A 57671-nucleotide genomic window follows, 5' to 3' on the forward strand; every position below is an offset into this window, starting at 1 on the left:
GGTTATGACGCGGTTGAATGGATTGCCCAGAGACCCTGGTGCAACGGGAAAGTCGGGACATACGGCGGTTCGGCACTCGGATTGATTCAGTTTATGACGGCAAAACATCGTCCGCCACACCTTGTATGCTGCGCGCCTTTTATAAAAGATTATAAAACAAAATACTCGGATTTTTACTATGGTGGAGAATATCGTAAAGAACAAGTAGAAAGCATGGCAGGGCTAGGATTCCTTACGACAAGCGTGATTTTAGCCTACCCGGTGGAAACTATGTACTGGAAACTTCTTGTTGAACAGCCGAATGACTATCCCGAATCTCTTGCTGTGCCGATGCTTATGGTTAGCGGTTGGTATGACCATTACCCCTCGGATGTAATTCGTGCGTTCAAGGATTTGAGAACCAGAAGCGATATTTCCGTAAGACAAAAACATAAATTAATTATGGGCCCGTGGCTGCATTCCAGTGTCGGGCAATCACAGCAGGGAGTCCTTAGTTACCCAAATAGCGTTGGAGTTCCGGACTCGGTAACAACTATGTTCTTTGATTACTATATTAGAAATATCCAAAATGGTTATGAACAACTGCCGGTTGTCAGATATTACCAGATGGGAGTAAATGAATGGAAAACTACGGATGATTGGTATTCTGTCGGAAACTATACGGATACTTTATATTTACAAACCGGAGGCGTATTGAATTCTGCCTTGCTTGTGGATAGCGTTTCGTATGATTCTATATCCTATGACCCGCGTAATCCCTCCCCAACTGTCGGGGGTTCAAGGTTTAATCCGTTTGTTCCTTCAACTCCCGTTGGTCCACAAGACCAGAGAGATTCTGTGGAAAGCCGAAGCGATGTGCTTGTTTACTCGACTCCCATTTTAACCGGCAATCTGATTGTAGATGGTTCGGTCAAAATTTTGCTATACGTTTCTTCGGATAGAAAAGACACTGATTTTAGTGTACGTTTATGTGACGTTTACCCGGATAGCAGTTCTATAATTATAACACAGGGAATCCGGAGAATGCGATTCCGTAACTCCTATAGTACGGAACAATTTATGACACCGGGACAGGTATATGTGGATACCATTACATTATCGGATTTTGCTTTAACTTTTCTGGCAGGACATCGTTTGAGAATAGATGTCAGTTCTTCAAATTACCCAATGTTTGCCGTAAATCCGAACAATGACGACTCGCTGTATAAAACCGGAGATACGCTTTTAGCAAGAAATTATGTTTATCATAACTCTGTTTATGCATCAAAAATTTTGATACCAACTGTGGGAACGGGGATATCCGAATACTACCAGATATCAACAAAATTCAATTCTAAATTATCTGTTATTACTCCTTTAAAAGATAAACTGAGTATAAGGTTCTCTGTTGCGTATAGTGGCAACATAAAATTGGAACTTTTTGATGTATGCGGAAGAAAAGTAAAAGAACTGCTTAGTGAAAAACTGAAATCCGGAGAATATTCGCTTAATGTTAATACATCGGAACTAGCTTCGGGAACATATTTCTGTTGTTTGCAAACTTCTAAGGGGAAACAGACGAAGAGTATACAAATCATAAAGTAATAATGAGAAAGTTTTTATTCGTAATAGTATTACTTTCTACTGTTAGTTTAAAACGTATTTATGCGCAGCAAAACTTAAGCACCTGGCATATACAAGGACAAACTTTTCTGCTCTGGGAACACTCAAAACCTATCCCCGAGGATACTACTTATGAAATATACCAAAGTTCCATGCCGATTATTTCAATTAAAAATGCTATACTGGTTGGTAGAGTTTTTGCCAATGATGGAGCCAATTCTCGTCTAAACGATTATGTGCCAAATGCCCGCTGGAAATTGCCCGACAGCTTAACAGGGACAATAACCGTAGATACAAACGAAGCTTATTTTGTTGTAACGCCTCATTCAACAGGAACTAAATATTATGCAGTAGTTCTGAGCAAAGACACTGTTGTCGGCGCTGGCAATACAAGTGGCGCTATTCAGGAAACTACCGATTCTATAAAAGTCGTAATCCAATATCAGGATAGTATTGTAACTATTTACTCGCACTGGATAGACGGGCACTCAGATTACAATTCGGGCCGTTCCGAATATCCGGTAATGGGAGATGAACACAGTAATGGGTTGGGATTCAACTTTGCTTTTTGGAAACAACCGGGGAACCCGAATAATGGTCCATTAAGTATTTGTCTTCACGGAGGCACACAGAATCTTTTCTCTAACAATCTTCCCTTTATTGGTCGTTACCTGCTTCCAAACGGATTCTTTGTGAGTCTGGATGACCCTCTTCCCTTGGGAGACTCGTGTTCAAATACTATGTGGTTTGGTTATAACAAAAAATATAACCGATTTTCGCCTTCCTTACCAATGGATACTGATACGATAATAGATTATACTATCCGGCGCGTACACTGGGAAACACAATGGCTTTTAAAAAATTTTCTAATTGACTCCACACGTATTTCCTTGTGGGGAGGAAGTATGGGGGGAAATGCTACGACTTTTCTTACTGAATTTTTCCCCGAACTTTACAGTGCTGGATTGGTTTTTGTCCCACGCCGTCAGGGGCTTGATAATGCACCAAAGAGTATGTTCGGAACTGAAAGTCAGAATATCCCTACTAATCTAACCGGTAATTATGGCGTTTATGACATACGTAATTGGGAATGGCGTCTTCATAACCAAAACACCGGAAACTGGCCATTTACAATGGCAGTATGCGGGAAGACTGATATAATATCTCCATGGCAAGAAAAACCCGATTTATATAAACAACTGGATTCGGCAAAAATAGGTTTTGCGTTATACTGGGATGAGCGGGAACATATGAATTGGTCTGATACAGTTTATTGGAGACGTTCGGAACATTTGTCCCTTACTTATCTTGCCCGTTTTCGTAATAATCAATCTTTTCCTGCCTTTTCAGGAACGGACTTAGATTACATAACCCCGGGAATACAACCTGACATTGGAGATGGAAATCCTATAAATGGTAACCCGTGGGGGACATGGGGTGGGTACTTTGAATGGGATACCGCAAATATTTTAGATTCCACGGATAAATGGGAAATTATAGTGTGGGTTGTTAGCCAGTCAATTTATCCTAACGATATTCCCGATGAGGATACTATTTTAACAAATATTACTCCCCGTAGGTTACAGAAATTTGCTCCTCAACCCGGGCAGAACTATTCTTGGGAGCTCGTGAAAAAGTCAACCGGAGACACGCTACAACAAGGAATCGTTAAAGCTGATGTTTCCGGTATAATAACAATACCGGACTTATTAATAATAAAAGAACCGGTAGAATTAACTATCCGTAAACATTCAGGCATTGAAGAAAATCAAAACACAAATACTGTTTCCCTTTGTCGAACTTATCCCAATCCTTTTGTTTCATCAACAACTATAAAGTTTAATGTGGGGAACGGTTGCGACCGTTCCCTACGGGTTTACGATATAGCCGGTAAGCTAGTCAAAACTTTCCCAATGTCCCAATTCCCCATTAACGATCACTGCCAAGGCGGGATGTCCCATTTACGTTTAACGAATAACGAAATTATCTGGGACGGGAAAGACAATAATGGCAGGATAGCAAAAGCCGGAATTTATTTTGTAAAAGTAAAAAGCTGTAAAGTAGAAAAAATAATTAAGATGGAAGGGAATAAAATAATAAACAGAAAATAAATAGTTAGTTTTGGTAACCTATTTAACCTATTTTTTTAGACTCGCCTGAATACCCCATTCGCAATCACTCCATCCCTGAACTATATAAAAATCAATATTGAAATTCTTAAACACTTTATATCCGAATCCTGCTGTAATAATTCCTTCTATATCAGGATAGGGACAAAAAGCAATTCCACCTCTTAATGCAAATTGTGGAATTAGTTTGTATTCTACTCCAACTACGCCAAGAATATACCAGTCAGTATCATCATAGTTATAAACGGAGATAGAACTATCAACGAAATCCGTAGAATCAAAAGTTTCGTATCTACGCGTATGCGAAATCCTTTCGGACGAATAAGTTTCATATATCCACTTTGCTCCTACCCCGATTTTTGCTTTTGAGGAAGGTTTAATTTCTTCTCCGATTCCAATGAAAACATTAATATTCTTAGAGTCGTTATATGTAGTATCTATAGTCGTAACATTGGAATCAAATAATTCTTCGTTGTAAATTTCCTGAAAAGCAATGTTTGTTTCTTCAACATCTTGATATTTATACGTTTCCTTTTCAACACAGCCAATTACGGAAAACGTTGTTGCGGGAGATATAACTTTTTTGAGTACGAGCATAGTATTGAGTGTATTGTTATTACTGCTATCTATAGCTTTATTTATTAGTCGTTCGCTTTTCCAGTCTCCCGTATAGTAGCTATCCTCATATTTGTGTTTCCATCTACTATCCCAATTGCCATTGGATGATAAGGAATTTAATACCAGCTCTATAGAATTTTTAGAATTAATTTTGAATATCGAACCAATTATAAATCCCTGATTTTTGCCTGCTCCCTGTTCATTCCTATCCCATTGATATATGCTTGTATCGGAGTTAATATCAAGATCCTCATTGTTTATGTTGTGAGAACTATAGGATGTCCCATATGTATAGCTCCCGCCAAAGTCCATGTTTTTTGAAACCGAAAGACAACTGATAAACGTTCCGGAATAAGAATCCCCATAATTATAGTCTTCATAGTTATAATATCCGTCACCTTTATATTTATAGTGACAGGTATCAAAATCATCCCATTTGTATCCTTCAGCAATAATTCCAACTCCTATAATTGATTTTATTTTTTTAGGAAGCAAAATTGAAAAAACAGGGCGGGTTAAATCATTTTCAAAAGACGAACCGATTTGAACCTTATTAAGCTTATTTAAATTCGCAGGATTTCGTAATATGTCCGATTCTTTATCTTCTACTATGCCGTTAAGTTCTTCCCATCCAATTGCTTTCATCCTGATAGATGTATTTTTAGCAGGGATAGTACTTGCAATGCAAACGGTAATTATACAAATATAGAACCATTTATTCATCAGAAAGTTTTTATTACTCCTATTTCCCAATCGTTCGGTTCAACCAATTCCCCTTTGTTAGATATATTTATGCTTAATCCATTTGCAGGGTAAAAACCTACTCCTAGATAGTAAGTATTTGAAAGGCAGATATTATTATTTATTTTATTGCCATATATTGTAATTCCGGCTCTGGTGCATAAAAAAGAGAATACTCTGTATTCAAAGCCCATTGGAAATGCTATAGTTTCTTTATTTTGACCATTTCTATAATTCAATTTTAGTCCCGTAAATAGAGAAAATTTATCATTCATTTTATTCTCCTGCCCTACCCCAAAATTTATTTCCGAAACATAAAAATCCGTGTTTTTTTTGTGTATATAATTCGTATTCGTATCTGCGTGGATTATAGTAGTATCGCAATCTATTGTGGTGGAATCCTGCCAGATTTTTGTTTCCTTGTAAATTCTACCGTAATAATAGTAATTACCACTATAGTATTCTCGTCCCATATCCTTTGCAGTTTTTATTGAAGCAAAGACATTAATTTTTATGTTTTCCGATAACAATATATTTCCAACCGTAGTTATGCTGAAAAAACCATTTTTGTTTTTTTCTGCAGTGGAGTCTCCTTTGCTGACTTCTTCCCATAACTCCTCTATTATGGTAAGGGAGTCGCCATAATGATAATTGGAGTAGCAAGAATCTTTATCCCATTGCGAATAGCAATATTCGGAATCCATATTATTATTTATGTATTCTCCCGTTATCCTACCCTGGAAATTTTTTGTTTCCTTAATAAGGGACAAAAATACTTTATAATCATTTCTTGTAAACTTTTGAATATTATCATAATAGCATCCATTCTTTTTTACGCCGGATATAATATCTCCTCCAAACGATATTGCATTTTCTCCCCCGTTTAACAATCGTGTAATGCTGCCGATGCTTCTCCACCAATATAAATTATTTGCTATGCTGCTTCCCCATGAGAACTCATTAACGGAACCTTCTAAGAAAAGACTACCTGAAAAACCACGAAATAGACGAGGGCAAAAATATCCGAACCGATATACCGGGTCGCTAGTATCATAAGTGCTGTATTTTTGGAATTCTGTAAGAAACAAGGGGTGAGAAAGAAAAGCCGTTAGCCCGGGTTCATATACAAGGTCAGTAACCGTATCCGATATTATACGGGAAAACTCTACCCCAAGTCCTTTTATCCTTTGGGAAGTTTCAAAAGGCTGTACATTTAAATTATTTATTCCGATATTCAGAAAAACAAGAAAAAATGAAACCATAATGCTCTCTTATACTATTGACAATATATTTTATTCCCATTCAAATGTCAATTGTTTTTTTGCAAGAAGAATAAGATTCAAAATCAACTCTCATTTATAAAATCTTTTCAAATGCATTCCACTCAAATAAGAATTTCCATTAATCAAAATAACAAACATATAATATGAAAAAAATTGACATTTAGAATATTAAATATAATCTCTGTACAAGAATGGAAGTTTTACTTAATTTTGCTGCGACGAAAGTTATAGCCGTAGTTATAGGAGTAGTAGCACTCCTTGGAACAAAAGGCAAAGATGTGGCGTTTACCACACCTAAAATCATAGTTGTTTCGGATACTATATACGTAAGTACTGTTTTAAAAAGTGCTTTCCCAAAAGGACTTAAAGAAATAATATTGAGCGGAACTCCGGTTAACTTGAGAGTAACTTTCCAGAACAAAGAAAGTGATCTCCGCCAGGGCGGGATGTCCCATTTTTCTAAAGAAATAGTTCATAACGTAAAATACAATATTGCAGAAAAAAACTTTCTGATTACTATATCCGAATCAGATACTTCATTTGTAGTGAAAGAGATGCGTCAGGTAGAACAATGTATGACTAATTTCAATAAAGTAAAATTGGTTTGCCCGGATAAATATATAGTTATGGTAGTGAAAGCTTATATGGATCCCATAAAAATGGAAGCCATTGGCGGTAAAGAATTTGAACTTATGGCTTTCTGGGATTACCAGATGCCCTCGTTGAAATTCATCATAAAAAGATGACGCTTAGAAGTAGATTGATACTTGCTTTTGCCCTCATACTTATTCTTGCGGTTGTTCCAATAATAATGTTTACATCCAAGGTCGCTCCTTTTAATCCGATTTTTGGAACGAAGGGGAACATAGAAAGTTCTTTGGAAAATGCGGTTGCAAATGCAAAAACCCCTGAAGAATTGGTCGTAGCAGAAAAAGCCATACAGGAATACAGGCAGTCTTCAGCCCTTTTAGAACCATTGAAATTGGAATTTATTAAGTTTAGCATTTTGCTTGTGTGCGGACTTTTTTTGGTGTCTGTTTTTATTGCTTCTATTTATGTAAAATACATAACCAGACCTCTACAGGAATTGACTTATATATCACAGAAAATAGCAGGCGGAGACATTTCTATGACGCTTAATAAAGTCAAAGATAAAGAATTCAACAAACTTACAACCTCTTTTAACTTTATGCTTGAATCTTTGCGTGAAGCCCGGGAAAAATTAAAATTAACGGAAAGACATACCGCATGGCAGGAAATGTCAAGAATGTTGGCCCACGAAATTAAAAACCCGCTTACGGCATTACAATTATCCAACCAAAGATTAAGAGAAAAATATCTTACAAAAAGCAACGACCTGCCGGAAGTTATTGATAAGACCACCAAAATAATGGAATCCGAGATTAATAACTTTGTTACACTTGTGGGGAAGTTTTCTGAATTTGCCCGTCTTCCTTCTCCTGATAAGAAACCTACAAACCTTAACGAAATTATAAAAGAATGTGTTGGATTGTATGAAAATATTCCGGATGTAAAGTTTAAGGAAAATTATGACGAGTCCATACCGGAAGTTATTATTGATGCAGGTCAAATTAAACAGGTGGTAAAAAATATTATTAAAAATGCAATTGAAGCAAGAGTGGAAAATCTCGCTGAGGCGGAGATAGAAGACCCCGATGCGGCGGTGGAAGAAAATTTTGAAATTAGCGTTACTACTAAATGGAACATCCCGCCACGGCGTGGATTGCTATTAGATGAAGTAGAAACAATCATATCCAACAACGGTAAAGCGATATCGGAAGAGGACCTGAAACACTTGTTCCATCCATATTTTACGACAAAAGAAGGCGGGAGCGGACTCGGATTGATTATTTCAGAAAGAATATTAGTTGCCCATAACGGAAAAATAGAAATAGAAAACAATCAAGACAAAGGGGCTAGAGTGTCAATAAAATTACCTGTAAATAAAGCATAGAAGAGGGAGTGAAAAATGGAAAATAAAATACTTATAATAGATGATGAAAAAAACATTCTTTCCATATTATCCGATATTTTAAAAGATGCGGGATATTCTGTTTTTACTGCAGGAACAGGCGAAGAAGGACTAAAAATTCTTAAAAAAGAAGATATAAATCTTTTATTCCTCGATGTAAGATTGCCCGATATAAACGGAATAGACTTGCTTAAACAAATAAAAAAAGAAGACTCTTCCGTAGAAGTGATTATGATATCCGGGCACGCAACGATTGATATTGCCATTCAGGCGACTAAATTGGGAGCTTATGATTTTATAGAAAAACCCCTTAGTCTCGATAGAGTTAAAATCGCCGTAACGCATGCAATGGAAAAAACAAACCTGGTAAAAGAGAAAGACGAACTTATAAAAATAAATGCAAGTGGTTATGAAATATTGGGTGACTCTAAAGCCATAAGATATATAAAAACTCAAATTGCAGCATGTGCCCCGAGTGACAGTAAAGTTCTTATACTTGGTGAAACAGGAACCGGAAAAGAACTTGTTGCTGCGGCTATTCATAACCAGAGTACGAGAAAAACTGCCCCGTTTATAAAAGTGAATTGCGCTTCTATCCCGGAGAGTTTAATAGAAAGCGAACTTCTGGGACACGAAAAAGGAGCCTTTACGGGAGCTGTTTCCAGGAAGATAGGGAAATTTGAATTGGCGAATAAAGGAACTATATTCCTTGACGAAATAGGAGATATGGGTATTTCCTGCCAGGCAAAAGTTTTGAGAGTATTGGAAAATGGAGAGTTTGAAAGGGTAGGTGGGCTGACATCAATAAAAGTGGATGTCAGAGTAGTTGCAGCCACAAATAAAGATTTATTAAAGGAAATAGAAAAAGGGAAGTTCAGGGAAGATTTATACTACAGATTAAATGTTATGCCAATATATATTCCTCCTTTAAGGGAACGAAAAACGGATATTCCCGTTCTTGCAAAACACTTAATGAATTTATTTTGCAGGGAAAGAGGTTTGCCAACAAAGGAATTTGAGGAATCTGCAATGGATACACTCAGTAATTATTCCTATCCCGGGAATATCAGGGAGCTTAGAAATATCATAGAAAGAATCGCCATTATGACGCAAGACGAAAAAATAAAAACGGAAGATATAAGCTTTATTGTAGGAACTAAAAAAGTAGACGATATTTTTTCTGAATCTTTAAGTCTTTCGGATGCCCAGAAAAAGCTTTTAAAGAGATATGTAGAAACCCAACTTGAGAATAATAAATATGATATGAAAAAAACTGCCGAAGCATTGGGAATAGAAAGACCAAATCTCTATAGAAAAATGCGGGAATTAGGTATAACACCGGCTAAGCAAAGTTAGCAAATTGGTATCCAGCGAAACCCGATACCAATACCCAAGGGATTGGTGTAAAAATGATACACTTTTTGTATCAAGAATGATACAAGAATATGCTTTTATGACAAAAATACGTATGTTAAAAAATCTTATATTTCCTTATATAGTAACAAAAATTAAAGATTTGAAGTAAAATGTCACGGCGTTTGCTATATATTTTAGTAGAAGGAGGAAAAAGGATGAAAGAAATTTTAAAATCAAAAAACTTAAAAGAAGAAAAGGAGGTTAAGATGAAAAAACTCTTAACATTAGGGTTGAGTTTGGTTTTTGTTTTTGGTATTATTGGTTGCGGGAAAGAAAAACCCGTTGATGAAACCGCTGCTGATAGAGTAGCGGTTGAGGATATGGTTCGCGCTTCCGAGTGGTTTCAGGGGAACAATTCTCAAGTCGATCAAACTGACACAACTACTCAGAAAAGCAAAGGGAATCATATTATAGAGAACCCTCCATTCCCATTTTGGATTAGAGCTGTTGCCGATACGGGAAATCATCTAGATATAAATGTATCAGTAACGGGTGATTCTGCTTATGTAGAATGGACATTGGAGAAAGAAGGTTTGTTTATAATTTTAGGGCAACAGGAAATAACGGGTGATTCCGGTTTGGATACTGTTGGTTTCCTTGGCGGCAAACCTTTAAGCGAGACTTCTAAAATGTATGGTATTTATAAAAGAATGGGGCTTAGAAGTAGTGCTAACAGAGGTTGGAGATTGGTAAAAATATCGGGAGTAGCCGGTTCTTCAAATGTTACACATACGGTAGCGATAGACAGCATAAGAATACAATGTGGAACTTATCCGGATACGATATTAACGAATCCTTCCGGGTATTTATTTAATCAGGAAAATGCTTTGAATTTTGCGCCTACAGAGAGCATAACCGTAACCATATACGCAAATACGAGCAATGCAGAAGCATATCTTCACTTATGGCCCGAATGGCTTGTCAGAATACCTATGAAAAACAATGGTGACGGTACATTTACCAATGCAGAGAAATGGGGTATACCATTGGTTCCAATGACAAGGTTTGCATGGTTTGACCTTATAAGTAGTAATACGATACACGATACCGAATACGGTTATGATTACGATGGTTGGTTATATCCATATTTAAATAATAATCTTAAAGGAAAATAAAAAATCCAAAAAGGGGCGAGTAATTCTCGCCCCCTTGGAAAGGAGATAAAATGAAAAGACTTTTTCCACTGTGTGTGAGCGCGATTCTCATACTCGGAATTGTTGGTTGTGGAAAAAAAGCCAACACGGATGCAGGAGATGATTTGCCGGATAATTATTGGACTACAATAGCAGTTTCGGCGGCTAAGCCACCGACGGATACGACAACTAAAAAAGGAGATAAAGCTCTATCTATGCCCGTTGATTTATGGAGACACTCTGGTACGGCAACAGTTACTGCAATTCCGGCATTCAATGGTTCAGAAGCAAGTATTGCAGGTCATATTACATGGCCGGATACTCTGGTCGTAGCTTATTGGGATAGCACCGTAGGTAGTACCGAGTATCGTGATACTATCTCGAAACCTACACCTAATTTTACGGGAGACGTAACGTACTATTATAAAGTTAAAAATAATAAGTGGGTATTTACCGGACTTACACCCGGAAAAATAGTATCCGACTCTGCAGGTACGTATGTTAATATAGACTCCATTCAGATAGAAGTCATAGGCGAAGCGGCAAAACCAACCATTACAAGCGCAACACAACTTATATCTGCGGAAAGTACTTATCCGTATATTTTCAATATCGGAGACTCCATAAAGATTACCGTTTATAAATCGGGCTCTCTTTCTGATAATTCTGTAGTGGTATTCTTACATGTCCCGGCACTAGATTATACAAGTCCATTTGAGCATATTGCCGGAACCAATAAATGGGAAGGGACATGGGTTCCGAAAGATGCTCAGTCGCGTTGGGCATGGATAGATGTTTTTGATTGGGGCGTTCTCTTTGATAAAGCCCAGGCATCAGAAAGAGATGTGTTATGGGGAATTCCGTATAAAGTTGAATAAAATGAAATTTACAAAGGGCGAGGCTTTTGCCTCGCCCATGTATTTTTAAAAGGAGCAAAGATGAAAAGAAAACTTTTTTTTATGATGGTAAGCGTTTTTTTTACAGGAATGCTTTTTGGACAGGAGAATTCATCTACTTTATCTCCTGAAATAGAAAAGACTATAAAAAAAGAGATTAGCTATATGGATAGAAATCCCCTGTTTATCCCCAAAGATCCTCTAGTTGCAGGTTTATTTTCGATTACCTGCCCGGGATTAGGACAAATTTACTGCCAGAAATATCTAAGAGGCGTAACCTATTTTGCATCTGAAATGGGATGTTTTATATTGGCATCTACACTTGCAGGAACTAAAAACGTGGAATATACGTGGACAGCTACAGATGAAAACGGAGAAGAAAAAGAATTAACTACAACGGAAACAATAAATAAATGGGATGAACTTTCCGGACTTGAACGGGCAGGAGTAGTTGGGCTTATTATGGGGGGAGTAGGAATTCATATATGGAATATTAGGGATGCTTATAATCTTGCGCAGGAACATAACCAAAGATTAAGCTGGATAGGAAACGTGGATTTACAACTCGGATTCAAAAACGATAATCCCGGACTAAAACTCGAAACCTCTAAAACGTTTTAGTAATGATTATCAAATATAAATATCTTTGTTATATTAGTTTTTTGATTATAAGTTCTACCCTTTTTGCAACCCAAAGACATATTTATGAATCGGATGGAGCTCAGGGAATACAGAATTCAATAAACCTTTCCTCTGTAAACGATACCGTTTTTGTCCATACGGGAACTTACTTTGTCAGAAATGTTTCCTATATTGGATTAACTATGAAAGATAAGGTAACGCTTATAAGTTCGCATCCCGATAGTGTAATTTTAAGCGGGCTTAATTCGGCGGGAACCGATACCGCTTACCATGTTATTTACTGTGCGTTTGGAGATCCTTTCTCCCATTCTGCCGTGATAAAAAACTTTACAATAACGTATGGGAATGCAAAAGGAGTCTCTTCCGGCAACAATTGCGGCGGCGGAATATTTTGCGCGTATTCTTCCCCCAGGATAGATTCATGTATAATAAAAGATAATAGCGCTGAAAATGGCGGAGGTGTTTTTTTGTATGCCTCATCTCCTGAAATTACGGCTAATACAGTAACTGATAATTCAGCTAAATCCGGAGGAGGGTTTTTTGTTTATGGAAGTGCGGCACCTGTAATTAACAATAATAAGATAAATAACAATTTATCCAACGTAGGAGGAGGATTCTTTGTAGATAGTTCTTCAGCAACTATTACGGAAAACGAGATACAAAATAATCTATCAACGGGCGCAAATAGCGGTGGAGGTGGACTTCTTATTTATAATTCTTTTAACGTTGAAGTTAGCAAAAATAAAATATGCTATAACAGTGCAAACAACGGAGGAGGAGTTTATATTGATAGTTGTGCTTCCGGTATAAATATCGTTGGAAATGACATAAATAATAACATTGTCGAGGATTATGGTGGTGGTTTGCACATAAGGAATACATCCCCTACAGTTTCCAACAATGATATAATCGATAATTTCTCCGGCAGTGACGGGGCGGGTATTTTTACATTTGGCTCAGCCTGCACAATTATTAATAATTTAATAAAAAATAATATCGCACAGGAATATGGAGGGGCTCTTTATTTATATCACCAATCTTATCCTATAGTTAGAAACAATATTATAGATAATAATTCCGGAGATTACGGCGCAGGTCTTTATGTTGAATTTTTCTCATATCCTACGCTTATTTGTAATGTAATAACCAATAATATATCTCATATGGGAGGAGCGTTTGCCATTTGTGAAGGGTCTCGCACTAATATTGACAGCTGTTTTATAGTTGATAACGGCTCTGAATCCGATACAAAATCAGGGTTGTCTTACATTATAGATAATGCAGATACCGTTAAAATAAATTATTCCCACCTATATTACAATACTTTTCAATCCGATACGGAAATTAATAATGCTACGGGGATTAATGTTTCTTTTGAAAATAACTTTTGGTGGGATACGACAAATACTGCTATATCGGGATTAATTAGCGGGTTAAATAAACATACGCCCTGGGAAAACAATTTCATATCCGGAGTTCCGGGCGAACCGATTACAGTAGATTCCGTTCGTAACTATGATTCTACCTACTCTTTTATCGTGGATTCTCTTTGCGGAGATTCCGTAGTTTTGTATTTACAAATATATGGGCAGGATAGGAATGCAAAACTCAGGGAGGCAGGAGTATCTATTCTAAAGTCAAGCGTGTATCAAAGCGGTATAGCAGTTGCGCTTATAGAAACGGATACAAATTCCGGCATATATCAAGGGCGGGCAACAATAAAAAGTTCTACGGGGAATAATAATATAAGATTGGACGACGGATACAATATTATAAGAGCAGATACCAGCAATGACAATATAACTATTATATCCAATATGGATACTACAAAAAAATTCGTTGTAACATATAAGAAAAAACTTGGAGTAACTGAGAATAATTCTTTGCCAAATATTAACAATGCGAAATTAAGGATTCCCGGGATAGTTTTTGCCAAACCAATAATAATTAGTTACTCTATACCCTTTAATACAAAAGTTTCATTACAAGTATACGACATAGGTGGCAGAAAAATAAAGCCCCTTATTAACAAGGAACAAAAAGCAGGTAACTACAATATTATTTTTAATACAAGGGATGTTAAGGCCGGCATTTACTTTGTTGTTCTTCAAGCAGGTAATTCTAAAGTTGCCCAAAAACTGGTTTTAATAAAATAATCATATTTAAAGCATCTCCGTATACTTAATACGTTGACAATTTTTCCATATAGAAGTAAAGACTAAAAATGGTTTTATTATTTTGTATTGCAATGCTTAATCCTGTCGTTATGTCGAAATGTACAAAGCTGACTAGGGAAAAAACAATATGCGCAAAAATTGAATTATCCTCTATAAAACTCATCTTAAAAAAAGCGGAAACGGATACATATATTGTAAATACAAAATTAAATTATGATTCAACAAATACTTCTGTTGGGATTGATTATAAGGTAGAAGAAAAAATAGGAAAATTTGAAATAAAAGAGGATAACAAACAATCGAACTTGCCTACCGGTGGGGATGCAGGGGATATTCTGGAAGCATTGAACAAATTAAAAAACACCTGTAAGGTAATGGTTACCCATAAAATACCTTTAGAATTAAATTTGAACGTAAAGTCGGCAGATGTTAATTTAACGGGATTAAAAGTATCCGGGTTTAATTTTTCTACGAATGGAGTTTCTACTTTATCAATAGATTCGCTTAATACTATGCTGTGCAAAGATTTTTATGTTAACTCCCAATTTGGCAGTTTCAAGGGAACTAATTTAAGCAATGCGAACTTTGAGAATTTTTATTTTAGCGGTGGAATTGGGATATATACGCTTGATTTCAATGGCAAATTTGAAGGGAGTAAAAGGATAGAAATTACACTCGGAACAGGGCAACTTACTTTAATTATGCCCGACAGCGTTTCTATAAAACTTAAATCAACGGGAGTTCATTTGAAAAATATAAAAAAACTTGCAAAAGATGAAAACGGTTGGTATTGTTCCACAATAAAAAATAACAAGAAAGAACTAATCATACATATAGATGGAAGTATGGGGGTAGCGATAATAAAATGATACATTCTATAATTCTTGGAATTGTGCAAGGGATTACGGAGTTTTTCCCGGTGTCTTCTTCTGCGCATCTGGCGTTTCTTGAACAGTTGTTCGGAATAACGGATAAATTACAATTTACCGTTTTCTTACATTTCGGTTCAGTGCTTGCCATTATTCTTATTCTATGGAAAGACATTTGGGAAATCTTATTACACGATAAGCGTACTATTCTATTGCTTGTCATTGCTTCTATTCCTGCCGTGATTGTTGGGATTGGCTTTGAATCTCAAATAGAAAATATATTTAATGAACCTTTTATGATAGCGATAGCGCTTATGATTACAGGGTTAGTGCTCTGGTTTACACGACTAAAAAAAGCAGAAAATAACGGTAGAACTAAAATAAGAATTATAGATGCCATACTAATTGGGATAGCACAGTCATTGGCAATTGTTCCCGGTTTATCAAGGTCAGGCTTTACGATAAGTACGGGAATTTATATGGGGGTGGACAGGACAGCGGCAACAAAGTTTTCTTTATTGCTCGGATGTATAGCAATTTTAGGGGCAAGTTTGTTGGAGTTTATCGATATATTAAAACTTGGTAGTTCCACTTTGAAAACTATGGATTTTGGAGTTATTTCCGTTGGAGTGTTTATATCTTTTCTTGTAAGTTATATGGCAATCAAATTATTATTCAAGGTTGTAAGAAAACAATCCTTTTCTCTTTTTGCAATATACTGTTGGGTAGTTGGAATTTTTGTGCTGCTAAAATCGTGATGTTCCCTAAAGCCTAAATTCTATATGAGAACCTTTTTTGTCATTCCTTTCGTTTTATTAGTCTCCCTTTTTTATATACCAAAAGCCAATGGTAAAACTTTACCTGAATTAACAAAACTAACTTCCGAACAATTTGATTCTATTCTCCCTATAGAGAACTCTTTTAATGGAATTGTGCAAGATAGATGTACTCTTTATACTTGGCCAAGAGATATTGGCTTCGAGCATAGGAGCGCAAGCAATCCTCTGGATAAAGATGAAATTGCAAGAGTTATAAAAGAGCATAGTGATTATTTCTTTGTAAGGCAATCTGGAAACGAGTGGACAGGTTGGATAGAGAAAAAGTATTTGAGAAAAAACGAACATCCCGATATGCAATTCAAACTTGAATTTACAATAGGAGATTCTACCGGAGCAGGTATAGTAACCAGCCCAATGAGAGTTTCGGAAGATAATGAAAATTTGTATATCTTAGAAGTTGACAGAAAATTGAATTATAGAATACAGAGATTTAATTCTTCAGGGGAGTTTTTAAGTTTTGTAAATATACCTATGAAGAAAAGAGTCCGAGAATCTGGGTATGGGAATTGGACATCGCAGAAAAATACATTAATGAAAGTCAAAGACAGTTGTCTTTTTGTTCCTACAGAAACTGGAATAGGTAAATTTACACCTGATGGAAAAATGTTATTAGAAATAAAAGGAAATCTGATAAGACCTGTTGCTATGGATATTGCAAGTAATGGAAATATTTATATGTTGGATGATGAAACTCCTTCAAATCGTATGGATGAAACAGATATCTTTATAAAAATCTATTCGCCGGAAGGGAAATTTCTGAAATCTTTCAAACCGGAAAACTTCAAAAATCCAACAGATATTAAAATTACAAATAATAAAATTTATTTATTAGGGGAAAAAACGAAAATAAAAGAGAATACATTTTACCCTATTAGTGATAATCTTCCTATCTATTCTGATAAAGGCTCAATAATTACTAAGGTCAAAAAAGGAAAGCAATTAACTTCGTCTAAAATAAATTCGTCAGATTCATGGAAACAGATTAATGGTCAATATTTTTTAAAAATTCTACTTACAGATAGGGATACAGGATTTGCAGAAGCAAAAATGCTTATGCCCGTAGACAATAATGTATTATACGTTTTTAATCAAGACGAAGCAAAAATAGAAGAAATAACTTTCAAAAACATTGCTAAAAGAACCTCTCGTGAGTTGGCAGTCAAAATAGCAAATGGAACTGTTTTTCTTCATCCAATAGGGTCACAGTCCATAGATTATCATTGGCAGAATGTAGCAATTGATAAAGATGAGAATATTTATATTATTTGGAGAATAAATCTGGAAGACTATTGGGGAACTTATCTGATAAAATTCAATACAAAAACTTCTATTGTAGAAGGTCCTTTCTACACAAATCAAACTGTTTTTTATGGAGAAAGCTCAAGAAATGTCGTTCCCGGCGAATGGGATAATGATATTGAGATTTGTAAAGACGGAAGTGTTGTATTTATAGATAACCATAGTCGTCAAGTTTATATCCTGCAAGACGGCAAAGTACGAAAAGCTATAAAGGATACTCCAAAAGAAGAAATATTGCATAACCCGACAGCAATTGCTTTAGATAAAGATGAGAATATTTATGTCTCAGATTTTACCATAAATAAAATAAAAAAGTTTGCACCTTCGGGTAAACTTGTATGGACTATGGGTGGATTTGTGAGTGGAAGGGAAAAAGCAGAAGAAGGAAAGTTTGATTGTGTCGGTGATATAGCTATTGATGATTCAGGGTATATTTATGTAGCGGATTTAAAAAATAGACGGGCACAAAAGTTTGACTCTGGAGGAAAGTTTATCCTTTCGTTCTCTGTTTATACACAAGAATGGCCTAATTTTGATATTAAATTCCATAAAGGAGAACTAAAAACTATTATAGGTGAAGGAGTTAATGGAGTTAATGTGTATAGCAGAAATGGAAAATTTATTAGAAAAGACTCTCTGCGTAGAAAAGAGTTTTTTGTATCATTCTCGCCTTATCTTGCAGGAATAGATAAAAATGATAATAGATGGGAATATTATGGGCCTGATAGACATACAGAAAGAGGACCATTATGGCCAGTGATTTGGGTATATAACCCTGATGGGAAAGTTATTGATGGATTTACCAGTGAAGATTTCAAAAATAATTTAAGTACAATTTCTGACATTGAATTTGATAATAAAGGGAATTTATGGATAGCAGACCCGGGTTCTTATCAGATAAAGAAGTTTTCTATCATAAGAGGAAAGTGAAGAACCCCGTCAAAAGGGGGGCTTCAAAAAATAATAAAAAGAGTGGATTCCCGCTTACGCGGGAATGACAAATGAAAAACAAGAAAGAAAAAACGGTCATCCCCTTCTAAAGATGGGGTATTCAGCCAAAAGGCACCTAATAAATATTACTCATGTATAAACTACCCATTGTAATTGGGCCTACTGCAGTTGGAAAAACAGAGATTGCAATAGAAATAGCTTCCCAGTTGAATGCCGAAATAATATCCTGTGATTCCCGACAAATCTATAGATATATGGATATCGGCACAAGCAAGCCTACCAGCGAACAACAATTTATCGTTAGACATTGGCTTGTAGATGTTGTAGAGCCGGATGTTTCTTATAATGCATGGGATTACGCGCTTGAAGCAAGGGGAAAAATAAAAGAAATAAAAAGCAGGGGTAAAATTCCTATTGTTGTTGGCGGATCGGGTTTGTATCTGCGCGCGCTTGTAGAAGGCTTTTTTGCTATGCCAAAACCATCTGCCGAAATAAAAAAAAGACTTCAGAGGGAAAGTGCTCAAGCCCTTTATGAAAAGTTAAAACATATAGATGAAGTAACGGCTAACAAATTACATTCAAATGATAAAATGCGTATAATGAGAGCGATTGAAGTATATGAAACAACGGGGACAAAAATGTCTGAATTGAAACTCCAAAAAGTGGCTTCAGATTACAAACCTTTGTATATATGTTTTACAATGGAACGCGCAAAGTTATACGAAAGAATAGAAAAGAGGGTAGATAAAATGATAGAAAATGGGTTTGTAGATGAAGTGAAAACCCTGATTGAAAAATATTCTCCGGAATTAACTGCATTTCAAACCATTGGATATAAAGAATTAATTACACATTTGAAAGATAAAAAATCTTCTACGGATGGATTGGACAGGGCAATAACATTAATAAAGCAAAATACCCGCCGATATGCGAAACGGCAAATAACTTGGTTCAAAGGGATAGAAGATGTTAACTGGATAGATTTATCGGGAAAAGATTATAAAGAGATAATCAGTTCTGTAGCTAAACAGTTTACAGACAACAATGGATAAAAACAAAAGGGATTAGGTTATTTAAAAATGAGTTACGATACCAAATTCAATAATTCTTGGAATGTCATAGTGGTCGGGGTTGTTGTAATAAGATTCCCGTTTTTCTAAATAGTTATTATATATATCTCTACCGCTTGTGTACCCATACATTTCTTTGTAAGCTTCGCAGTGCGTCTTATAATTTTCATAAAGGATCTCATAGTAAAAAGAATCGTAAGGAGATATATTAATGGTTGGGGAATTCGGTTTTCCACTACTGGAATAAACTTCTAGAATGTTTTGAATGTTAAACACATTCCATACATTCATAAACAATCCCAGATTTAATCCCACAATGTTAAACTCCTTTTCCACTCGTATGTCTACCTTAGAAACGGGAGACATCCTGACCAGGGGGCCAATTCCTCCCTTAGCATCTGTTGAAGTAAAAAGCGCACCTGAAGTATAATTATATCTGAAATCAAGATTCCAATTAGATAAAGGGCTAAACGCTGTTATTGTAGGTACCGAAAAATGAATGTTGGCTTTATAGGAATGAGTTCTATCGATCAGCAAAGCATATTCTTCATGAGATATTTGTGTCCCACCGGTATAAAACCAAAGTTGAAACAAATCTTCCGCTGAAATCCCAATCAATTTAGCTCGTACATACGAATAACCAAATGTTCCCGAAACCCAATTAGAAAAATTCCTTTCTAATTGTAAATCTATACCGTAAGTTTGTACCTTGTTATCAGGCTCCAATGTTAAATAAGTTACAACTTTTTTGTTAAAGTATCCCGTAATGCGCCTAGTGGTTAATAGATTTCTTGTTTCTTTATAATAAGGAGAAGCTTCCAGTATGAATTTCAACGGCAATTTTTGTCTTATCCCACCCGAATACATAATGTTTTTTTCCATTTCTAAATCGGCACATTGCATATATCCCGCTAAAGCCCTAAAATCCTGAGGTTTATAGAAATATTTATGATTAAGATATATTACTGAACTGCTAAACGGTGTAAACGAAATGCCTAAATCCGGACCTATCCCATATTTTTCTGTCGCTGTTTTTATATCACTGCTTCCAAGGCTATCAATGTGATCGTAGCCATCTATGCCGGAATTAGAACAATCAAGCCTTACTCCTGCATTTATCAAAAGTTTCCTATTTTTGAATTCATCTGAGATATAAGTAGTATAGAAATGAGGTTTCGTTTTATAAATGGATAAATATGGATTAACGTCTAAGAAAGAAACCTCAGTCAAATCTATTTCGTATTGTTTTAAGGAAGTCCCAATTTTTAATTTATTATTTTTGTTTATTTGAGAATTAAAGGAAACGTTTAAGAAATTAGTTACATTTTTATTATCAATCCATACGGGGTCGAAATTATAATCAAACATTCCCCACTCGTCATCGTTATGTCCCATCATACACAAATTTCCTGACGGTTCAACCGAATCCGCACTAAATGTTCCGGTAGTATCATTTATATATTTATGCATATCTTCTATGTAGTTACTTAAATTAAATTTATGATAATATATAAATGTAGTATCGTTTATCTCATAAATTACGGAATCATTCTGTGTAAGGAGGCTTTTATCTTTCCCAACCATATAGCTGTTAACCTGATAATATCTCGTGAAATAAGCATCTCTTATATCCGTTGCCTTAATATCGCCGTTCCATATCCATTCTCCTGTTCCCCCATCCGTATACCCCATTTGTGCAATTTTTTCATAATAATATCTCCAGGCTTTTTCCGCCGACCATTCTATTCCATTTACGGTTCGCCATTCTTTAGTTTTGGGGTTATACCATCCCGAATCGTATGCAAACGAAACCCACGGAAGATCTGTTCCAATTTCTTTCCAATCGTTGTAAGATTTGCCTCTCTGGGAACTTACCTTGAAAGAATAATTATATCTGCCCGCATTTATGGTATAATTGGTATTGCGAGAGATATTGTGAGTTAAAGAGAAGGTTAAACCATAATATTTGGATTTATAAACAGGCCAATCTTCTATCCACGCTCCTTGAGAGTGGAAATGATCGTAAATCTGGTATGTTTGATTTAACAATTCATTTTTTATACCGATTTTCAAAAATGGTTTTGGTGTCCATAAAAGCTTCAACATTCCGTTTGTCTGATAAAGACCATTATTAATTTTAGGTAAAATACTTGGTGAATTATTGTCGGTAGTATCTATTCTCCCGGATGCAAAAAATGTCACTTTTTTGAGTAAAGGAACTCTTCCTCCTAGATTAAGATTAAAAAAATGTTCTCCCATACGGCTATTTGTAGAGTATTTAATATTCCCATCATAGCCATTCATTCCTTCTTTTGTAGATATATTTATTAATCCTAAATTAGTATTTTCATATCCCGGACCAACTCCATCCAGTGTAATCCACATTTGGGATATCGCATCTGCATTAAATCCTATCCAGGGTATCTTGTAAACGGGGTCTGTAACATTTGCGCCATCTACAATAAATAATCCTAAGCCTTCTGTTGCGGTGCCTCTAAAACAAAGTGTATTCCCGGATTTAATTACTCCGGGTTGTTGAGCAAGAATTTCTGATAAAGGTAACCACTGGATGTCGCTCTTTGAAATATAAGTTACTGTATAAGGCAACCTGAAAATAGAATCTGCTTCGGTTGTGTCCGGTAAATTATTTCCCAGTATTAAAAAGACAAACAGATTAATCATTATTTTTTTGCTTCGCTATCAATTCTGCTTTTCACATAATGATAACAACAAAAAATACCACTATTACAACTATTTGTCAAGATTTAATCCGGGGTGATTTTTGGGTTACAAGTGCTTGTCCTGCTTTAGGCGTATCCTAAGACGGACTTGATTCCTTCTTCTGCGGACAAGAAGTCAAGTTCCTACGCTTATCTATCCGTGACAAGAAAGTGTGTTTTTACTTCACCAACACTATCTTTTTTACAGGTAAAATATCTTTTCCTGCTTTCAATTCGCAAAAGTAAACCCCGTTAGAAAGTTTTGTATTATCCAGTTTTACCGTATATTCACCTTTGTTTTTAATGCCCTTATCAAGAGTTGCTACTTTTTCGCCGGATATGTTATATAATGATAATTTCACTTCTGTTGTCTGTGGAATTACGTAATTAATATTAATCCTGTTGGATAAGTTAGGCGTAACGGAAAGAGATAATTTTTTGGTTTTTGCTGTTTCCTCTACATTTTGCCAGTTCAAATATATTGAGTTGTCAAAGTTAATGCTGTCGCTACTTCCGAACGCTGAAAAGAAATACCATAGCCGTATTACATATGTCCCCGTATTAAGTCCGTAGGTTGAAAAAACACAAATCTCGTCATTGTCCACTGGGGTTGTTATTCTGCCTGTTATAGGGAAAAACGTTGTGGTGTCTTTTGTGGGGGCATACTCAACTTTATACCCGTCAAAACTAAACGGAGAATTTGGTCCCCTAAGCATAAAAGCGCTTCCGCGGATAGGAATATTTTCATTAGTGTGCGAAGGAGACGGCGGATAACAACCCGTTACCATAACCGTTGCAGAATCATAAATTAATACAGGATTTGCAAGAATAGTATTATATAAAATCGTTGTTGCCATACCTTTAGCTATTAAATGTCCGTACATAAAATTTGTAAAAAGCATCAGGGAAACAGAATGCCCTTCAAGAAGGTCATCCGTGTAAAGACTTGTAAGCCCGGAAATTAAAAAAGAGTTGCCGCCGGCACCGATATGTCCACCGGCACCATCACAAACTGCGTTCCAAAATAGAGACTTGGCTGAATCTGCCAGAAGACACTCTCCAAAAATTGAGCTTTTTATTGAAAGTTGAGTTCCTGCATAAAAATACAAATTCCAAGCCGTGACAGATGAATTTACAAGATGATAGTTTCTGCCGGGAAACGGCGCCGTAAAATCACCATATTTCGAACCGTTTACAAGTCCGGTTATGGTATCCGTATCGGGAATATAAAAAATATGTCCTGACCCTCTGATTTCCGCATTATACAAATCTACATTTGTGCTGTCTTCTGCCATTGTTGCTAACATAAGTCCTGTAAGACTGTCTAAAACAAGAGAGTAAGTTATCTTGTCGCAGGTAGTGTCGGGATACGTAAAATGATTAATCCAGTTATTCATATGCAGAGAGTCGCCATAAATTTTACCAGATGTACCTTTCGGGAAACCAATCCAAACAAGCACGGTATCGGAATGCGAAATATGAACTTCCGACGAATCTCCCAAAACTACAAATTCACCTGCTTTATCGGTATGGTTTATGTGTATTTTAGCCTTATCTCCAAATGTGCAAAAAGTTATAAATGATTCATTCATAAGTACATTGTCAAACAATAAAGAACCTCCATTTATAACTCCACCGCCTAATGGCAAATTAGAAGAATTTATTTTGGAATTTTTTATTTCTATCTTACTGGAATCCATAATATGCATACCAACCTGCATACCAAATTGATATATGTAATCCTGCGGGATTACTAAACTGGAGCTATCTACGGAAAATAAAGAATTTTGAAACGAATAGATAATACCTCTTACAACAAGAGAACAATTACGGACAATAAGCTGGGAATTATTATATATTAGTATGTTATCATTAATAGTAGTGTCGTGATCAATAATGACGGTAGAATCTATTATTATCCAATCCCCTTTTGTGGAAGCGCTAAAAGGTATGTTTTGTGTTAAATTAAAAGCATTCTTTCTGTTTAATTCTATCTGTTTAATAGCTGCAAAAGGGCTTGCATGATACCTGGAAATGATATCCTGCGGAACGTTTATTTTTGTTGCCGGAGTGCTTTTTCCTAGCGCTTGCGGAAGAAGTTTGTTGATTTCCTGTTGTAAATTACTCTTAGGAAAGCTTGAACTTTCCTTGTTTGATATTGCGTTTGTTGGAGGAGTCGAAACGGTTACATCTTTACTCCGGGTTACCGATTTTGCGTTTATAACTCCACTAATCAAAACAAACAAACAAATCGCTTCCGCCGCCTTAGCGGAATGTACCAGATGTCCCATTCTCATTTTACCTCCATTTGTAATTCTTCTTTTTGTTTTTTTCTGCTTTTTCTTCTTTTATCTTCTATAATTTTTGTTGGCGGAGGCATTGGTTTACGATGCCTCCTGTATTTTTCATAAATTTCGTCACTTTTATTTTTTATTAATTTGAGCGTTTTTGTTTTTCTTCTCATTGTTTTATACAGCAAATGTCACGACATTTTAGGCGCTATCTCATAATTTTGGTATTATATAACAACAAATTAATAGTTTTCTTATAGTTATATTTCGAATAAATCATATTTTTGTATCATATAAGATACAAAAAGTGTATCATTTTTGCTTGCATACCGTCAGGTAGAAATGTTTGCTTTAGCTTACTAATTATTTTTCATAACTGCTTTTTGTCAAAAAATGTGTTTCCAATATCCGTCCCCAAAAATCTACTATCGTTAAAGCGTCTACGTCTCCCGTTATTGAAAATACGCTTCTTGCCGCCCATGGCCATCTCCAGAATCGTATAAGGGGAACATCCTGTTTTTCTATTTGTTTTAATATTTCTATTTCATCAAATTCTTTTACCCCATTAAAATATATTGAGTAGTTGTCTGCCGTTTTAGTGATCTCAAAGATATACCCATCTTCTTTTAAGAATTTCACAAATGTGTCGGAACAATTTGGATTTATCCCGATTATTGGTTTTTTATCCGAATGAACTGTTAACTCGTTTGAGGAATCCACCAACTTATATTCACCATACCAATTGCTGCTCGTTTTTAGGGATGCGGGATCTCCGACAAAGCGGGAAGTTCCATTTTTCCCATTACCTTTAATCCCTGCTTTGTCGAAATGTCCCGTTTCTATATTTTTTGCAAGCACGGTTGCGCGTGCGGAACACTTAAAATTAATAGCATAAACATTTGTTTGCGTTTCTTTTATAACGGCTTCAAACTTTTCTTTTTCTATCCACCATTCCGCAATGTCTTTCAATGTGGCTTTCCATACAGGGAGGTTGAAAACTTCTACTTGTTTAAGTATTCTTTCAATTGCGGGTCTATACAATGTAATCCGTTCCGGGTGTACCTGTACCCCAAAAAACTCTCCTCTCTCATAAGTTTTCTTAAAAATAGTCCATAATATTTTTTTGACTGTTTTTTGTTTTCTTATGCCAAGTCTGTCGACTACGATTTCATCATCCGGTAAAGTCATTGGTATCTCAACAATTCCATTTTTCATTATTCTCGGAATTACAACTTGTTTTGCAACTTCCCCCGGGGTATATAGTTTTATGGCCTTCTGATATGCATCCCACTGCTTTTTCTTGAAATCTTTCTTATCTATAATATCCAAAAGCGTTGTATAGCTACTGTCCCATATAAAGCCATTCCTTTTAAGCGCTTCCATTGTATCATCATTCCATCTTGTATAAGGGGCCCTAAACCCGGAAAATGTAATCTTATATTTCTGAAAAATCTCTATTGCTTTCTTAAAATGTTCTTCCTGTTGTTTTAAGGTTAATCTCGTATAATCAATATGTACATACCCGTGGATTTCAAAAACCGCTCCTCTTTTTTGTAGCCTTTGTATAGTTTCGGGATATCTGTCAACGATATTAGCAGTAATGGGAAAAGTCGGAACAGCATTATATTTGAGCAATAAATCTATATATCTCCCGAGTATTTTTTCTAACTTGCAAGGCGTAAAGTTGAACCTGTTCATTATACTTAATCCTCTGCTTATAAGATTTACGATTCCTCGTGATTGCCATAAAAAAGAAACTAATTTCCGCATATCTTGTCCTGTTCAGCTATACAAAACTACTTAATTACCATCAAATTACTACATTTAATTTTTAATGTTTGCAAGCTTTTTCTATATTATTTATCCCAAATGAAAAATTCTTTGACAATCACTTTATTAATTAGTAGCCTATTGTTAAATGAAATAAAATTTATGTTATTCGTTTAATAAGGACAATTATTCCTATTATATATTGGTTTATATTTCTTAATTTTAATAGTGAGTTTAGGGGATATAATGAATATGCACTGAATAATATATGAATTTTAATGAAATAATAAGTAAGATTAACGAAGAAATTCGTATTCCACTTTTACCCGAAATGCCAGCCTATGAAAACAGAGAAAAGCTAAACGAATATATAAAAAAAATAGAAGGTACAGATAATAATACTTCTTTATTACCCCCGGAATATGACTTTTATTGTGGCGTTAATTTTTATTATAAAGATAATTACGAAGCATCTTTGGAATGCTTTAACAAAGCTATTGAATTGAAGCCCGATTACTATAACGCATTATATGATAAAGCAATTGTTCTCCGGATACTTGAACGATTTGAAGAAGCCATTGAAACGTCTGATAGAGCAATAGAGATAAACCCCAATGATGCAAAAATTTGGTATAGTAAAGGGGTTACCCTGTCTAAACTTGTAGACTGCGAAAAAGCTATCAAATGTTTCGAAAAAGCTTTGGAATTGAATCCTAATTACTATGATGCGATATATAACAAAGCGCTTATGCTTAGTCACCTTGGAAATCTTGAAGAGGCTGTTAAAACTTGTAATAAAGCAATAGAATTAAATCCAAACGATGCAAAAATTTGGTATAATAAAGCTAATTCGCTTGCCGATATCGGTTTGCTTAACGAGGCTCTAAAGTCTTACGATAAAGCAATAGAAATAAATCCGAAATTTGTCCTTGCATTTTATAATAAGGCAATTGTTCTTGGGGCTAGTGGTCTTTATAAAAGGTCTCTTGAAACCTATGATAAAGTAATAGAGTTAAGACCCGAACTTGCGATGGCATGGTATAACAAAGCTTGTATGTATGCATGGAAAAGCGATAAAGGAAACTCTCTGAAACACTTATCAAAAGCAATAGATTTGGATACAAGAAATAAAGAAAAAGCTAAAACTGATGAAGATTTTTTGAACTTATGGAGTGACGAAGACTTTATAAAACTTACAACTTAAAACAGAAAGCAAAATGAAAACATATCTTATATATATTCTATTTGCAGGACTTTTAACAAATAACACTAAAAGTTGTGATATTAATAAGAGTAATTTTGAAGAGGGAGGACAAATGTTGAGTGAAGCAAAGTTCCATGAAAACAAAATATTGATTGTTTTTTATTCCAGAACAGGAACAACAAAAAAAGTTGCCGAAACTATAGCCAGCACACTTAAATGCGATATGGAAGAAATAGTTGATATGAAAAGCAGAAAAGGATTATGGGGTTGGATTATGTCCGGGAAAGACGCTACTCAAAATAATCTTACGACAATCAAGGAAACAACCAAATCACCGGATTCGTATGATTTGATTATAATCGGTACGCCTATCTGGGCATCTAAAATGACACCTGCTGTCAGAACGTATCTGTCGAAAAACAAAGAAAAAATCAAAAACATTGCTTTCTTTTGCACAATGGGAGGTTCCAACGCAGGAAATGCGTTTAAGGATATGGAAGTTTTCATTGGCAAACAACCTATTAAGACACTTGAGCTTTCGGCAAAAGAAGTTGCACAGGGAACGTATGTTCAGAAAGTCAAAGACTTTACTGTGGAAATCCTGAAGAAATAAAAAACAAAAAGAACACAGAAATCATAGGACAGGATTAACGAGATTCAAATAAAAGAAATTAGCCACAAAGGCACGGAAACACAAAAAATCACACGAAAAAAATAGAATTTAGAGTTATCCGTCAAAGGCGGGAGGGATAAACTCCGAAATATATCAACAGTGATTTAAAGAGACTTTTAAGAGATAATAAATAGAGAATTTTGGGATGCAGAGAAACACAGGTGAACACAGATAAAACAACAAAGAATAGAAAATTTAGGGGTAAAAAACAACAGAATAAAAATTACAATCCTAGATCTGCGTTTATTTTTTGCATTCCTGCGAGGGTTAATCCAATAAACTGTTCCAGCGAGAGTCCTAACTTTTCACATTCTTTTATTTGCTCGCGGTTTGCGCCTGCGGCAAATCTTCTTTCCTCAAACCTGCGGAGTATAAATTCTACGGTTATGGATTGCAGTTTTTTATCGGGATGCATTAAAGCAGAGGCAACTATTAATCCCGTGAGAGGGTCTATTGCATAAAGTGTATAATCCATTTTTGATTTAGCGGGAACTTTGCTTGCGTGCGCTTTAATTGCATACAATACAAATTCAGGAACGCAATCCTGGAGTATTTCTGCAGTTTTAATCCCGTGTTGTGAGAAATCATTCTTGGTATCTTCATAATCAAGATCGTGTAGAAGCCCGGTAAGTCCCCAGAACTCTTCATCTTCTCCAAAATATGTAGCAACTTCTTTCATTCCTGCTTCAACCGCAAGGCAATGTTTTATAAGATTTTGAGTTTGTATTTTTTCGTTAAGAAGTATAAACGCTGTTTCTCTTGTCATATTAAATAAAAATGAAAGGAGGAGTAATTAACGTCTTTCCGGCAACAGGGTTAATTTCTTTGTTATGTTTCGGCCCTCTAGTTTAAACATATAAATATAAGTTCCTGCTGCCACGGTCCTGCCAGTTTGGTTTGTTCCATCCCAGAGAACTTCATGTTTGCCGATAGTAAACAATTGATTTTCAAATAAGGATTTTATTAATTCACCTTTACGGTTCAAAACAATAAGCGTGCAATACGTATCTCTTGGAAGAACGAATACAAAGTTAGTGCCTTCATCTCTTCTAAATGGATTCGGGTAATTATGTATAGAACTATCCGAAAGTTCCGGTGGAGTAATTAGCGTGATTACTCTTGCACTATCTTTTACAGAAGTATTTATACTTGATGTCCCCCATACAAGTATTGTATCGGCAAGTGTTGTAGTTGCTCCCATCATTACACTTGGTGGTGGAGTTACGGTTAATCTGAGTGGAATAGATGCTCCGTAAGGAGGTACTACACCTACATCAACCAAATTATCCCCATCACTGTCCGTTAGTGGTGCCCCGTTAGTACGTGTAAGCGCATAGGTCCATCCATTATTAACTTTGTCAACTGTAATATCTACCGTGTCATAATCATTCCCATTATTAATTACCTGAAGCGTGTAATTTATTGGTGTCCCGAAAGTTTTTCCTGTGTCGTCAGGGTCAACAAGTATGCTTATTACCCGTTCCCTTGAGCACCTGAATATTATGGAAGTATCGGCAACTTGTTTATTTATCCTTTTTACTTTTATTGAATTTGCTATCACTATTGTTGTGTCACAGGTTAGTGGTAACGGAGGCGCATATATTCTTGCAGTAAGCAACCTTGTAGAATCCGGCGGCACATCCGGGAATATATAAGAACTATCGGTCGTTCCCTGGAATGCAACTCTCCACCCGGAAGTTGTATTGTATCCATCCACTTTAATGCTATCCTTAAAACTCCCTGTGTTTTTAACAGTTAATATACATACTCTGCTTTCGTTTACAAAAACACTATCAAGGGCTACATTATCAGGAGCAATTTCTACACCGTATTTCATAACTACAACATGTCTTGTTGAATCCCTAACAGTATCGTCAGAATTGCTTGCAAATACGATACATCTGTTATTTATAGTTCCTAATGTTGTATCTACCATGTTTTTTCCGAGTCCGTAATCTGCAAGAGTTTTTACTACTGCCTGGTAAGAAACCGTTGTATCCCTCAAAGGTAGTATGCTGGGGAATATCCATTCCGGCATATGATTAATCAAGGGTTGTCTATAATCACCCCATATAGTGTCTCTAAGTATAACCTGTCTTAATGTTGCCTGTCCTAAATTTGTGACTTTGATTGTGTAAGTAATCGTATCTCCCGGTATAACTGTGTCTGGTTTATTAGAAGTTTTTTCTACTCTCATATCTGTGTTTAATATATAATGTTCCACTTTGGCGCTCGTCCATATGTTACTTATATTTCCAAGCCTTCCGTAAATATAAGCTGAATCGTATAACGTATCTGCTTGGTGTTTAAGATTCCCGACAATTGTTCGGAATGCTACAGTATCTCCATAATTAGGAGCAACATTTCCTAATGTCCATATAACTTTATTGTTTGAAGATACTCCGAAATCGGATATGTATGTCACTCTGTACCCGGCACCCCATAAAGTATCCGTTAACTGAACATTTTCTCCTCTTGTATTTCCGGTATTGCGATAAGAAATAAAATAGTTTATAGTGTCACCCGGAGAAACTTCTGAACCGGTTGGAGGCACAGCCCATTTATTTATTTCAAAATCTAATTTTCCTGCAATGTAAAGAATGTGAGTATCCGAAGTATCCGTTATTATATTATCTCCAGTTATCCAGTATGTATTTTTCAAGGTGTCTATGGTGTCCGTAATTTCCTGTTTTGTTATAAGACTATTCACTCTGACTCTAAATCTTGCAGTGTCTATCTCCCCACTGTCTATTTCTGTTATTTTCCATTGTATAACATTTTGCGCCAGGGAAGAATTTTTCCAATACGACACAGCGGCAGAATCAGGATTTATAACGGTTGTATCTATAATTACACAACCGCGCCCGCTTTTTATGGTATCTATTACCCAAACATTTTTTGCTTTTACAGGGCCAAAAGATTTAAAAGTTATTTCATATTCAAATATATCACCGGGGGCAACAATGGAAGATTCCGGCAGCAATGAACCACTCGGGTATCTAAAAGATTTTTTCTTATAGATATTAATTGTTGGTCTTGCCAAGATATGATAAGTCGTATCTGATTTATTGGGTACGTCCTCGTCAGTACTTGTAAGCCAGGACTTGTTCCATATAGTATCTCCATAAGCCGTATCATCCAGAGGGGTTCGTAGGAACTTTGTAAATGTATAAACAGTATCTTTACCGGGTGTCAGAGAATCTATTCCCCATATTACAACGCCAGCGGGGTTGAAGTAGTCTGATAATGTATCTTTAACCGTAATGTTTTTACCGGTGACCGTTCCCGTATTAGAGCACCTTAAAGTATATACGATACTGTCTCCTGCGGTTACGAATGCTCCGCTTGCAGGTACGGCTGTCTTTAGTATGTTTATATGGGGTAATCCTATTATATGAATAGTGGTATCGCTCTTAAGCGTACCATTTGGAGAATAGAATGTTCCATAATTAAACACCGTATTTCCCTCAAAGTTATTACTGTCCTGTACTGTTGCACTAAATCCGACCGTGTCTGTTGTCCCTGCAGGCATTTTAAGTCGCCATGTTATGAAAAATCTCTTTGCAGGCGCTAAAATAGAATCAAGCTTAAAACTATCTCCTATAAAATTAAACGGAGGGAATGCAAGCAAGGGCGATAGAGTATCAACTATAATAATTTCAGTATCTAAAGCTCCGGCAGTGCACGAAAGGCGGAACTGTATTACATCTCCGGGTTTCACATAACTCCCGGAAACAGGAATTGCCCATTTAGAGAACTTTTTAGGAACTATAAAATGGAATGTGCTGTCCTTAATCATATCTCCCGGAGCATCTGTCGTTGTTTCCATACATCTATTTATTATTGTTCCCTGTTTAACTGTATCCGAAACTCTTCCGTCATACGTAAGAGTTATAGAATATCCGGGCGTTAAGTTGCCAAGCGTCCATGTTATTATTGAATTAGGAGAATGTACCCCCCCGGCATTTATGTTTGTCACAGTAGATATAAATGTTGTATCTATTGTATCGCGAACAACTACCCCGTGTGCCGTAGCTCCACCATTATTTGCAATTGTGATATAGTAATGAATTATGTCTCCCGGGATAACTACCGAACTATCCGGATGAGGAGAGTATGCATTTTTATCCATACGCAATTTCCATATTCTTATCGGGTGAACTGTCTTATTGGAAACACTATCCCGCAAACTTGCCCAATTAAATACAGTATCTCCAGCCGTACTATCTCCAACTGCGCTACTAGCAATTACATTATATCTACACGAATCAATTGAATTTGCGCCTATGCTATCTACCCACCATGTTAATACCCATGTATTTCCGCTTACATTTGTCCATTTTGCGCTATCTTTTAAAGTATCATAATAAGTTATCTGGGCATTTGTTACGTTTGTGACGGTATCTTTTATAACAAGATTTTGTGCCGGTGTTGTTATGCTGTAATTACGCGCCATAAGTGTATAACTTATTGTTTGTCCCGGGTTAACCATACTTCCATTTGCCGGGGTGCTTGTTTTGGTTAGTCTTGGAACTGCCATTATATAATGTGTTGTTTTCCCTGTGTCGGGAGTTGAATCCAATCCATCAAATGTAGCAATATTCGGAATGCTGTCTCCTGCTAAACCTGTCCTGACTTTTGTACTGCACCATACTGCAAATGAATCTTTTGCCGCAATATTCCCAATAGTCCAGTTTATCACTCTCTTACCCACGCTTATGCTGTCTATTGTATGTGTAGGTCCGCTTATTGAGATTGTATCTAAATGTGCAAAATCTATAGTATCTTTGATTATTACGTTATTTATTGTATTTGGCGTTCTGTTGAAATATGTTATTGTATATGCTATTGTATCTTTTACGTTTACCCAGCTTCCTGAAACAGGGACTGCCGTTTTGATAATATCTTCTGCTCCTATGTAATGAACCGTTGTATCCTCCGAAGAAGTATAATTTATTTCCGGGGGATATACAACTCTGAACCAATTTCGTACAGAATCTCCCAATATTGCTGCGTTATTAATTTTTGCCCAATAGGTAGCTACGAAAGAATCTCCCGGAGCCAATGAATCCTTCAGCCAGCTTAATACCGGATATAGTGTCAATGATGTGGGGGTATCACCACTTACAGATACTATCCTTACTGAATCCAGAGTATCTACTATTCCAATATTCCGCATTATACTGTTTGCAGTGCCATCATTTCTGAAGACAAGACGGTATCGTATAGAATCTCCCGGCAATACAGTGCTTCTTGTTACAGGATTCGCATACTTATTTGCAAAAACTTCAAGCGTCCTAAATATATAATGGATTGTCGTATCAGAATACACATATCCGCTTACTTCTTCTCCAATTGCCTTTGCATAATTATACAAAGTGTCCAATCTTTGGATATGCATTTTGAAGTTTCTTCCGATAACTACCGTTAGCGTGCAACACATAGAATCCCCTGCCGGCAAACAATCCTGTTTCCATCTTATGCGACTTGCCGGGCTATTACTGTCCGCAGGAGAAATATCTATAACTGATGCAACATCGTCATCTAGAGTATCAATAATTTCAGCATTCTTAGTATAAAATTTGCCTGTATTTTTAAGTTTAAGATAATAGGTTATCGTATCTCTCGGCGCAAGGGTATCAAATTGCACGTGATTAGCAGTTTTTTCCAAACTTAGAGTAGTATTGACAGGTGTCATATCGTGGGAAACTATTCCGGATGTATCCCCGAAAATACATTCTGTTCCGGGGGTATAAGCAAAATTGGTTATAGTAGTAGGTACCGTATCAGGACACCCGTATTGTTTTACTATTCCTTTTAAGCGTAATGTATCTGCAGAGTGCCCGGGTAAATTTCGGATTGTCCATACTAATGTTTTCGGTGGACCCGTGATAAAGGAATCTACGTTGTTGGCCGGGCGTGTTCGATAATCAACCCAGACAGCACTAAAAGCTCTACTTGTAGTATCATATACTGTTACGGAATCTATTGTTGAGCCCCATGTGTCTGCAAGAACAATACGGTATGTAATCGTATCTCCGGGACTAACCGGTGTGCCTATGGACGGACTTATTGCTATTTTTGTCAATTCCACATCTATGCGAATACGTGTTGTATCTATTGCGCTATCCCTGACTGCGGGATTATCTTTTGAAAAACCGACGAATTGCGTTGAATCTAAATAACATATCGGACAACTTGGAGAGGGAACTATTCTCAAAGATACAATATCCGTATCTCCTACCGTAGGCCAGATACCGTTTATCCATAAAGTGTCGGGATAGTATGTTGTTACTCCGTTATATACTAATCCTGCCGAATCTATTGCCCCGGTTGTCGGCGGCGTTGTGATATACAATCCAAAACTATCCACTATATTTCCACAATTTATTATTTGGTGTGGATATTCAATCGGAACTCCGGGATATGTCCAATATCCATCCCTATCAGGTCTTATATCTATACACGCGGTTACTTTATTTGTGAAATAGAATATGGAATCAGCTATAAGAGCGCTTGTTCCACGAACCCGTACATTTCCGTCTATATGCGCGTAGCCACTATCATCAATAGCCACGGTTCTTCCTGCGTATGTATATGTATTCCAGTATGGCAACCCTGTTGTATCCCAAACTCCCGTATAATTTTTCTGTTCAAAATACAGTGTGTCTTTATCTAAGGCATATCCGGATACCATACCTACTACCGAATCATAACAAGAAATAGAGACTTGCTGGGATGTTGACCCGGTTAGAAGTGTTGTTGTCCCGTACCAATTTAGACTATCTGTATCCCCATTTACACGGTATGAATAAATTACATTTCCACTATTATCTATTCTTGCAAAATGAATATTTCCATCCACAGGGTCTTCCCAAGACTGAACGATTCTTCCTCCTAATTCATACTTCCATACAAGTCCAAGCGAGGGGTTTAGTAATCTGCAATAAAGCTTATTATTGGATGCGTCTACATAAGAAATATAAAAATACCCTGCCTCATCTACTGCAACGGTTGGGAAATCACTTGTTGATAATAAATCTATCGTTCCTAATGATGTCCAGTTTGCGCCTCCATTAACCGAAGCATATCCCTTAAGATAAAAACTCCCTGATTCCTTACAATTATATACTATTATTATTCTTCCCCCGGTTGCATCTGCCCCTATCGCTATATTTGAAGCGCCATTTATAAGTCCGGTTATGTCTCTTGCCGTTCCCCATACGCCTGCCGAAGTTCTTGTATTATACCAAACTCGACCTAAGTTGTTGGGGCCTGCATCACTATATGACCATGCGATATGTGTTTTACTGAACTTGTCCGTTATCACAGCTGCATGCAAATATGGCGGCAAATCATTCTGGTTTACGGCTCTGTTGTAAAATGGTGTGTCTTGCCAGTTATCCCACATAACTCCATTCGGTTTCCTTTTATAGTGCCAATTTCTGGGATCTGTAACAAGGGAACCTTCTCTCTCGAGATGTACTATATGTTTATTCCCTAATATATCTACCGCAAGAGAGCGACCTTTGGATAGACCGCCCTGGTAATCTGATATATCCTGGGTATCTACCTTTTCTACCGCGCTCCAACGGCCAAATAGCAAAGTAGAAGCAAATAATCCTACAAAAATAACACTGTGTTTTAATCGCATAAAACTATGAAATTTATATAGTATGTATATATTCCTTTTTCTATATTCTGTCAATGAGAATTTTCTATAACGATAAAAAAATTGTTATATTGTAAGAAGTTAATAAATATTCTTTTTCAGAAGAGTCGTTTTGTAAAAATTAATCAGTCCTGTCCCTATCCTACAATATGATTTGCTGTAGGCGGTTTTTGTTATCTTGAATTTCCCGTTCCTGATATCCGATTTCATATCTCCCGAAAAATCCAGAGTTACTTCCGTCAACCCAATATTTCCTAAAAAATGCGCATCGGAACCTGCGATTTCTACTTTTTTGTATTTTTTTGCAAGTTCCAATGCTTCCGCGTTTTCTCTGACGCTGCATTTGGAATTAAAAACTTCTATTATGTCAACAGCGGAAAGCAATTCGGCATCAAGTTTATGTTCCCTGCAAGGATGCGGTAAAACTACAACCCCCCCCTGATTTCTTATTTCTGCGATAACTTCATTGCTTTTTCTTGAAGTTATTTCTTTTGTTAAAAATAAACCTATGATGTCTCCTTTCTCTGTGAAATACTCTGCTCCTATTATTATTGGCAGAATACCGAGAGCGCTTGCCTCTAATGAGCCTTTTACAGTGTCATGGTCGGTAATGGCGGCAAAGTCAAACCCCAAGGATTTTGCTCGATTAACTATTCGGGCAGGCGTCATAAGAGTATCAAAAGAATAACTTGTATGAATATGAAAAACGCCTTTCATTATATTTTATATGTTATGCTAGTTTTCTGTTAAAGATATAGTTATAAATGAATAGGACAGACAAGAATCCTCCAAACAGACTGGCGGACAAGTGTCCATCCTACCACCTAATTATTATACAATATGTTTGATAGCAATTTAGTATTAGAACCCCTTAATTTATAGTCACGTCACTCTTTATAATTTAAAGATTATTTATATACTTAATTGGACATTGTAAAGTCTTTTTTTCTCAAAGCAAAGATTTCTTTTACCGGGATATGAGTCACCTTATTGTATACGGTGATAAAATAAACAAATTGGACAGTATAAGCTACGGTTGATGCAATGGCGGCACCGGCGATATTAAGTTTAGGAATTAATATTAAGTTTAACCCTATATTTGTAAATACTACAATCAACATTCCGATTATTGATAGTTCCGGTTTTCCCCATTTGCCAACTATTTCAGCCATTAATAATTTAACCACTACTAATGCAATAGTCCCGGGAAGCAAAATAATATATGGAGTAACGGAAGGTAAGAATCTGGCAGAATAAAGTATTTCTATCACGGGTTTTATAAGGAATATGGAAACAATGGCAATTCCGGTAATTACCCAGAACGAAATTCTTGTTACCCGCAATACTTTATTGCTGTCGTAATTTTCGGCATTTTTCGAAGAAACTATTTTTGAATACAAAACAAGCGAAATGGCACCCGGAATAATCCAGAGTTTTTCTGCAAGCGATACTGCCGTGGAATAATATCCTATTTGTGTTGTATTGGATAACCATTTTAATAATAAAATGTCCAATCTATAACTTAAGAATATAAGAACATTGGTAAAAAATATTTTATATCCAAAGTTTAATCCTTCTTTCAGGTATGAAAAATTTATTTTTCCTTTTAGCGCAAGTTTCATAAAAAGAATTATACTTAATATCCACAGAGATAAGTTTTGGATAAAGATACCCGTAATTGCGCCCTGTAATTTGTTTGTAATCGCTAAAACAAAAACTACTATAAGTAAAAATTCGGTTATTGCTTTCAACAAATGCCAATAATTATATACTCCCATTTTACCGTTACCTAAAAATATATCAGGTAAATAATCGAACCATAATCCAAAAATTATCATTCCCAAAATAAAATAACGAAACAAGATATTCAGCTCGGGATATGAATTTCTTAACACAAACCAACCGATGCCGACTCCTATAATTCCCAATACTAATGAACAAACAAAGTTAGTTTTTATAATATCCGCTTCGGGATATTTACCTTTTCCAAGATGGTAAGATAAAGAAGTTCCTAATCCTAAATTTGTAAATGCGACAATGAGTTGAGGGATAACAAGCAAGGCAACAAGTTCGCCTTTAAGAGTCGGACCGAGTAACCGATTTAATACGATACTCGTCCCGATGCCAAACAACAGAATGAATATTTGTGTTATTATTGTACGGCTAACTTCATTCCTGAATTTCATTTTGCTTTTTATTTTTGGTCAGACAAGTCACCGCCTGGCGGTCGCCGCCTGAGCGGGATATTCCAGATGTTCCAAATGTCTGACCTACTGTTTAATAGAAAAAATTTCTTAAAGCGAAGTTGTCTTGAGCGAACCCGAAAGGCTTGTCTTGAGTGAAGTCGAAAGATACTGTGATAATTGTTGCATATCATCAGGTAAAGGTGCAGAAAAAGAAACGGCCTCCTTAGAAATAGGATGTATAAATTCAATGAACGCTGCGTGTAATGCCTGTCTTGAAATTATCCCCATAATATTATTGAATTCCTCAACAGGAACTCCGGGCAATTGTTTCCGCCCACCATAAGTCGGGTCGCCAACAACCGGGTTCCCGATATGATTAAAATGCACTCTTATTTGATGGGTTCTACCCGTGTCTAAACTTGCTTTAATTTCCGTTATATACTTAAATTTGTTTATTACTTTATAATGTGTAATTGCTTTTCTTGAATTCAAAGGGGTCACGGCCATTATCTTACGTTCTATGGTGTTCCTGCCAATTGGCGCATTTACTGTGCCTTCCGCAGACGGCAGTTTGCCCCATACAAACGCAATATATTTGCGTTTTACGCTCCGGGCTTCTATTTGTTTAGAAAGACCTAATAATGCAGTATTTGTTTTGGCAAAAATAAGTAGTCCTGAAGTGTCCTTATCAATACGATGGATTACTCCGGGACGCGTTCTGTCTGTGTCCTTACACAACTCACAATGACCGAGTAATGCGTTTACAAGAGTACCCCCCAAATGTCCGGGCGCAGGATGAGTTACCATACCCGGCGGTTTATTTATTACGATAACGTCCTCATCCTCAAAAATTATGTCAAGAAGAATCGATTCCGCTTTTGCCTGAAAAGGTTGAGGTTTCTGGTAATCTACGAAAACTTTGTCCCCGTATTTTAAAATCGTATGCGATTTTGTAGGATTATCGTTTACAAGAACGTTGCCATTTTCTATTAGTTTCTGAATTTGTGACCTTGATATGCCAAGCCCTGATTTATATAAATATTTATCCAGTCTTATTTTCTCTTTTGGCCTTACTATTATAGGGAAATCGGTCATTTATTTTGTCAGACAGGTCAGACAAGAACCCCGCAAGCGGGACTATAGTGTCTGACCTACTTATGATTCGACATAAACTATTTTTTGAAATAAGGGTCAACGAATAATACTTTCCGTTGAATTTCTATTAATTGTTTTATTCCCTGTTCGGCAAGTTGAAGCATTTGGTCAAACTCTGTTTTCGTAAAAGAATTTTTTTCTCCCGTTCCTTGAATTTCAACAAACTTCATGCTTTCCGTCATTACGACGTTCATATCTACTTTTGCGGAAGAATCTTCATCATAAGCCAAATCAAGAATAGGGACATCGTCTACTATACCGACAGATATTGCGGCCAGGGCTTCTTTTAAAGGAGAATTCGTAATCCATCCTTTTGATATCATATGCTGGACGGCATCAAAAAGAGCTACCCAACTTCCGGTAATTGCTGCGGTTCTTGTCCCCCCGTCCGCTTGTAACACATCGCAATCAACAGTTATGGTAAAATCTTTAAGTCTCGGTAAATTAGTAACGCTACGAAGTGCTCTGCCTATAAGTCTCTGAATTTCGTGAGTTCTTCCGTGATTCCTTTCACGGGAAACGCGTTCTTTGCAACTTCTTGGTAACATACCATATTCGGCGGTAATCCACCCCGAATTGCTTTCCCTTAAAAAAACGGGAACTCTGTTCTCTACCGTAGCGGAACAAACAACTACGGTGTTACCGACTTGAATAAGACAGGACCCTTCGGCATCCTTAAGATAATCTTTTTCTATTTTTATTGGTCTGATTTCATCAATCTTTCTATTGTCTTTTCTCTTCATTTTTTATCTCCTTAAGTTTCTGTCAGACAAGAATGCCTGCCTGACGGTAGGCAGGTCTGACCTACTGTTCCTATACAGCTAAATTTGATTCACCCTTCGTCGAAATAATAGCATTTGAGATGGTTCTATTTTCTATAACCACATCTTCATATATTATAGAGTTTGAAATCGTAGAATTTTTTATAACTACATTTTTATCAATACTTACAAAAGAATCTATATTTGAATTTTCAATCTTGGCCGTTGGATGGATAAATACTGGCGGTTTAATTTTAGAACTGCCACAGGGTGGAACCGTATACTGAAGTTTATTCAGTAGTTTCTGATTTGTATCCAACATTGATTCTACTGTCCCGCAATCAAGCCATTCGTCTATTATGAAAGTATTAAATTTCTTCCCTTTATCAATCATCAACTGCATTGCATCCGTGAACTGGAATTCTCCTTTTGTGGTTTTGCCTTTTTTTATATTTTCTTCTATACACTCAAGCATAAGTTTTGTATCTTTGATAAAATTTACACCAACTATTGCTAAGTTAGAAATCGGGGTATCCGGTTTTTCAACGAGTCTTTTTGCAATTCCGGTTTTATCCAATTCCACGACTCCGAATCTCCTCGGGTCTTCTACGCTCTTAACTCCAAGACAGGCATCTGTTTTTGTATTCACTGCGCCGGCAAGGTCTGCCTCAAAAACCGTGTCCCCATAAATAATTACAGATGGGGCATCTTTTACTACATCTTTCGTAAGCCAGATTGCATGCCCGAGTCCAAGAGGGTCTTTTTGTTCTATATACGTGGATTTGAAAGAGTAATTTTCCTTTATATATTTTTCTATTTTATCTGCCATATAACTTACGATAAATACAACTTCATCCGGGAACGGATGCAAATCTTTTTTTAACTTATCCAGAATATGTCCGATAATCGGTTTTCCTGCAACCATTAATAAAGGTTTAGGTAAAAGATATGTATGCGGCCTGAGTCTTGTGCCGGAACCTGCAACAGGAATAATTACTTTCATTTTATATTACCTCTTAATAATTCCGAACTTACTTTTCTAACTCTTTTTTTAATCCCTGTATTCTCTCAACGGGAGTCGGGTCTATTCCTCTTAAAATTGCCAACCAGTAAGAAGCCCAATCTCCTAAATAAACAAGATAAAACATTCTTGCTAACAGGGAATCGCCTTTTGACGCTATCTCCTGGATTCCAACATACGGAGCAAGTATGCGACTTGTAATTTCTATCCTTTTGAAAACTCTTTTGTTATAACTTTTGTCTGTTAAAATCAAAAGCATAGAATCAATCTTGGGGTTTTCGAAACCTACTATTTCATTATGATTAAGTTCGGGGAAAACGTTAAAATGAGCAAGCACTTTAGCATTTTCATTTAACTGTGTAGCCCATCTTTTTGCTACAGGTTCAAACTGGGAATCGCTATAAATTATTGGGAATCTATTTAACAGTTTCTGTGCTATCGAAAAAGGCAAGGAATTTTCTTTAGAGAATTCTTGTGCCAGATTTTTAAGAGTAGTTATCGTTTCTTTTAATTCCGAAGTTATATCTTTTATTATTCCCATTTTTTCTAACACAACGAGCATAGGCGTAAACATCCATCCCGATGCGCATCTCGGTTGATATCCCGCCGGGACTTTTACTATATAGGGAGGATTTAGCCTTTCAACTTCACCGCCCGATGTTATGCATATAATATTTTTGGTTTTCTTGCATACTTCATTATAAGCGCTTAATGTCTCTTCCGTGTTACCCGAATAACTTGAAACAAAAACGATACTATTTTCATTAATAAATGTTGGTGCAGTATAATCTCTATTTACGATAACAGGTATTTGAACTTTATCTGCCAGGTATTTTGCAAGCAAATCACCTGAAATTGCAGAACCGCCCATTCCACAAACCACAATATTTGCAGGATTTTTTACTTCGGGAACTTTTACGTTTTGTGTCGCTTTTATTGCATCTTCAAATTGAGTCGGGAAATCAATCAAAACTTCTTTCATACTGTACCTCCTCGTTCTTTTAGTATTTCTCTTATCGCCGGGATTTTTATTATTACTTCATTTATAAAAGTTTCCATTTCGGTTATGGTTTCTATTTCCAACGCTTTAGTAGCAATTTCTCTTGCTTCTTTCATAGACAAACTCCTGACGATTTTCTTCACTTCAAGAAGTCTTATCGGGGCAACGGAAAGAACATCTATTCCCATTCCGATTAGGATTGGAATGGCAATCGGTTCTGCCGCAAGTTCGCCGCAGCAACTAACCCATTTCCTTGCTTTGTGTGCTTGCTCAATGGTTGATTTTATTAGTTGAAACACGGCTGGTTGTAAAGGATTATAGGAACAATTTACCTTTGGGTTTGTTCTGTCACAGGCAAGAGTATACTGGAACAGATCGTTTGAGCCTATGGAAAGAAAATCTGCTTCCTGGGCAAGAGGTCTTGCGATTATGGCCGCCGCCGGAACTTCTATCATTACGCCAACGCCAATATTTGAGTCGTAAGCTATTTTCTCGTTTTTAAGTTCAGTTTTTGCTATCTCTATATAGAATTTAGCAAGTATCAACTCTTTTACTTCGCTTACCATTGGTAATAATATTCTGACGTTGCCTTTTTTGCTTGCCCTTAAGATAGCTTTAATTTGTGCAATAAATAATTTTTTATTTGCAAGAGAATACCTTATCCCTCTGCAACCGAGAAAAGGATTTGATTCTGTAAATTTAAGGTCAGCGGTAAGTTTATCGCCGCCAATATCTAAGGTTCTTATCACTACAGAGTTTGGATACATTTTTTCTGCAATGTAATTATATATTTTATATTGCTCATTTTCGTTGGGTAGTTGTTTACTTGTTAAATATAGGAACTCCGTTCTTAATAAACCTACCCCGGCCGAATTGTTTTGTATTGCCATGTCGACTTCTTCTATCACATCTATATTACAGGAGATATCTATTGAATTCCCGTCTAATGTCTCTGCAGGCAAAGAAATCAGGTTTTTAAGTTCTTTGCCGTATTGTTGAAACCTTTTTATTTTTTTATCGTAAGTTCTTAACGTAGCCTCATCGGGGTCGATTATTAATACTCCCTGATTACCGTCGATAATTACGGTGTCATTCATATTTATCAATTTAGTGGCTTCTTTAAGTCCCATTACTGCAGGCATTCCTATTGCTCTTGCCATTATAGCCGTATGAGAATTTTCGCCGCCAAGGTCGGTTGCAATTGCGATTACGTTATCAGACAAAGAAGCTATTTCAGATGGCGTTAGTTCTTCTGCAATAATTGAGTGTTTCGTCTGCATAATATTGCTTTTCTTTGGCTTATAGGTTAAATTTCTCATTAACCTTGTGGTTACGTCTTTTATGTCGCTTATTCTTGCTTTAAGATACTCGTCTTCTATTTTATTTAACCTGTATAATATTTTACTCGTTGTCTGTTCTAGCGCCGCTTCTGCCGTATCGCCTTTTTTTATGAGGTCAATAGTTCCATCTATTAATGTTTTGTCTTCAAGAACAAGAAATTGGGCTTCCAGTATTCTTGCCCGGGAAGCGTCGGTTTTTTTCAGAAAATCTTGCTGAATAACCAGTATTTCTTCTTTTGTTTTTTGTATTGCCAACTCAAATTTACTTATCTCGTAAGCTTTCCCTTTGCTCTCTCTAATGGGAACAAAGAATTTTTCTTCTTCGTAAAGGACTGCTTTTGTTATAATTATCCCTGGCGAAGCAGGTATTCCCCTGATTATTTTATTCCTCATCAAAACCTCTTTCTATGATATCCACAATAGTAGTCATAGCTTTTTCTTCGTCTACACCGTCGGCCGTTATTTTAATTTTTGTGCCATTATATGCTTCAAGCAACAATAATTCCATAATGGATTTTGCGTTTACGGATTCCCCGTCTTTTTCAAAAGTTATGTTTGATTTGTATTTACTTGCTGCCTTGACAATCATCGTTGCCGGTCTTGCATGAATTCCTAACTTATTTTTTATTACGATATCTTTTTTTACCACTTTAATTTTAATTTCTAAGGAAATTTCTTACAGATATATTCTATATTCCAATCGGAGTATGTTATGGAATTACTTTGCCAATTACAGATTTTTCAATAGTCATCTCTGCTTTTGGCGAAGCGGATATTTGTATAGTAATAGTAGTCTTATCTATTTTAATTACCGTTCCGTGAATCCCTCCGGACGTTATTATTTTATCTCCATTTTTTACATTCTTAATCATATCCATCAATTTTTTTTGTTGCTGTCTCTGTGGGAATAGTATAAGAAAATAAAATATAACCATTATAAGAATAAGTGGAACCATAGTCATTAAAGAACTTCCTTTTTGTGGCGTTCCGGTTGCCGGCGCTGCCATTGCAAACATATTTGTAGTTCCAAATACCATCGCGAGAAGTGTCCCAAGTTTTTTCATTTTTCTCCTTTACAAACCCTTAATCCATTTAGGGTTTGTTATTCCGTTTTTGCGGGGGTTCAATCCCCTACCTATAAAGGAAGGCAGGCGGGTTGAAAAACCCATATTTCTTGTTTTGCGGGCAGTTTTATTTCTGCAACTGTCCCTGCCTGTTTTATATTTGTTTTACTTTTTATAAAATCTTCCAGATTTGAAATCGGAAGTGTTGTCCCGGACGTTTTGTAATGCATAGGCACTACAATCATTGGTCTCAGAGTGTCTACAACTTTTTGTGCTTCTTCTGAAGTTATCGTATAAGTTCCTCCTATAGGAATAAACAATACGTCTATTTTCCCAATATTATTTTTAAGTTCAGGCGTAATTAAATGTCCCAAATCTCCCATATGACAGAAAGTTATTCCATCTGCTTTGAATATAAAAATGGTATTTTTCCCTCTTTGTGAACCTGAAAAATTATCATGATAAGACGAGATACCGTTAAAGGTTATTCCGTTTGTTGCAGAAACTCCTATCCCATTTATAATGGTTGGATTTCCCGGAATATCATCCGTATAATTATGGTCCATATGTTCGTGGGATATGATAACAATATCCGTTTTTTCCGTTATAGGATTGTATTTTATCTTTCCCCCCAGGCCATCGGACTTATAGGGGTCAGTAATTATTTTTATTCCTTTTTCCGTCTCAAAAAGAAAACTTGCATGAGCCAAATACTTTATTTTCATATCCTTTTTATGCCCCTGTCTGTCGTCAGGTAGGTTTGCTAATCCTATACCTTTTATTTACAAGTGTCAAGAATAAAATACCCTTAGTCTCTTCGTCTTCTTCGTTTATTTTTAAATTTCCTTTGACAAACTTCTTTTTTATATTCATTAATATATATATATTATGATTGCGTTTACATTAATAAATTTACTTATAAATGCCAATATTAATACTGTTTGGGCTTGGGGATATGGTGGCGATGGACAGCTTGGGAATAGTTATTCCCAAATACAGATTATCCCTGTTAAAACTAGTAATATTACTGATCTTATTGCAGTATCTGCCGGCGCATGGCACTCGCTTGCATTAAAATCTGGCGGCACGGTCTGGGCCTGGGGAGACAATATCAGGGGAGAACTTGGTGATAATTCTATAATAGACCGAAACGCTCCCGTTCAGACTATCAATCTTACGGGTATTATTGCTATTGCTGCAGGCTCAAAACATTCAATTGCTTTGAAATCCAACGGCACAGTCTGGACTTGGGGACGAAATGATATAGGACAGCTTGGCGATAGTTCTAATATCCAACGAAATGCACCTGTTCAAGTTAAAAATCTCACAGGTATTATCACAATTGCAGGCGGATGGTCTCATTCTCTCGCATCTAAATCCGATGGCACGGTATGGGGATGGGGATTGAATGATATGGGACAACTCGGCGACACTTCCATTTGTCAGACAAATATTCCGGTTCCGGTTGAAAATATAGACAGTGTTATTTTGGTTGCTGCAGGGGGGAAACATTCCCTTGCTTTGAAATCTGACAGTACAGTATGGGCATGGGGTGACAATGATTTCGGGCAGCTTGGCGATAATTCTACTATTCAAAGTGATACTCCGGTTCAGGTCAAAAACCTTAGTGGCATTCTTACAGTTGCAGGTGGATATTACCATTCTCTTGCTTTGAAATCTGATGGTACGGTATGGGCATGGGGTGACAATACTTTCGGACAGCTTGGCGATAATTCTACTACGCAAAGCGATACTCCAATTCAGGTTCAGAACGTTATTGGCGTTATTGCAATTGCTGGTGGATACGGGCATTCCCTTGCAGTTGAATCCGATAATACAGTCTGGGCTTGGGGACGAAATGATATGGGACAACTGGGAGATAATTCTACTATAAACCATATTACTCCCGTTCAGACACAGAATATGGATGGGGCTATTGCAATTGCAGGTGGATACGGACATTCTATTGTATTGGTAAATCCTGTGCTGGGAATTGAGACTGAAAAAACAGAACTAACGGAATTTAATATAACTCCTTCCATCATAAAATCCGGTTCTAATTTCACTATTAAATATACTATTCCGGATATAAGTGAAAAAAGCCCTGTTTCTATAACTATCTATAATATCCTCGGACAACAGGTGAGAAAACTTGTTGATAAACAACTCTTTTCCGGTAATGGTGTAACAACCTGGAACGGACACAATGAAGAAAATAGACTAGTAAATCCCGGTGTCTACTTCTGTGTCTTGCAGGCAAATATCAGGAAAGTAAATAAAATTCTTATACTTAATTAATAGGCAAGCTAATAATAAAATGAAAAAACTTCTTCTTGTCTGTGTTATTTTAGGAACTAAAAATATTTTCGCTGGGGCACCGGATACTATGTGGACAAGAACTTATGGCAAACCTTATCCCTATATAGATGCCTATTCAATTTGTCAGACAAATGACGGAAATTTTATAGTCGCAGAACCGGGTGTTATGAAAATAAAACCTAATGGCGATACAATATGGACAAGAAGTTACACTGTTGGTAATTATGCTTATTGTTATTCGGCTTCCCAGACAGAAGACGGAGGATTTATTATTACAGGATTTACATACTCAAATAATTACGATGTTTATCTTGCACGAACAAATACTATTGGTGATACAATGTGGACAAAAATTTATGGCGGAGCTAACGGTGATGAGGGATATTCAGCACTCCAGATGAAAAACGGTGGATTTATAATTGCAGGCTATACAGGCTCTTTTGGTCCCGGAAATAGGGTTTATATCATAGGAACGGACTGCAACGGAGATTCTTTATGGGCAAAAGCTTTTGGCGGAACTACTTATTCTTGCGGGTGTTCAATGTGTGAGGCACAGGATAGTGGGTTTGTAATTGCGGGAGGGAAAAACAATAGTAGCGTTTACGTTGTAAAGATAGATTGTACAGGGGATACAATGTGGACTAGAGCCTATGGAAGTTGTACTCGTGGTGCTTATTCAATTTGCCAATTCTCTCCGGAAAGGGATAGCGGTTTTATAATTGTAGGAGACTTAAATGCCGGCAGAGGAATTTATCTCTTAAGAATAAATTCCAATGGCGACAGCGTCTGGACAAAAACTTATTCTAAAGAGAGCACTGCTGGTTATTCAATTTGCCGGACTCAGGATGGTGGATTTGTTATCGCAGGAGGAACATACGTAGCTTCTTCCTATGATGATTATCTTTATCTTATGAAAACAAATTGCTATGGCGATAGTCTTTGGACGGGACGCTACCGTACGCTTAAGTATCTTACCTATTATTATGATTGTAGGGGATATTCGATTTGTCAGGCAAAGGACGGCACTCTTATCGTTGTAGGAAAGGCAAGTCATAGTGATAACTATGTTTATGTTGTGAGGTTCAAACACGAAATAGCTGCAGAAGAATCCAATACTCCTACTGTCTTTTCCTGCAAATCCTATCCTAACCCCGTATCTTCAAACTTATCTGTTGAGTATAGTCTTCCCGGTTCAAACACATTATCAGAGCAAGAAGTTAAATTAACAATTTACGATATCTCAGGCACTCGTATAAAAACACTGGTTAATGAAACCCAGCCAATCGGAAAACATATAATCCACTGGAATGGTAAAGATGATGCAAATCGAAAGGTTTCTGCGGGTATATACTTTTATTCCCTGTCTGCCGGCAATTACAAATCAATTAATAAGTTTATTCTTATGAAACATTAACCCAAAAATGAATAAATATCTATTATTCGCAGTTCTGTTTTCTGTTAATTTGTATGGGCAAACCAAATGGACTAAAACTTTTGGGGGAAGCTATGACGATGTCGGATATTCGGTAGCACAAACCACGGACAGCGGGTATGTAATTACAGGCTATACAAACTCTTATGGTGCAGGTAGTTTGGATGTTTATCTGATAAGGACAAATACTGATGGTAACTGTTTATGGTATAAAACTTTCGGCGGAAGTAGCGATGACGAAGGATATTCTGTATCACAGAATACTGATGGCGGATATATAATTGCAGGTTCTACAAAATCTTATGGCGCAGGCAAAAGAGATATATACTTAATAAAAACTAATAGTGTTGGTGACTCCTTATGGGCAAAAACCTATGGTGGAGGAAAAGATGATATCGGGTATTCGGTAGCAAATACCTCTGATGGTGGGTACATAATTACCGGTTCTACAAAATCTTATGGCGCAGGCGGAATAGATGTTTACTTAATAAAAACGGATAGCCTCGGCGATACTTTATGGACAAAAACTTTTGGTGGAATCGCTAATGATGCGGGACGTTCGGCAGTACAAACAAATGATGGCGGATACATTATTGCAGGCTGGATTAGTTTTTATGGTGGAAATTATGAACAGGTTTATTTAATAAAAACTGATAGTCTAGGCGACACTTTATGGATAAAAAATTTCGGAGGCACTAACAATGATGCCGGGTATTCGGTAACGCAAACTACGGATGGCGGATATATTATTACAGGATGGACAACTTCTTACGGTGCGGGCAGAGAAAATGTTTACTTGATAAAAACAAATAACATCGGTGATACTCTATGGACAAAAACTTTTGGCGGTAATTACGCTGATTGTGGGCAATCTGTAGCGCAAACAACTGATGGAGGGTATATAATTGCAGGACATAAAATACCTTCCAGCACAAGCAAGTATGATATATGGCTCATAAAAACAGATATCTCAGGGAATAAACAATGGGATAAAACGTTTGACGGAACTTATAATAAAGATGATTATGGATATTCAGTCCGACAAACTTTCGATAATGGTTATATAATTGTAGGAGCAACAAGCAACTCTTCTTATTCTCCATACTACACTAACGTGTGGCTTATAAAAGCAGATTCTCTCGGAGTAGTTAAAAAATAAAACCTTTTAATTCCAATGAGATATTTCCCTGTGCGATAGATAAACTTTTCTATAAGCCAAAACAAATGAATAAATATCTCATGTTTCTAACCCCATTTTCTTCTTATAGTTTATTTTCTCTTGACTTTATAAATAGTTAATTTTATGGTCATCAATAATTCAAAATAACAAAATTAAGATAAAAAGAGGTGCATTATGGGTATAATATTTTGTTTGATTCTTTCCGTGAAAGTTACGGTTTATAATTCTAATCTTGCTCTTGTTAAAGATACAAGGGAATTTAATTTTAAGCAGGGGCGCCAAACCATAGATTTCAAAGAAGTTGCTTCCTATATAGACCCTACTTCTGTTGGTTTTAATTCGCCTGACGTAGAAATACTTGAACAGAATTACAGGTATGACCTTGTAAACACTGCAAAGTTACTTGAAAAATATATAGACCACGATATTACTATTGTTTTGAAGGACGGGAAACTTGAAGAGGGTAAATTGCTTGCATCTGATGAAAAAAATATAACAATACTATCTTCTAAAGGCATAAAAATTCTTAGGTTAGAAGAAGTTGTGCATACCGGTTTGCCTGAACTACCGGAAGGTTTAATTACAAGACCTACCCTTAATTGGTTAGTGAATGCTAAATCTTCGGGAGAAAAGAAATGCGAAGTCTCATATCTCACGAATAACATAAACTGGCATTCAGAATATATTGGAATATTAAAAAATGATGAAATGGATTTTTCAGGATGGGTTACTGTAGATAATAAATCAGGAGCGACATATAAAGATGCAAAACTTAAACTTGTGGCAGGTGATGTTCACAGAGCAACTTCCGGAGCAAGGGATTATGGTGGCAAAGCAGAATTTGCTGCATATGAAACAGCTGTCCCAAGGGTTGAAGAGAGAGAATTTTTTGAATATCATATCTATGAATTAAAAGACCAAACTACTATAAGAGACCGTGAAGAGAAACAAATTATATTTGTTCCACAAACTACGGTTAAAACTAAAACCGTTTATGTTTGCGATAACGGCAGATATGGTTCTAAATCAATAGAAGTAAAGTTAGAATTCAAAAATTCTGAACAGGATGGTCTGGGTATTCCGTTACCAAAAGGCAAGGTAAGGATATACAAAGAAGATAAGGATAAAAGTTTGGAGTTTGCAGGAGAAGACTGGGTTTCTCATACTCCCAAAGACGAAGAAGTCTCATTATTGATTGGTAATGCTTTTGATTTGGTGGGCGAACGAAAAATGTTAAAGGAAAATAGGATAACCGACAGAACCACTGAACAGGAAATAGTAATCATATTGCGGAATCACAAGAAATATGCGGTTAATATAAAGGTTATTGAACATATTTCCGGGGACTGGAAAATTTTAAGTAACTCGCACAAATGGGAACAAAAAGATGCGAATACTATTGAGTTTTACCCATCGGCAGAACCAAATTCTGAAGTAAGAGTCAACTATAAAGTAAGAATAAGTTGGTAGAATTTTATCGTAGCATTAAGGAGTTCCCTGACTTTTTAAAAAACGAGTAATTTTTTCTATATTTTCTAAGTTCACGCCACTATCTATTATTATGCTTTTCTCAACCGGTTTTGTTAATATTTTCACCTGTGTCCGTTTTTTATCTGTTTTTTGGATATCAAACAGAATCATATTTTTATTGAATTTCCCTATCTCGATTTTTATTTTGCCTTCTGCCGGTTCGGCATTGACAACATTATACTTTTTTATAAACCCGGGAGACGCAAGGCATAATTCAAATGTCTTATCGTAAGGGATATCCAATTCTATATTTCGTATATGCTGAACTCCCATAGCTCCTTCAAACATTTTAATGCCCATTTTTTTAAGTTTATTTTGTACTGCCATCTTATGGGATAGTAATGTCATACCGGTACCGGAAAATATTCCACCGGATAATGCACCAACAATTGAGCAATGTATTTTAATTTTAATCTCCCCCGGGAATGCTACTAAGAACCATACTCCCATAGTTATTCCAAAAGTAATTGTGGTGTAAAGAAATATTTGTAAAAGGTATTTGTTGTTCTGAACAGGCAGAATATCAAATTCCGCCTTGAAGTTCCGAACCCTTATATGCTGGAAAAATGCCCACTCTAATGCTTCCCATAAAAAGGACATTATTAATCCTGCAACCAATCCCATTATAATTCCATTTAATCCATATTCATCAATAAATACCCATTCAAAAAATATTATTAAAAGTATCCCTGATAAAAATATATCCCGGATAGATTTGAAAAATTTCACCGTGCCTCCTGATCTTTTAATGTTTTTTTATCAATAGGTATTATTGTTTAGTAACGCTTAAAGGGCTATAATATCTTGAATCGTGTCATAACTTATTCCACGTCTTAGCAGAAACCATACAAGTTTTTGGTTTGCTTCTTTTTCCGGCAATTTATTATGTGAGCGTCTCCATTTTTCTGCAATATGTTTTGCAGTATCAAGTTCAGAAACGCCTGTTTCATCAAAAGCTTTTTTTATTATTTCTTCTGAGATTCCCTTTACCTTGAGTCCGGATTTTAACCTAAAGCGGCCATAAGCATTTTTATAGCTTTCCAACCATAATTTTGCATACTCTAAATCGTTCAGTAATCCTAATTTTTCAAGTTCAACTATTACTTCATTAATATATTTTATTTCATATTCTTTTTGTTTTAACTTCTCTATCAATTCCTTTTTTGACCTTGCCCTATAAGATAAAAGAAGTAACGCTTTTTCTTTTATTTTGTGTTTTTCTTCTTTTTGAATAATGTCTTTCAGTTCTTCGGGGGTTATTTTTTTCCCTTCTCTAAGATAAAACTCAAATACAACCTGTTCATTTACCCCTGCAACGAATTCGTCGTCTATGAATATTGAATATCTCTTTGATTTATGTTTTTGTTGCTCTATTTTTGTTATTTTCATTTCTTAATGCAAATTAATGCAAATTTTTGTTCCTATGTTAGCTTTGATTTTTTTAGCGCAATTTCCATTTGGGAGAGATATTTCCAGAAAATCCGCACTACCTTTTATGGCAATAGGGGAGACTCCCGTGTAAGATTTTTTTAGCCCGGTTATCGTAAGTCCCTTTATCATAACTTTTACTTTCTCCGACAATTTAGTAGATTCAACATTTGTTATAAGATTACCAAAACTATCAACATCAATAATTTCTCCTTCAATGGTATTCTTGTTTGTTTGGGGTGCAGGTATTTTAAAGGATGTCCATTTCTTAAGTTCTTCTCCGAGTTGAGTAATTTTAATTCCTTTGCTCAGTTTTGTGGCAACAGGAGCAAATACATCCCTGCCGTGAAACGTGTTGCTTATATCCTTGGAAATAGATTTTATTTTATAGACTCTACATCTTTCACAAGTATATACCCAGCTAAATACTCCATTATCAGGTCCTACAAAATAATAATCATTTGTTTTAACAATTATAGGCATTCGGTTTGTTCCGACCCCTGGGTCAACAACGACAAGAAAAATTGTATTAACAGGAAAATATTTATACGCAGTAAATAATCTGAATGCGGCTTTTTTTATATCACCTTGTGGGATAGAATGAGTAATATCAACAAACCGTAGTTCCGGATTTGTTTTTAACATTACCCCTTTCATTAGGGCACTATATGTATCCTCGATCCCAAAATCAGTTAAAATAGCAATTATCATATTATTCTTCTCGACTTGACCATTATGATTCGTTTCTTGGAAGGTGTCAAGAAATTAAAACTATGTTTACTGGCAAAGTAAAATATCCCCCCCCATAATTTTAAAAACAATAAATGGACTTGACAAGACGAATGAAATATTATAAGAATATAATAGGAAGAACAGAATATGCAAAGAACGTATTACAAGGTGTGGGTTATATGTATAGCCCTAGTATTATTGGCTATTACTCCATATTCTGCTTTTTCTGATGAAGCCAGTCAGGGGCAGGCAGCATTTTCTACAATTGAAATTGGGTTTGGCGCAAGAAATGCATCTATGGGAAATGCAGTGTCCGGACTTAGCGATGATATAAATGCCATATGGTGGAATCCTTCAGGGTTGGGACAATTACAATTAGGCGAAGCAAGTTTATCTTATCACTCATGGTTCCAAGGGTGGAAAGATAGTTACGGAAGCGTAGGATACAATACACCAAAAGGATATGTTGCTACTGGTTTTATATACTCTGATGTTTCAGGAATGGAGATGTATACGGGACAAAATCAAAAGTTGCCGGGAACTTATAAAACTTACGAATCTATTTTTTCTCTGGGCTACGGGAACAGGTGGAAAAAGAATCTTTACTATGGCGCAACTTTATTGGGTTTCTATGTTAACTTAAATGATGATATTGGTAAGGCAGTAGCAACAAACTTAGGTGTCCTATGGAAACATAATAGAAATGGAGTAGGAATATGTATACAGAATCTCGGGACAACGGTTGAGTATTATTATAAGTCCTCTGATTATTTGCCAAGAACTTTAAGAATTGGAGCCAACATATCTCCTATTGATAAAATGAATACTTTATTTGAAATTGCAATACCGCAATTCGGGGGAAAGAATGTTGGCATAGGTTTGGAATATTGGCTAAACGATATGATAGCGCTAAGAGGTGGATATCGGACAATAGGATCGGAAGGGGGCAAGTACTTTGAGGCAATCGATAAGATAAGTATGGGTTTTGGAATAAAATATAAAAATATTGGTTTTGACTATGCCTATGCTAATTGTTGGGACTTAGGGATGGTACACAGAATAACACTCGGGTATGTATTTGGCAGCCCTGCTAAAACAAGAACCGGAAACATTATAGTAAAAGTTATAGATTCCGAAACTAAAAAGCCATTACAATCAATAATTATAATTAGTGGAACTGTATCCGACACAGTGCTTACATCAGGCAAAACAGGCACAAGAACAATGGAAAACGTGCCAATAGGACAGATAATAATAAGAGCAGAAAAAGACTTTTTTACACCAAAAGAAGATACCTTAACGCTTGGTTGGTATGATACGAAAAAATTAGAAATAGCTCTGAAATATACTGGGCCTAAAGATGTTCCTCATGAAAGAGCAGTAAAAGGAATATTTGGTAAAGTAACGGGGAGTGATACAAAATTACCTGTCAATGCTACGATAACTTATAAAGGTCCGGAAAGTGGATCGGTTACAACTGACTCAAGCGGATGGTATGCAGTGGATAATTTATTGCCAGGCGATTATACGTTAAATGTAGAATCCAACTCGCATAATTATTTCCCACAGGTTATAGAAAATGTAACTGTACAGAAAGGCAAAGCGACACTAACCCACTGTGACTTAACAAAAGTAAAAATAATGAGACTTTATTTTGAAAGAGACCGCGCTTATGTACATCCTAATGATTACCCTGTGCTTGACAATATGGCATCTTTTGTGCAAAAATATCGCGAAAACACATTTGAAATAAATGGTCATACGGACCCCAGACCAACAACAAAATTCAAGAGCAATAAAGAATTATCTTACGCAAGAGCTAATTCAGTAAAAGAATATCTTATCTCTAAAGGTATACTTCCTTACAGGCTTTCTGTAAAAGGGTTTGGGTCGGATCAACCGATAGCATCCAATGAAACTGAAGAAGGAATGGCATTCAACAGGAGAATAGAAATCGTAATGAATCCTCCAACTACACCTGTAACACCAACTGAAACTATTCAGGATCCAACTAAAACAAAAAGTGTAAAGGTTTTGGATTCTTTGAAAACAAAATCCAATACTTCAAAGTCAACTAAAACAAAAAGCGTACAAAATTCCGATTCTCTAAAAACAACACCTGCTATAACAACACCATCTGACTCAACAAAAGAATCTCCTTCAATTAAAAAAGGGAAAAAGACTTCAAAGAAGAAATAAACTCCGGCAGTTAATTAAACCAAATCTAACCCCTATTTGTTCCTTCTGAACATACCGTGCGTATATTATTTAAGCGGATTTGTTAGTCTGCCGATAAACAAAATACTTCCTGAACGAGTATCCCTGATTAAAAATATAAAAGGATGATCTGCACGAAAGACAGGAGTTTGTTGTGTGGGCATTGAACATTTTGTCATTACTACAGCAGTTGCGGCCGCTGCTTCAGTGCCTTTTTCGTTCACATCTACAAAAGCCTTATGAATTACTGCGGAAATAAACAATTCTTTCTTTTTGTTCATTCCTGAAAAATCTGCAGGCGGCAAAGAGAAAGCATCAGACATCCCCATAGATTTAAGGACTTCTGCCAGGCTAAATTCCGAAGTCATTTTAAATTTTGGAAAATAGATTTTGACTTCCTGATTCTGAACACTTTCTATCCACTTATTTAAACTGTCTAATACAAACGAGTTTTCCACCTCGCCAAGTCCATCAATTTTTTTGGGCAACAAGACAAACATCGATAAATCATCGCCCTTGTAGGGCAATTCAATTGCCTGAAATTTATCGGTTTCCATAAAATTAAAATTTTCTTTTTTAAACATCATCGGTACTTGAAGTTTTTTCTCCGGGTTTATATAAAATGGAGCTTCTTTTGTTTCATTTTCATCAAACTCATTAATCCAATTGCCTTTAAAATAAATTGCATTGGTTAGAACAAGGCGGGTATTAGCATTAAGAATTCCCGGTTGAATAAGGTCTTTGATTTTGTTTTTAGTTTGCTCTTCAACCCAGTTGTTAATAGTTTTGCGTGCCGATTCGGTGTTTCCAAAATCAATTTTTTTGAATCCTGCCCCATAATTAGTTTTTGTAACTTTGATGAATTTGTTGAGAAATTTATATCCTTTTTGTCCCCATAAAGCATTGGCAATATTCAACTGGTAGTTTTTATTTTTACTCTGGGTTTCAAAAATTAAATTCTTAAATACCGGGTGTATGCTTGTCGAATCTAATAAGTTGAAACGCAGAACTTCTGCCATTTGTTTTTGAGTGTTCGCTTTTGCACCGGCATAAGTCATTGCTAATGCAGTTGAAATGCTATATGGGGAAAAGAATAAATTGCCTTCCTTGCCTTTCAAATTCTCATAAAGCTCAAGCGCAAAAGTATTATTCCCTTTAACCAATAAATCTTTTTTGTTTACAACCGTTTCATTTGAAAAAACATTTCCCGTTATCAGGGCAACAATAAATGAACCCATAAAAAGTTTATAAATTCTTTTCATATTTTCTCCTTTTATTAGAAAGCTACATATCAGATAGTTTTGATATTTCTGTCATTACGCCCGGGACGTCTTTATTTTTCGGGTCAAGCGCAATAAACTTATGCCAGGCTATTATTGCTTTATCGTAATCGTTCTTTTGTCTTAAAAGTATTCCGAAATTAAAATATGCAGTTGCTAAAATAGGGTTATATTCAAGCGCCAACGAAAGGCTGTATTCTGCGCTTTTAAAATCCTTGTTGGTATAGTATTTTGCAGCCAATGAAAGCAAAGTATTTGCTCTTTGAACCATATCATATTTATTCAGCAAAGGGATAAGCATATCTTTTGCATTAAGATTCGGAGCTATTGCAAAAGCTTTTTTTAATATTCTTAAAGCTTCCTCATCGTCATTTTTCATTGCATATTTTGCATATAATAAAAGGGCATCGGGGTAATCGGGATATTTTGCAAGCACTTCTTTGATTATGTATTCCGGGTTGTTGCGATTTTCTTCAAACATATTCGTAACCCATTCAAAACCGTTTATGTCCATAAAATTTGGTTGATTCGTGTCGGAGATAGTATTAGTTCTGTTTGTTAAAAGGTAAAGATTATACCATATTATAGGGTCGTATCTTGAAAGGATAAGAGTTTTTTCGAAAGTACGAAGTGCTTCTTTTGTATTTTTTTGTCCCGCATACCATATGCCAAGTTCATTGTTTAATGCGGCATCGTCCGGCAAATAATGTATTCCTTGCATAAGCGTTTGAGAAACTTTATCGGGTAAATTCTCTTTTCTGTATAAAGAAGAAAGTTTTGAATATACCGAAGAATAAAGCGGTTCAAGTTTTAAGGCGCATACGAAAGAAGATTCTGCTGCGCTAAAATTTCCCATACTTTGATATACGTTTCCCAAATTATAATAAAGCGCTTCGTGAAAAGGAAGAAGCGCAATTGATTTGTTGAAATATTCGATTGCTTTTTTATATTCGCCTTGTTTGTAGGCGATTTGTCCCATATCCGAATATATAGTATGGGATAAGGTGCTGAATTTTATAGACTTCTGATAATAAGTAA

43 protein-coding genes (2 of these 43 cut by a window edge) are annotated in these 57671 nt (G+C 36.1%); 20 read left to right on the forward strand and 23 right to left on the reverse strand.

What is annotated here, in order from left to right; translation table 11 throughout:
• Positions 1-1584: the 3' portion of a CocE/NonD family hydrolase gene (locus WC614_03205; protein MFA5032007.1), read on the forward strand. 291 nt of this gene lie to the left of the window's left edge; only the last 1584 of its 1875 coding nucleotides appear in the window; its start codon lies beyond the left edge, outside the window; its stop codon occupies positions 1582-1584.
• Between the two features lie 2 nt (positions 1585-1586).
• The gene (locus tag WC614_03210) at positions 1587-3713 is read left to right on the forward strand and encodes a prolyl oligopeptidase family serine peptidase (protein MFA5032008.1); all 2127 of its coding nucleotides are present in this window, start codon (positions 1587-1589) and stop codon (positions 3711-3713) included.
• Between the two features lie 27 nt (positions 3714-3740).
• On the opposite strand, the gene WC614_03215 is transcribed toward WC614_03210, so the two are convergent.
• Positions 3741-5072, reverse strand: a complete 1332-nt coding sequence (locus tag WC614_03215) for a hypothetical protein (GenBank protein ID MFA5032009.1) — start codon at positions 5070-5072, stop codon at positions 3741-3743.
• Entirely contained in the window at positions 5072-6352 is a 1281-nt protein-coding gene (locus tag WC614_03220; protein MFA5032010.1) for a hypothetical protein, read from the reverse strand. The genes WC614_03215 and WC614_03220 overlap by 1 nt, the downstream gene beginning before the upstream one ends.
• 212 nt (positions 6353-6564) lie before the next feature.
• On the opposite strand from WC614_03220, the gene WC614_03225 reads away from it, so the two are divergent.
• From WC614_03225 to miaA, 11 genes are all read left to right on the forward strand, one after another.
• Positions 6565-7119, forward strand: a complete 555-nt coding sequence (locus WC614_03225) for a hypothetical protein (GenBank protein ID MFA5032011.1) — start codon at positions 6565-6567, stop codon at positions 7117-7119.
• Complete coding sequence (locus WC614_03230; protein MFA5032012.1) at positions 7116-8348, forward strand: ATP-binding protein; 1233 nt, start codon at positions 7116-7118, stop codon at positions 8346-8348. Before WC614_03225 ends, WC614_03230 begins: the two co-directional genes overlap by 4 nt.
• Before the next feature lie 15 nt (positions 8349-8363).
• Positions 8364-9722 (forward strand): sigma-54 dependent transcriptional regulator, encoded by a 1359-nt coding sequence (locus WC614_03235; GenBank protein MFA5032013.1) that lies wholly within the window; start codon positions 8364-8366, stop codon positions 9720-9722.
• A 215-nt stretch (positions 9723-9937) separates the two neighbouring features.
• Positions 9938-10897, forward strand: coding sequence for a hypothetical protein (locus tag WC614_03240; protein MFA5032014.1), 960 nt, complete (start codon positions 9938-9940; stop codon positions 10895-10897).
• Between the two features lie 50 nt (positions 10898-10947).
• On the forward strand, positions 10948-11793 hold the full coding sequence (locus tag WC614_03245) for a hypothetical protein (GenBank protein MFA5032015.1): 846 nt from the start codon (positions 10948-10950) through the stop codon (positions 11791-11793).
• 60 nt (positions 11794-11853) lie between these two features.
• The gene (locus WC614_03250) at positions 11854-12432 is read left to right on the forward strand and encodes a hypothetical protein (protein MFA5032016.1); all 579 of its coding nucleotides are present in this window, start codon (positions 11854-11856) and stop codon (positions 12430-12432) included.
• Between the two features lie 2 nt (positions 12433-12434).
• The gene (locus WC614_03255; protein ID MFA5032017.1) at positions 12435-14609 is read left to right on the forward strand and encodes a right-handed parallel beta-helix repeat-containing protein; all 2175 of its coding nucleotides are present in this window, start codon (positions 12435-12437) and stop codon (positions 14607-14609) included.
• Between the two features lie 68 nt (positions 14610-14677).
• Positions 14678-15499: a hypothetical protein gene (locus tag WC614_03260; GenBank protein MFA5032018.1), complete on the forward strand. Its 822-nt coding sequence runs from the start codon at positions 14678-14680 to the stop codon at positions 15497-15499.
• On the forward strand, positions 15496-16257 hold the full coding sequence (locus WC614_03265) for an undecaprenyl-diphosphate phosphatase (protein ID MFA5032019.1): 762 nt from the start codon (positions 15496-15498) through the stop codon (positions 16255-16257). Before WC614_03260 ends, WC614_03265 begins: the two co-directional genes overlap by 4 nt.
• A 24-nt stretch (positions 16258-16281) precedes the next feature.
• Complete coding sequence (locus WC614_03270; GenBank protein ID MFA5032020.1) at positions 16282-18567, forward strand: NHL repeat-containing protein; 2286 nt, start codon at positions 16282-16284, stop codon at positions 18565-18567.
• Positions 18568-18719: 152 nt separating this feature from the next.
• A complete protein-coding gene (gene miaA, locus WC614_03275) occupies positions 18720-19640 on the forward strand; it encodes a tRNA (adenosine(37)-N6)-dimethylallyltransferase MiaA (GenBank protein MFA5032021.1) in 921 nt (306 codons plus the stop codon).
• Between the two features lie 21 nt (positions 19641-19661).
• On the opposite strand, the gene WC614_03280 is transcribed toward miaA, so the two are convergent.
• The 4 genes from WC614_03280 to WC614_03295 form a co-directional block, all read right to left on the reverse strand.
• Positions 19662-22340 (reverse strand): hypothetical protein, encoded by a 2679-nt coding sequence (locus WC614_03280; GenBank protein ID MFA5032022.1) that lies wholly within the window; start codon positions 22338-22340, stop codon positions 19662-19664.
• Positions 22341-22557: 217 nt separating this feature from the next.
• On the reverse strand, positions 22558-24675 hold the full coding sequence (locus WC614_03285) for a T9SS type A sorting domain-containing protein (protein ID MFA5032023.1): 2118 nt from the start codon (positions 24673-24675) through the stop codon (positions 22558-22560).
• Positions 24672-24842 (reverse strand): hypothetical protein, encoded by a 171-nt coding sequence (locus WC614_03290; protein MFA5032024.1) that lies wholly within the window; start codon positions 24840-24842, stop codon positions 24672-24674. The genes WC614_03285 and WC614_03290 overlap by 4 nt, the downstream gene beginning before the upstream one ends.
• A 190-nt stretch (positions 24843-25032) precedes the next feature.
• The gene (locus WC614_03295) at positions 25033-26439 is read right to left on the reverse strand and encodes a polysaccharide deacetylase family protein (GenBank protein ID MFA5032025.1); all 1407 of its coding nucleotides are present in this window, start codon (positions 26437-26439) and stop codon (positions 25033-25035) included.
• Between the two features lie 268 nt (positions 26440-26707).
• On the opposite strand from WC614_03295, the gene WC614_03300 reads away from it, so the two are divergent.
• Both WC614_03300 and WC614_03305 read left to right on the forward strand, forming a co-directional pair.
• Entirely contained in the window at positions 26708-27643 is a 936-nt protein-coding gene (locus tag WC614_03300; GenBank protein MFA5032026.1) for a tetratricopeptide repeat protein, read from the forward strand.
• Between the two features lie 13 nt (positions 27644-27656).
• Complete coding sequence (locus tag WC614_03305) at positions 27657-28256, forward strand: flavodoxin (GenBank protein MFA5032027.1); 600 nt, start codon at positions 27657-27659, stop codon at positions 28254-28256.
• Positions 28257-28539: 283 nt separating this feature from the next.
• On the opposite strand, the gene WC614_03310 is transcribed toward WC614_03305, so the two are convergent.
• The 12 genes from WC614_03310 to WC614_03365 form a co-directional block, all read right to left on the reverse strand.
• The gene (locus WC614_03310) at positions 28540-29082 is read right to left on the reverse strand and encodes an HDIG domain-containing metalloprotein (protein ID MFA5032028.1); all 543 of its coding nucleotides are present in this window, start codon (positions 29080-29082) and stop codon (positions 28540-28542) included.
• Between the two features lie 27 nt (positions 29083-29109).
• On the reverse strand, positions 29110-35970 hold the full coding sequence (locus WC614_03315; GenBank protein ID MFA5032029.1) for a hypothetical protein: 6861 nt from the start codon (positions 35968-35970) through the stop codon (positions 29110-29112).
• 99 nt (positions 35971-36069) lie between these two features.
• The gene (locus tag WC614_03320; protein ID MFA5032030.1) at positions 36070-36705 is read right to left on the reverse strand and encodes a PHP domain-containing protein; all 636 of its coding nucleotides are present in this window, start codon (positions 36703-36705) and stop codon (positions 36070-36072) included.
• Between the two features lie 203 nt (positions 36706-36908).
• The gene (locus WC614_03325; protein ID MFA5032031.1) at positions 36909-38174 is read right to left on the reverse strand and encodes an oligosaccharide flippase family protein; all 1266 of its coding nucleotides are present in this window, start codon (positions 38172-38174) and stop codon (positions 36909-36911) included.
• A 108-nt stretch (positions 38175-38282) separates the two neighbouring features.
• Positions 38283-39269, reverse strand: a complete 987-nt coding sequence (locus WC614_03330) for an RluA family pseudouridine synthase (protein MFA5032032.1) — start codon at positions 39267-39269, stop codon at positions 38283-38285.
• Between the two features lie 77 nt (positions 39270-39346).
• Positions 39347-40072, reverse strand: coding sequence for a ribonuclease PH (rph, locus tag WC614_03335; protein MFA5032033.1), 726 nt, complete (start codon positions 40070-40072; stop codon positions 39347-39349).
• Between the two features lie 70 nt (positions 40073-40142).
• Positions 40143-41093, reverse strand: a complete 951-nt coding sequence (locus WC614_03340) for a sugar phosphate nucleotidyltransferase (protein MFA5032034.1) — start codon at positions 41091-41093, stop codon at positions 40143-40145.
• A gap of 28 nt (positions 41094-41121) precedes the next feature.
• Positions 41122-42093 (reverse strand): bifunctional phosphoglucose/phosphomannose isomerase, encoded by a 972-nt coding sequence (locus tag WC614_03345; protein ID MFA5032035.1) that lies wholly within the window; start codon positions 42091-42093, stop codon positions 41122-41124.
• Positions 42090-43844 carry a phosphoenolpyruvate--protein phosphotransferase gene (ptsP, locus tag WC614_03350; protein ID MFA5032036.1) on the reverse strand — a complete coding sequence of 585 codons (1755 nt, stop codon included), beginning with the start codon at positions 43842-43844 and terminating at the stop codon, positions 42090-42092. Before ptsP ends, WC614_03345 begins: the two co-directional genes overlap by 4 nt.
• Positions 43834-44100 (reverse strand): HPr family phosphocarrier protein, encoded by a 267-nt coding sequence (locus WC614_03355; protein ID MFA5032037.1) that lies wholly within the window; start codon positions 44098-44100, stop codon positions 43834-43836. The genes ptsP and WC614_03355 overlap by 11 nt, the downstream gene beginning before the upstream one ends.
• Positions 44101-44161: 61 nt before the next feature.
• Positions 44162-44515 (reverse strand): preprotein translocase subunit YajC, encoded by a 354-nt coding sequence (gene yajC, locus WC614_03360; protein MFA5032038.1) that lies wholly within the window; start codon positions 44513-44515, stop codon positions 44162-44164.
• A gap of 71 nt (positions 44516-44586) precedes the next feature.
• The gene (locus tag WC614_03365) at positions 44587-45240 is read right to left on the reverse strand and encodes an MBL fold metallo-hydrolase (GenBank protein ID MFA5032039.1); all 654 of its coding nucleotides are present in this window, start codon (positions 45238-45240) and stop codon (positions 44587-44589) included.
• A 163-nt stretch (positions 45241-45403) separates the two neighbouring features.
• On the opposite strand from WC614_03365, the gene WC614_03370 reads away from it, so the two are divergent.
• From WC614_03370 to WC614_03385, 4 genes are all read left to right on the forward strand, one after another.
• Positions 45404-46813, forward strand: a complete 1410-nt coding sequence (locus WC614_03370; GenBank protein MFA5032040.1) for a hypothetical protein — start codon at positions 45404-45406, stop codon at positions 46811-46813.
• Between the two features lie 19 nt (positions 46814-46832).
• Positions 46833-48248 carry a T9SS type A sorting domain-containing protein gene (locus WC614_03375; GenBank protein ID MFA5032041.1) on the forward strand — a complete coding sequence of 472 codons (1416 nt, stop codon included), beginning with the start codon at positions 46833-46835 and terminating at the stop codon, positions 48246-48248.
• 7 nt (positions 48249-48255) lie between these two features.
• On the forward strand, positions 48256-49425 hold the full coding sequence (locus WC614_03380) for a hypothetical protein (GenBank protein MFA5032042.1): 1170 nt from the start codon (positions 48256-48258) through the stop codon (positions 49423-49425).
• A 195-nt stretch (positions 49426-49620) separates the two neighbouring features.
• On the forward strand, positions 49621-50916 hold the full coding sequence (locus WC614_03385) for a hypothetical protein (GenBank protein MFA5032043.1): 1296 nt from the start codon (positions 49621-49623) through the stop codon (positions 50914-50916).
• 15 nt (positions 50917-50931) lie between these two features.
• Here the strand turns inward: WC614_03385 and WC614_03390 are convergent, their stop codons facing one another.
• Genes WC614_03390 through WC614_03400 form a run of 3 tightly spaced genes read right to left on the reverse strand, consistent with a single transcriptional unit; the run spans position 50932 to position 53115 of the window.
• A complete protein-coding gene (locus WC614_03390; GenBank protein MFA5032044.1) occupies positions 50932-51705 on the reverse strand; it encodes a hypothetical protein in 774 nt (257 codons plus the stop codon).
• Between the two features lie 57 nt (positions 51706-51762).
• A complete protein-coding gene (locus WC614_03395) occupies positions 51763-52365 on the reverse strand; it encodes a RecX family transcriptional regulator (GenBank protein MFA5032045.1) in 603 nt (200 codons plus the stop codon).
• Between the two features lie 3 nt (positions 52366-52368).
• A complete protein-coding gene (locus WC614_03400; protein ID MFA5032046.1) occupies positions 52369-53115 on the reverse strand; it encodes an SAM-dependent chlorinase/fluorinase in 747 nt (248 codons plus the stop codon).
• Between the two features lie 168 nt (positions 53116-53283).
• Here WC614_03400 and WC614_03405 point away from each other — a divergent pair, with 168 nt between their 5' ends.
• Positions 53284-55335 (forward strand): PorV/PorQ family protein, encoded by a 2052-nt coding sequence (locus WC614_03405; GenBank protein ID MFA5032047.1) that lies wholly within the window; start codon positions 53284-53286, stop codon positions 55333-55335.
• A gap of 65 nt (positions 55336-55400) precedes the next feature.
• On the opposite strand, the gene WC614_03410 is transcribed toward WC614_03405, so the two are convergent.
• Positions 55401-56615 (reverse strand): serpin family protein, encoded by a 1215-nt coding sequence (locus tag WC614_03410; protein MFA5032048.1) that lies wholly within the window; start codon positions 56613-56615, stop codon positions 55401-55403.
• Positions 56616-56637: 22 nt separating this feature from the next.
• Positions 56638-57671 carry the final stretch of a tetratricopeptide repeat protein gene (locus WC614_03415; protein ID MFA5032049.1) on the reverse strand. 1441 nt of this gene lie beyond the right edge of the window, so the window shows 1034 of its 2475 coding nt (coding positions 1442-2475); the start codon falls outside the window, past its right edge; its stop codon occupies positions 56638-56640.

The sequence above is a fragment of the bacterium genome (assembly GCA_041649255.1).
Taxonomy (GTDB): domain Bacteria; phylum Hydrothermota; class UBA3073; order JACQXS01; family JAQTXJ01; genus JAQTXJ01.

Excerpts from the sequence above, each read along its gene's own strand:
- WC614_03210 (MFA5032008.1), top strand. The coding sequence starts at position 1,587 with ATGAGAAAGTTTTTATTCGTAATAGTATTACTTTCTACTGTTAGTTTA.
- WC614_03215 (MFA5032009.1), bottom strand. The coding sequence starts at position 5,072 with ATGAATAAATGGTTCTATATTTGTATAATTACCGTTTGCATTGCAAGT.
- WC614_03220 (MFA5032010.1), bottom strand. The coding sequence starts at position 6,352 with ATGGTTTCATTTTTTCTTGTTTTTCTGAATATCGGAATAAATAATTTA.
- WC614_03225 (MFA5032011.1), top strand. The coding sequence starts at position 6,565 with ATGGAAGTTTTACTTAATTTTGCTGCGACGAAAGTTATAGCCGTAGTT.
- WC614_03230 (MFA5032012.1), top strand. The coding sequence starts at position 7,116 with ATGACGCTTAGAAGTAGATTGATACTTGCTTTTGCCCTCATACTTATT.
- WC614_03235 (MFA5032013.1), top strand. The coding sequence starts at position 8,364 with ATGGAAAATAAAATACTTATAATAGATGATGAAAAAAACATTCTTTCC.
- WC614_03240 (MFA5032014.1), top strand. The coding sequence starts at position 9,938 with ATGAAAGAAATTTTAAAATCAAAAAACTTAAAAGAAGAAAAGGAGGTT.
- WC614_03245 (MFA5032015.1), top strand. The coding sequence starts at position 10,948 with ATGAAAAGACTTTTTCCACTGTGTGTGAGCGCGATTCTCATACTCGGA.
- WC614_03250 (MFA5032016.1), top strand. The coding sequence starts at position 11,854 with ATGAAAAGAAAACTTTTTTTTATGATGGTAAGCGTTTTTTTTACAGGA.
- WC614_03255 (MFA5032017.1), top strand. The coding sequence starts at position 12,435 with ATGATTATCAAATATAAATATCTTTGTTATATTAGTTTTTTGATTATA.
- WC614_03260 (MFA5032018.1), top strand. The coding sequence starts at position 14,678 with ATGGTTTTATTATTTTGTATTGCAATGCTTAATCCTGTCGTTATGTCG.
- WC614_03265 (MFA5032019.1), top strand. The coding sequence starts at position 15,496 with ATGATACATTCTATAATTCTTGGAATTGTGCAAGGGATTACGGAGTTT.
- WC614_03270 (MFA5032020.1), top strand. The coding sequence starts at position 16,282 with ATGAGAACCTTTTTTGTCATTCCTTTCGTTTTATTAGTCTCCCTTTTT.
- miaA (MFA5032021.1), top strand. The coding sequence starts at position 18,720 with ATGTATAAACTACCCATTGTAATTGGGCCTACTGCAGTTGGAAAAACA.
- WC614_03280 (MFA5032022.1), bottom strand. The coding sequence starts at position 22,340 with ATGATTAATCTGTTTGTCTTTTTAATACTGGGAAATAATTTACCGGAC.
- WC614_03285 (MFA5032023.1), bottom strand. The coding sequence starts at position 24,675 with ATGAGAATGGGACATCTGGTACATTCCGCTAAGGCGGCGGAAGCGATT.
- WC614_03290 (MFA5032024.1), bottom strand. The coding sequence starts at position 24,842 with ATGAGAAGAAAAACAAAAACGCTCAAATTAATAAAAAATAAAAGTGAC.
- WC614_03295 (MFA5032025.1), bottom strand. The coding sequence starts at position 26,439 with ATGCGGAAATTAGTTTCTTTTTTATGGCAATCACGAGGAATCGTAAAT.
- WC614_03300 (MFA5032026.1), top strand. The coding sequence starts at position 26,708 with ATGAATTTTAATGAAATAATAAGTAAGATTAACGAAGAAATTCGTATT.
- WC614_03305 (MFA5032027.1), top strand. The coding sequence starts at position 27,657 with ATGAAAACATATCTTATATATATTCTATTTGCAGGACTTTTAACAAAT.
- WC614_03310 (MFA5032028.1), bottom strand. The coding sequence starts at position 29,082 with ATGACAAGAGAAACAGCGTTTATACTTCTTAACGAAAAAATACAAACT.
- WC614_03315 (MFA5032029.1), bottom strand. The coding sequence starts at position 35,970 with ATGCGATTAAAACACAGTGTTATTTTTGTAGGATTATTTGCTTCTACT.
- WC614_03320 (MFA5032030.1), bottom strand. The coding sequence starts at position 36,705 with ATGAAAGGCGTTTTTCATATTCATACAAGTTATTCTTTTGATACTCTT.
- WC614_03325 (MFA5032031.1), bottom strand. The coding sequence starts at position 38,174 with ATGAAATTCAGGAATGAAGTTAGCCGTACAATAATAACACAAATATTC.
- WC614_03330 (MFA5032032.1), bottom strand. The coding sequence starts at position 39,269 with ATGACCGATTTCCCTATAATAGTAAGGCCAAAAGAGAAAATAAGACTG.
- rph (MFA5032033.1), bottom strand. The coding sequence starts at position 40,072 with ATGAAGAGAAAAGACAATAGAAAGATTGATGAAATCAGACCAATAAAA.
- WC614_03340 (MFA5032034.1), bottom strand. The coding sequence starts at position 41,093 with ATGAAAGTAATTATTCCTGTTGCAGGTTCCGGCACAAGACTCAGGCCG.
- WC614_03345 (MFA5032035.1), bottom strand. The coding sequence starts at position 42,093 with ATGAAAGAAGTTTTGATTGATTTCCCGACTCAATTTGAAGATGCAATA.
- ptsP (MFA5032036.1), bottom strand. The coding sequence starts at position 43,844 with ATGAGGAATAAAATAATCAGGGGAATACCTGCTTCGCCAGGGATAATT.
- yajC (MFA5032038.1), bottom strand. The coding sequence starts at position 44,515 with ATGAAAAAACTTGGGACACTTCTCGCGATGGTATTTGGAACTACAAAT.
- WC614_03365 (MFA5032039.1), bottom strand. The coding sequence starts at position 45,240 with ATGAAAATAAAGTATTTGGCTCATGCAAGTTTTCTTTTTGAGACGGAA.
- WC614_03370 (MFA5032040.1), top strand. The coding sequence starts at position 45,404 with ATGATTGCGTTTACATTAATAAATTTACTTATAAATGCCAATATTAAT.
- WC614_03375 (MFA5032041.1), top strand. The coding sequence starts at position 46,833 with ATGAAAAAACTTCTTCTTGTCTGTGTTATTTTAGGAACTAAAAATATT.
- WC614_03380 (MFA5032042.1), top strand. The coding sequence starts at position 48,256 with ATGAATAAATATCTATTATTCGCAGTTCTGTTTTCTGTTAATTTGTAT.
- WC614_03385 (MFA5032043.1), top strand. The coding sequence starts at position 49,621 with ATGGGTATAATATTTTGTTTGATTCTTTCCGTGAAAGTTACGGTTTAT.
- WC614_03395 (MFA5032045.1), bottom strand. The coding sequence starts at position 52,365 with ATGAAAATAACAAAAATAGAGCAACAAAAACATAAATCAAAGAGATAT.
- WC614_03400 (MFA5032046.1), bottom strand. The coding sequence starts at position 53,115 with ATGATAATTGCTATTTTAACTGATTTTGGGATCGAGGATACATATAGT.
- WC614_03405 (MFA5032047.1), top strand. The coding sequence starts at position 53,284 with ATGCAAAGAACGTATTACAAGGTGTGGGTTATATGTATAGCCCTAGTA.
- WC614_03410 (MFA5032048.1), bottom strand. The coding sequence starts at position 56,615 with ATGAAAAGAATTTATAAACTTTTTATGGGTTCATTTATTGTTGCCCTG.